The sequence below is a fragment of the Wolbachia endosymbiont (group B) of Cyclophora punctaria genome (assembly GCF_964028235.1).
GTDB lineage: Bacteria > Pseudomonadota > Alphaproteobacteria > Rickettsiales > Anaplasmataceae > Wolbachia.
Genome location: NZ_OZ034749.1, coordinates 57672 through 115194 on the forward strand (window position 1 = coordinate 57672; position 57523 = coordinate 115194).

Genomic DNA, 57523 nt, shown 5'->3' on the forward strand with positions numbered 1-57523 from the left:
TTTCCTGGAAACGCATCTACTCCAGACATTCTATCATTGTATGTTTTTACCCATCTGCTTAATGAATCACCGCTAATACCCAAATCTCTTGCTATTTTTGCTGATGATTGACCTGTTTCTTTTACTAGTCTTATAGCTTCAATTTTGAATTCTGCTGTATATTCTTTTCTTTTTGTCATACCACACCTCTTTGAAAAAACGTTTTATTTTACTTCAAAAACGTCTTAACTTTCTGTCTACTTTTTCTGGGTAAGGTCAGATGAGAGGCATGGCAGAACAGCTTTACATTGGGCTGCTTACCATGATAAATTCGAAATAGTAAAATTACTTGTAAACAAGGGAGCTGATTGCAACATTAAAGATAGAGATGGCAAAACAGCTTTAGATCTGGTAGGAACGAAAAGTTTATATTTGGTAAGGGAAGAAAACAGGGAAAAATCTTCTAGTGAATCAAAAATCACAAAATTTCTTGAAGGTTTAGATGATAAAACACCTTTGCATTTAAATATTAAAAAAGATCCAGAATCCAAAAATATTGATAATCAACAGCCGCAAAGAAACATTGTTGATAAAGTAGAGAATATTATGAATAATGAAGAGGCTTCAATAGAAGAAGCTATAGGTAATAATTGTGAGGAGGGTAAAATGCCTGGAAATGAAAAAATTATAGGGGAAAAATTGTCTGATGCTGTCGATAGAATCAATTGTGATACTATGATAGATTTATTAAAGAAATTAGATGATAGTGTATATAAATCCACTTTACAGAAGCTCTTGACTCAACCACTATCGGCTGAGAGCCGAAAGGTTGGATATAGCGCTGGAAGCGCGGTGAGAAGCTAAAGCTACTCCAATCTTATACTAGATATAGAATGAGGCTGATGTGCATCTGTATGTTTATTGATGTACTCATTAATGACTTCATCTGTGATATGTCCGCTGGTAGCACTAAAGTATCCTCTTCCCCAAAAACGCTTTCCCCAGTACATTTTATTTAGCTCTGGAAATTCTTGTTGAATTTTGCGTGAAGACCTGCCTTTGGCTCTTTGAACAAAATCACTCACAGCTATATGAGGAGGTATTACTACGAATAAATGTAAATGATCTGATGATATTACTCCGTTTTCTATCTTAATCCCCATTTCTTCAGATACTTCTGCTATGATTGTTCGTATTCTCTCCTTCATAGCCTTAGTTAATACTCTGTACCGATATTTTGTAATCCAGACTATATGGTACCTATGATAAAATACAGTGTGTTTTCCTTTGTCATATTCCGTCATAACTATACTTTATAAAGTACAGTTATGACATTGACAAACTAAAGTTTCTCCACCTAGAAGGTGGAGGCTTGTACCATCTTATGGAAAGTCAAGCAAATGACAAGATGACAAGCTTGGGAGAGGGTAAGCAGAAAGAGGATCTTGCACAAATAATAGCATTGCTTAAAAACGAGCTCGAGCACATTGATGCATCATCAGTAGGCAATGATGTAGAAGCTAATGCAAGTGGTCAACAAATTCCTGTGGAAAAGGTTAAAGAACGTGAATCAGATTCACCATCACTGAGTTCTGAAGATGATGATTTTTCTAAACTTGAAGGTAATAAAAGTGATTGCTCTGCCGGAACTTCCTCAGACTCTAATAGTAATTCTCCATTTGAAAAAATTAGTGAAGAAGGTCATGAAACAAGAATATCTGTAATTGACACAGTGGAAGCTGAAGCAACAGCTAATGGTACTGTTTCTAGTAATTCTGTTCTTTGTACTTTAAGAGTAGAATTAACAAGTGATGATGAAGATGAACTTCTTTCGATTGAAATTGAAGATGTTAATAGTAGTATTAACGTTAATCAACCTACTAAGCATGTAGAACAAGTTGCTAACGGAAATGGACAGCCAAAAACAGAATTGCCAAGAATTAATGAGCAAAGCAGCAAAAGTGGCCTCAAAAAAAATCCACAAAATGACCTTACCCAGAAAAAGTAGACAGAAAGTTAAGACGTTTTTGAAGTAAAATAAAACGTTTTTTCAAAGAGGTGTGGTATGACAAAAAGAAAAGAATATACAGCAGAATTCAAAATTGAAGCTATAAGACTAGTAAAAGAAACAGGTCAATCATCAGCAAAAATAGCAAGAGATTTGGGTATTAGCGGTGATTCATTAAGCAGATGGGTAAAAACATACAATGATAGAATGTCTGGAGTAGATGCGTTTCCAGGAAAAGGGAAAGTAGCTCATTGTGACAAAGAAAAGTTTTATTTAAAGAAAGAGCTGGCAAGAGTAACGAGGGAAAGAGACATTTTAAAAAAAGCCCTGGGATATTTTGCAAACCAAAAAGAGTAAAATATTCTTTTATAAAAGAACATGAAAACTGCTATAAAATACGGGAATTATGCAGATTTTTGAACGTATCTGCTTGTGGTTATTATAAATGGATTACTAAGGAAAAAAACAACAAAAAATCAATAAGAGAAGAGCTCATACAAGATATTCAGAAGGTATATCGAGCATCACAATGCAGATACGGAGCTCCTAAAATTCACGCTGAATTAAAGGCTTTAGGTAAAAATTATAACATCAAAACAGTGCAAAATGTTATGCAGAAAAATGGCATTCAAGCTAAGCTTAGACGAAAGTTTAAAAGTAAAAAACCACAAATAGACAATAGAGTTATAACTCCTAACATATTAAATCAGAATTTCATCGCTGATCAACCTAACAAGATATGGGTAACTGATATTACGTACATAAAAACTAATGAAGGATGGTTATATTTGGCAGCAATAATAGATTTATATTCACGCATGGTGATTGGCTGGTCAATGAGTAATGCAGTAAATAGGCAATTAGTTATAGATGCGTTATTCATGGCTATTGGTAGGCGCAAATCTGCTAAAAATCTACTATTTCATAGCGATCAAGGATCGCAATACACCTCTAAAAATTATCAATTTTTACTAAGTACAAAAAATATTACTTCTAGTATGAGTCACAAAGGTTGTTGTTATGATAATGCTGTTTCAGAGAGCTTTTTTAGTTCACTTAAGAGAGAGTTACTCATTGATACTTCACAACACTCTGCACAACAAGCTAAAACCGCAATATTTGAATATATAGAAATTTTTTATAATAAACAGCGTAGACATTCTACTATTAACTATTGCATTCCTGAGCTTTTTGATTCATCATTCTCATAGCAAAAACGTCTTAACTTTCTGTCTACTTTTTCTGGGTAAGGTCAGAACGTTACTTCTCCCCGGAACAATTTCAACTCTATCAGGGCGCAGAAGATAAAGCTCTGTTGATTTGTTCTGCGCCTCAATCATCAATACATAAGAATTGCCATTAACTAATCGATAAGTCACAATCCCTTCAATAAATTCCGATTTTGATGTCATTGGATTAGGAGAATAAAGTAACTTCAGTAATGGATGCGCTTTTAGTTGTGATTTTCCCTGGTCAGTAAGCTGGCAGAGAGTAAAAGGTACCGAAGATGCAGCACTTGCGATCATATTAATTGCTCGAAAGGCAATGACATTTTTTATGTAGCCTTCCTCAGCAAAACTTGCATAATCGCGCCTACTCCAACTTGGTTCCATCATTAGTTGCAAAGCAGAGTATTCACTGCTTTTCTTTCTTTGAAAAATATTAAAATTCATATGTGCCTCCTGAAAAATTGAATTTGTTAAAAGATTGAAATTGTAGTTGAATTATATCAATTAGTGTTACAAGAATGATGTCATCCCAGTGCTTGACACTGGGATCCAAGAATTTAATTGTAGATAGCCCACTTAACTGGTGAGCATAGCTGTTTTATACCAGAACGAACACCTTTGACTAGATTGTATGAAAAGCTAGATCCCAGTGTCAGCTACTCGGATGACAAACATGGACTACTTCAACTATACCATCGTTAAAGAAACCAGAAAAGCTATTATCAAAGCTGAAGCTCTCCTTGAAACCCCTCAACTTTTGGATCGTTAATTTTGCTATTGCAGCTACTCATTGCATAAACATTAAGACAAATGTTTGTCACTATTCCAACAAGCATACACATTCCTGTAATCATTGCAGCTACAGTAAAAGCTGTGCCTAAGGTTCCACTTGTAAATATAGCTGCTATTAACGTTGGAACAAATAGACAGAATGAAGGTTTGATTACGTAACTATAAATCTTTTCAATTCTATCGAAATTTTTCCATGGTCCAGCAAGATCTTTCAATGGACCAGTAAGATTTCTTGCCATTTTAACCTGGGTTTCTAAGTTTTGCTTAAAGTAATCACTAAAACTAGTACTTGGAGAATCGTTATCAAGAATTGAAAGAGAAAAAGAAAAACCTACCTTCTTCATCTTCTGGCCTTTAAATTCTCCTTTCATGTACTTAAAATTCCTAACATTCAATATGGATCCATCAATATACCTAAGGTTAAATTGCATGTTAGGATTCAATACATGATTTAAAGTGCTTGCCTTCCTATCTATTAAAGCTTCAAATTTTTCTTTATTCTGATCATAATAGTCAATAAAATCCTCTAACTCTTTTGATAGCTTTTCTAGATCTATTTTTATGCCATAGCTTCTCAATGTGGTCAGAAAGGTATAAAAGTTTTGTAAATAACTTTTGGTGCCACTAAAGATCAAATAAAATGATCTACCATGATCAATTTTTGCCCAGAGTTTTTCTTTTACTTTTTTACCCTTTGCATTTTCATACTCCTTTTCTATTACACCAAAATTTTCTTGGTTCACAATATCAGCTTCTACAAGTAATATTTGAGCAGCCAGTATTTTCTCAAAACCTTTTGCATCTTGGTGGTTTTTGCCTTTTTCTTTAAGATCCATTAATGTTGTAAATTTGTCCAAAAACTTTGATCTCAAATGAAGTTGCCCTTGATTTTTCTCTTGCTCAATGCGCTCTTTAAATTGATCATTACCATTAGCAAATCTTTCCTTTGGCAAATCGTTATTTGTTACCAATTCAACAATTGGAGCTCTATCATATAAAAACAGCTTATATAAATCACCAGCAACATATTCCCTGATAAAATCAGCAATATTAAGGTCATCATAACATATATCGCTTTCTACTGACTGCCATAATAAATCAAGATTATTATTTATCACAAAATTTGGCAAATTAAGGATTTTGCAATTTTGTAGCTTTTCTTGATCCTTTGTAAAAAGATTCTTTGAATTGTGCTAACTTAGACTGTTCTTCCTCTTTTGTAAGCGTGTGATTTAGAACAGACTTAATCATGAAAGCTGCCTTATCACCTTCATTGTCGCTATACTCGTGCTCTGCTTGAAATCCTGAACTGCAGACTACTTCTTTCTCTCCTACTTTCTTGAACTCGCTCATAGGCTGGAGTGTTCTATCATGGAAATGTTTTTCAAGAAGTTGAGTTTTTTGTTTAAACTCTGTAATTATATTTGGCATAATTACTCCCTAGCTAAAAATATAAATGTTAAATATTTATTAATGATGTTAGCATATCTAGCAACATATGTCAAATTTTTCATCATTAGGCGATAGCTTCCCTTTTTTGTTACAAAGCCTTATATAGCTTTATATGGAACGCTTTAAAAGCTCACTAACAACCTAAACTTGCTTGAAAATCAAGTAAGTATTATAAAATTAAATAAAAGAAATTGAATATGACAGAATGGCTAATATCTAACCAATTTGCTGATTATAACCATTCTGTGAAATTCATGGAAGCAAAAATTCAACAAATTCACAATAATTTATCTGATGAGTTAGTATGGCTACTCCAGCACCCTCCACTTTATACTGCAGGAATCGGTGCAACAGATGATGACATTATTGAAAAATTATTTCCTATATATAAAACAGGTAGGGGTGGTAAATATACATATCACGGACCAGGGCAGCGCATTATATATTTAATGCTAAATCTTAAAAAAAGAAACAAATGTGACATAAAACTATATATCAGAGACCTAAGTAATTGGATCATAAATGTTTTAAAACACTTTAATATATTTGGGGAATTTAAGGAAGATAGAATAGGCATTTGGGTGAACAACAACGGAGTAGAAGAAAAAATAGCAGCTTTTGGCATTCGCTTGAGAAAATGGATAACTTATCATGGCATAGCACTTAATGTCTCTCCAAACCTTTCCCACTATGAGGGTATTATTCCTTGTGGACTAAAAGATTACGGCGTTACATCAATGGAAAAACTAGGAGTAAAAGTTTCTCTTTGCGAATTAGATGATATATTAAAGCAAGAGTTTCATAAGATATTTTAATGTATTCCTTTATTCTTTATTTTCTATGCCTTTTACTCACTAATCCTGCACACACAATCAATCAAGTTGATATTATTGCTCCTTCTTCGAAAGGAAAAGAATCAGATCTGCCTACTATAAGAGAATACGTAAAAACTTTGGGTTTTAATCCCCATATTTCGGAGAAAATATACAGTAATGACAACCCATTTTATTCTAACTCTGATGAGTTTAGAGCGAATGATTTGGTTAATGCGCTCACTGATGATAGCAAAATAATTTGGTGTATCAGAGGAGGAGAAGGGGCTTCTCGGCTAATTCCTTACCTAGAAAAGCTGCCCAATGATAAAAAAGAAAGAATTGCTCAAAACAAAAAAATTCTTATAGGCTATAGTGATATCACTGCTTTACATATTTATCTGCAAGTTAAATATGACTGGCAAACTCTTCACGGTACCATGTTGGAAATGATAGTAAATAACTCTGTTGCTGAAAGCTCTGTTGAAAAATTAAAAGAATTAATTCTTAACCAACACAACTCTATCAGATTTGACAACTTAAAGATGATAAATAATGGAGTTAGACTAAAAAATAGCATATTAGAATCTAAAATCATCGGTGGTAATATGACTTTGGTTGAAAATAGCATAGGAACTGCTTGGCAAATAAACGCAAAAAACAAAATTCTATTTTTAGAAGACATAAGAGTTTATCCATATTCAATTGAACGCAGTTTAGATCACCTAAAACAAGCTCATATTTTTGATGGAGTAGATGCAGTAATATTCGGTGACTTTGTTAACTGTTATAATGATAATCTTGTCGAAATTGTAAAAGAAAGGTTTGCAAAAAGTGTCAACTTTCCAGTATTTACAATGAAAGGAGTAGGCCATGGAGATATAAATGACCCTTTACCTTTCAACACTCACGCTACCATTAGCGTTCAAGACGAGAAGGAGTTTATGGATGTGCAACAGTTATACAAGTAGCTTTATCTAACACTCCTTTCATTCCAGCACCTTCGTTGTCATCCGAGTAGCCCTCTTTCTTGTCATTCGAGTAGCCTCTTTGGTGTCATTCCAGTGCTTGACACTGGAATCCAACTAAGTTGGTAAACACGAAAGCGCTTTTTTTTGACGGAATTGCACAAAAAAAACTGGATGCCAGTGTCAGCTACTTGCATGACATCATCTTTTTTATCAGATGCATATGAAATCAGTGCTTTCTTGTCATCCCAGTACTCCTTATTCTTGTCATTCGAGTAACCCCTTCAGTGTCATCCCAGTGCCTAGACACTGGGATCCAGAAAACTTCACTTTAAATGAGTGAACTAGATTGCCTTTATATAGATTCCAGTGTCAGATAATTGCATGACATCTTCAACTCTGTACAGATGTGCGCAACGCGTTCCACTATGAAGAAATGACAGTAACTCCCTGCTGTTCATTTGTTAAGTTGACAATTGGTTTTTCTGCTCCATCAACTTTAGTACTAGGCTTTAACAATTCATATGTAGCACAACCAACTACCAGTGCTGCTGCTGTAACTGCAACCACTGCTATAACGATAGGTATCAACTGAGCTGCAATTGTTCCAGTTGTAAAAAGTGCCACTGCTATAGCAGTGCCTAATAATGTATTCACTCCACCAGCAATCATTGCCTTATTACGTGCTTTCACAAAAGAACCTCCTACTTCATTTAATAGAACTGTTACTACGTTTTGACTTACAGCATAATCTAAAGGGGTCTCTCCATATTGATCTGCTGCGTTAACATCTGCTCCTGCTTTGATTAAAACCTCTACTGTCTTTTCGTGACCATTACAAGCAGCGAAATGCAAAGGAGTCATATCGTGGTAACCTTTCTCATTAACATTTGCTCCTTTTGCTAGTAAAAACTCTACTGTCTTTTCGTGACCATTCTCAGCAGCTAAATGCAAAACAGTATTACCCGAATGATATCTCTCATTAACATCTGCTCCTTTTTCTAGTAAAACATTTACTATATTTGTGTAACCATTCTTAGCAGCTATCTTTAATAACATACACTCAATACAGAAGGAGAGAGAAAATACATAATTTACATCAAAACTACCTATCTCCCACAACAAATATAGAAATAGATTCTGTTCCTTTAGTTCTTCTTGTATTTTCTTAATTATATTATATTTATCTAAGCCTTCCTTAACCTCAATCGTACTCAGTACTTTTTTCAGTGATTTATATTCTCCTGTCATAATTCTACCTTCAATATTAAACAATATGTTTAATTATTTCATAATTATGATGAAAAATCAACTCAAATAAGCTAATAACCGGGATTGTGAATAGTAAATTAGATTCAAATAGCCTCTTTGTGTTATTTCAGTGTTAGACCTTTTCATATCCTTACAAGCGAATTAATGTTATCCTTTTATTGCTAATCTAAAGTTTTTTATGTTCATACACTTGCGTGTTCATAGCGTTTATTCTCTGCTTGAGAGTTCGGTTAAAATTGAGGAGCTGATTGGTCTTTGTTTGCAGAACAAAATGCCGGCAGTTGCAGTTACTGACTCAGGTAACTTATTTGGCTCACTTGAATTTGCAGAATATGCAGCTAATAGGGGAATACAGCTAATAATAGGATGTAATATTATCGTTCGACACTTAGAACAAAATTTATCAATACTGCTACTTGCAAAAAATGAACAAGGGTACACTAATTTAGTCACTTTGGTGAGTGAGTCTTTTAAAAAGCGTAAAAATAGCAGCGATATTCCCTACGTTGATTTTGATGAGCTATTAAATTTAAGTTCAGGCCTAATCGCCTTAACTGGTGGATATGACGGCATATTGGCTCAACTGTTATTGAAGCAAGATAAAGAAACGATAAAAAGACTGCTCTCAGCATTTGATGGTCATTTATATGTTGAATTGCAGCGTCATGGGCTGAATAAAGAGCTAGAGCTTGAAGAAGCTTTAATAGATTTTGCTTATCAGCGCAATATACCACTAGTTGCAACGAATGATGTGTTTTTTTCAAATAGATCTGATTATGAAGCTTATGATATATTAACGTGCATATCGGAGGGCAGTTATGCTCTCGAGAATAACAGAAAGAAGCTAACCACTGAACATTATTTCAAATCTGTGGCGGAAATGGAGGAGCTATTTAGCGATATCCCCGAAGCAATTTATAACACTTTAGTGATAGCTAAGCGGTGCTCTTACATGCCAAGAAGCAGGCAGCCTATCTTGCCTAAATTTCCTTGTCGAGAAAATAAAACTGAGAATGAAGAACTGAGGGAGCAGGCAGTTTCAGGGTTGAAGCTGCGTATTGCAAATGAAACGGACATAGACCTTAAACAATACTACGATCGGCTGAATTACGAACTAAGCGTAATAACTTCGATGAACTACGCTGGCTACTTTTTGATAGTTTCTGATTTCATTCGTTGGAGCAAAGCAAATGGCATTCCAGTTGGACCGGGAAGAGGTTCTGGTGCTGGGTCGATTGTTGCTTGGAGCTTACAAATTACAGATCTTGATCCAATAAAATTTGGTCTGATCTTTGAAAGATTTTTGAATCCTGATCGTGTATCGATGCCTGACTTTGATATCGATTTCTGCCAAGAGAAAAGGGACCTGGTTATTGATTATGTTCAGAAAAAGTACGGTTATGTTGCTCAAATAATCACTTTTGGAAAATTGCAAGCAAGGGCAGTATTGCGTGATGTTGGTAGAGTATTGCAAATGCCTTACTCTCAAGTGGATAAAATATCTAAAATGGTTCCATTTAATCCAGTAAATCCTGTAACTTTATCGCAAGCGATAGAGCTTGATCAAAACCTACAGAAAGAACGAGATAGTGATGAGGTAATTGCAAAGCTTCTTGATATATCACTAAAGCTCGAAGGAATATATCGTCACGTTTCAACTCATGCTGCTGGAATTGTAATATGCGATCAAAAATTAGAAAATTTTGTTCCCGTCTATTATGATCCAAATTCGGCTCTGCCAATCACTCAATACAGCATGAAATATGTAGAGAAAGCTGGGTTAATAAAATTTGATTTTCTTGGACTTGGTACGCTAACACTAATAGATCATGTATGTCGTTTAATTAATCGTGATGAAAAAAAATTTGATATTTCCTCGGTTTCTTTGATTGATCAAAGAACCTATGAAATGCTCTCAAGAGGTGATTCAATCGGAGTGTTTCAGCTTGAAAGTTCGGGAATGAGAGAAGCTTTAATCAAACTAAAGCCAGACTGCATTGAAGATATCATCGCTTTAATTTCTCTTTATCGCCCAGGGCCTATGGATAACATTCCAACTTATGTTGCAAGAAAGCATGGACTTGAAAAGCCAGATTACATTCATCCATTGCTTGAGGAGGTGTTAAAAGAAACATTCGGAGTAATAATCTACCAAGAACAGGTAATGGAAATAGCGCGTATTCTCTCTGGATATAGCTTAGCAGAGGCGGATTTACTCAGACGTGCCATGGGTAAGAAAATTAAGGAAGAGATGGATAAACAACGTGAACTTTTTGTTCAAGGAGCAACAAAAAACGGTGTTGATTACGACAGGGCAAGTTATATTTTTGATCTTGTTGCAAAATTTGCTGGTTATGGATTTAATAAATCCCACGCTGCAGCATATGCGATTATATCTTACCAAACAGCTTACCTTAAGGCTAACTACCCGCTAGAATTTTTTACGGCCTTGATGAATCTCAACATTGATGATAGAGACAAACTGAATTTGTTTTATCATGCTGCAAAATTCAGTGGAGTTGCTGTTCTTTCGCCTGATATCAGCAAATCTAAGGCTGAATTTTCAATAGAGGGTGAGCACATACGCTACGGAATTGCTGCTTTGCGTAATGTTGGTTTTGCTATAGCAGAAGGAATAGTAAATGCACGCTCAAGTTCTTATAAGGACATATGGGAATTCATTCAAAATTTGGGGAATGTAATAAATAAAAGGGCATTAGAAAGTTTAATTAAATCTGGAACATTCGATAGTGTGCACAAAAATAGAAAGCAGTTATACGGGTCAATAGACACATTGATTTACTTTGCAAATAAAAATAGGCAGTCAAATCAAGCTGCTTTATTTGGTAATCTTGATATTCTGAAGCCAAAACTTGAGAACGTGGAAGATTTTAATGAAGAGGAAAAATTAGAGCATGAGTTATTTTCATTGGGATTTTACTTAACTAATCATCCACTTGAAAAGTTTAGAACTCTCTTGAAAAAATTAAATATTGGGTTTATCGGAGAGAGTAAAACGATAAAAACTGCTGGTGTAATATTAAATGTGCGTATGAGAACCTCAGAACGTGGAAGATTTGTTATCCTAACACTTTCTGATCCCCACAATGTTTCTGAAATAGCATTCTACAATAATGAAATAATAGAAGAAAAAAGGAATCTATTTTCACCTGGAGCATTTGTGATAATTGATCTTGAAATTTCAGAAAACACAACGAGACTATCAGGAAAGGACATATCTGAATTTACAGAAAAGGTTACTTCTCTAATGAAAGGATTAGTTTTAACTGCTGTATGTGCAGACTCGCAAAAAGTTGCTGAGGAGTTGAATGCAGTGTTGAAAAATGGAGGCAAAACCAAAATAATGCTAAAGTTTCTTCTCGAAAAACATAAAGTCAGCATCTTGTTGCCAGGTACATATTCAATCACCCCCCAAGCTATTTATGAAATATCTCACTTAAGTTGGATTGAAGGCGTAGAAATTAATACAAATAACTTGCTTATATAAAAAAGTTTTATATAATAAAGTGTTTAATTGATATTAAAGGAAGATATAGTGAATCTCTATGAATTTACTTTTATAGCACAACCGAACTTATTGCAGCAAGAAGTAGAAGAAATGGTCCAAGAATTGGCTATTTTGTTGAAAAATATTAAAGCAGATGTTATTTCTCAGGAGGTTAAAGGTCTCATAGAAAGAGAACATAGCACAGTTACAAAACAAGAGCTAGAGGCAAGTACTGAAAGCATTAAAAAAAGTCTGATTGTTTACTCTGATTTTTTGGAAACTCTGACAAAAATTTTATGGGTTGAATTGGAAGAAGATTTTTCAAATTTAAAAGAAATAAAGTCAAGAATCGATAAAGAATTGAAAAATGAACTAAGTGATACGGGAATAAAACAAAATTTTATGGACCTTCCAGGAGCTAACACTAAAAGTGCATTTATTTATAATGTAGTAAATGCTTTTAAGGAAAATATTTCACAACATCTAATAAAGCCCCTTCAAGAGGTTTTAAAAAGTTTTAAAATAGTAGACTCAAATCAATTGAATAAAACGCTGGAAGTGCTTTTGAAAAATATTGAAGCTTCAGGATTGATAAAATATGAATATTGGGGTCTATTAGATTTTGCATACCCAATAAATAAGATGAAAAGTGGTCATTACTGTATGATGTGTATAAGTTTTACTTCAAGCATTATGGATGAATTTGAGCGTAGAGTAAAACTGAATGAGAATATTATTCGCCACTTGTCTGTACGGGTTAATGAGTTTTTTAAAGGTAAATCTTACATGATGGATAAACAAATTGAGGAGAAAAGTGCATAATGATGAAAAGAAGAAATAGTTTTAATAATTCTTACGTGTCTGTAAATAACAGAACTGGCTTTAGGCGTCCTAAGGTCTGTCCTCTTGCTGCATCTAAAGATGAGGACATAGACTATAAGAATATAGATTTATTGTCCAAATTCACCTCTGACTATGGTAGAATATTACCTAGAAGGTTAACAGGTGTGTGCGCAAGAAAACAAAGAAAGTTGCGCTTAGCAATTATAAGAGCACGCTTTTTAGCTCTTGCTCCTTACTGTACTAAAAAAGTTAGGTAATTTATGTTAATAATTTTAAAGGAAAATATAACAACTTTAGGTAAGATTGGTGAAGTTGTCAAAGTTAAGCCAGGTTATGCACGTAATTTTCTTTTTCCACAAAAAAAGGCGATGAAAGCCACTAAGGAAAATTTAATAAAGTTAGAGGAACAGCGTTTATTATTGGAAGAAGAAAATACCAAAAAATTAAATGTAGCAAAAGTGCTTGCATCATCACTGCATGATAAATTTATTATATTAATAAAGCAAGCTTCAGAGGATGGAAAGATTTTTGGCTCTGTAACCACACGTGAAATTGCAAAAACTTTATTACAAGAAGGATATGATATAAGTCATCATAGTTTATCTTTTGGTGGAATAAGTATCAAAAATTTGGGCGAGTATCAAGTGAATATAGAATTACATAGTAAAGTGATAGTGCCAATTACTATATACGTTGTCAGATCTGAGAAAGATGCACATGAATTAAGGCAAGCAAAGTTGCAAAATCAGAAATCTGAGCAACAAGAGGCAGAGCAAGATGCGAGTAAAGAAACTACTGATGGTGATGATAGCTGATCAAAGATGATCCCTTGTTATAGTCGTAAAGAAATGTCTTCCATTGCTAAGCTGGTATCATCCCAGTGCTCCTTTCATGTCATTCCAGTGCGTGACACTGGGATCCAGTTTATTTCATCATGGACATTATTTTATGCTTCTAGAATCCGTTGTCCATTGAATAATTTGCAAATACTTTTATATCTGGATTCCAGTGTCATGCACTGGAATGACACCATTATTGGAATAAATCAAAAATGATCCCACGCTATAGCCGCAAAGAAATCTCTTCTATTTGGGAAGAAAAAAATAAGTTCAACATATGGCTCAAAATAGAAAAATTAGCATGTGAAGCTCAAGCAAAATTAAAAGTTATTCCAAATGATGTTGCTGAAAAGCTCTCTGGTGCTATTGAATTTGATATTGAGCGTATTAACGAAATTGAATCCATTGTAAAACATGATGTTATAGCTTTTTTGACATATATTTCTGAAAAAGCGGGAGTTGATGTTCGTTATCTCCATTACGGAATGACAAGTTCTGATGTTTTAGATACATGCCTTGCAGTGCAGTTGAAAGAGTCATGTGATATTTTACTCAAGAATCTAAAAAATTTACTTATAGTATTGAAAAAAAAAGCTGAGGACTATAAAGATATTGTTTGTGTTGGGCGCAGTCATGGAATGCATGCAGAACCAATAACTCTTGGATTAAAATTTGCTAGATTTTATGCTGAATTTAAACGCAATTATCAGAGATTAATTAGCGCGCAAAAAGAGATCTCAATTTGTAAAATATCAGGTGCAGTAGGTAATTTTGCAAATATTAATCCATTTGTTGAAGAGTATGTAGCGAAAGAAATGGGACTCATACCTGAAACCATATCGTCTCAAGTCATCCCTCGTGATAGACATGCCATGTTCTTTTCAATTTTGGGAGTAATTGCAAGCTCAATAGAAAATATTGCAATTGAGATTCGTCATTTGCAAAAAACTGAAGTCGGCGAAATCTCTGAATATTTTTCCACTGGGCAGAAGGGAAGTTCTGCTATGCCGCATAAGTGTAATCCTATTTTAAGTGAGAATTTGACTGGGCTCTCACGCTTAGTACGCAGCTATGTTTTTCCTGCATTAGAAAATGTTGCATTATGGCACGAACGAGATATATCGCACTCGTCTGTGGAAAGGTGCATTGCCCCTGATGCTTGTATAACAATGGATTTTGCTTTAGTGCGATTAACAGATTTGATAGATAAATTGGCGATCGATAAGGAAAACATTGAAAAGAACTTAAACTCTTCAAAGGGTTTAATTTTCTCACAACGTGTATTGCTTGAGTTGGTAAGTAGTGGTTTAACTAGGGAAGAGGCATATAAAATTGTTCAGAATAATGCAATGAAAGTAAAGCAAGATAACAGTGATTTTCTGTTCGAATTGAAACAAGATAAATCCTTGCACGGAATTATTGACTCTGAAAAACTTGAGTCTTTGTTTGATTTGAAGTATTATATGAAACATATAGATTACATATATAGCAAGGTTTTTAATTAGGCTGAGTAGCTCAGTGGTAGAGCAGGAGGATCATAATCTCTTGGTCGGGGGTTCAAATCCCTCCTCAGCCACTCAAGCTAAGTTATGGTTTGGCGATAGCAGCGCACTTGACAAAATAACGTGATTCATTGTCAATTAACTGAAGTTTTTTTTCAGTTGTTCATATAGTATATGGAATAATGTATGTGAAGTGATAAAGATACAACATTTGTTGTATCTATTCAGGGGAATGGCTAATGGTATCCGTTCAAGAAAGTGGTAAGGTAGATGAGAAAAGACAACTAAATGAATTTCATCCGAGTAGCTGACACTGGCATCTATATAAAGACAATCTAATGCACTCATTTAAAGTGAAGTTTTCTGGATCCCAGTGTCTAGGCACTGGGATGACAAGAAAAGAGTTGACTTGAATGACACCGAATAGGCACTGGGACAGAGGCTACTTGAATAATATTTCACCATGTCATTCCAGCACTTGATGCTGGAATCCAGAAGTTTTTGAGCACAAAAGTCATGCTAAGTTTTTGTTGTTAAGAAAGGCTGGATAGCTACTTGCATGACACCATTTGTTACTGTATTTTTGTCTATCTTATTTTGCTACCCTACCGAACGAATACACAAAATCTAACTTTTTTCTATACAACCAGCCAGGTCAAGAAAGGTGAATCTATCTCTTGTTGCAAATGTAAGATTGACTACCTTGCAGTATTGCTCTTTGTTCCAATTAAGATGCTCCGGTAAGTACGGAATTGATAGATCTTCAAATACTTTCTGCAGGTGTTTTGCAGATAGTAAATTTTGCTTAATTAAACTAGAAATATTACTCCATTCTTTGCAAATAATCTCTTGAATTTTTTGCTGCATCATTTGCTTCTGCTTTAGAATTTTTATAAATTCGGTATTACCAAAGCACTGAGTTATATGTTTTACATCTAAAGTGATCGGTTTGGTAATCGGGTTTTGTATTGACAATATCTCCTCTTGCAAGTTAGCCATGGTAATCGTTGTCACAGCAATTTTTTCCCCATGTAACGAGGAGGAATAATCCTGTGTTACCATCTCAATTGCATGAGCTATCATATGTTCTCCTTGACTTGCAGAGTAGCTGCCTTTTGACATCACCATTCCGAGTCCTGAAATCAATAAGGCTTCCATAAGTAATAAAACTACTCTTTTATCTTTTTTAGCAAGTGCCAAGTGTTCTCTGAGCAAAATTTCCTCCAGATTGCGAACAAGTTTAAAGGGTAATTCATTATATTCTGTGCCAAGTAATAGATGAGATAATAGCCAATCGGCTTGTACTGTTGAACGGCAGATGAAATCTGCAAATCCACTTAATGTGAGGCGTGGTGGTGCGTTGGCAATTATATCGGTATCAATGTATATTGCCTTTGGAAGATGTGCTCCGAACGATTTTTTATATCCATCAACTAATATTGAAGCGTTTGCAGAGCTATATCCATTCATGGAAGCAGCTGTTGGAAAGGATATGTAGTCTTTGCCTTCTAAATAGCTTGCGTACTTACAGATATCATTAACAGTGCCACTGCCAAATGCAACCATTAAGTCACTATCTTTTGCTTTATTTCTAACTAGGTTTACAGCTTGGAGAGAAGCAGCACTGTTCAGTCCATTTGGTGTCATCCAAGTAGCGTGACACTGCGATCCATCATAGTCACGCGCTGGAATGACAGGTGTGGCTGGAATAATTAAATGAGAAACTTTATTAAGTATGTTTTTGTTTAAAAGTTTTGCTGTATTTTCATCTGCAATCAGAAAAATGTCATTTCCGTATTGTCTACATATTTCATAGATATTATCAGCAAGTACTTTTACTTCCCTAATAAGAACTTGTTCTGTGTGCTGTAATATTTGTTTTAAATATCGCATAGAATGTTTACAATACGGTAATGTTAGTATTTCAAGATTGATATGAAGATTGACCCTGTAGAACTAACTAAGAAATTAATTTCTTTTAGAAGTATAACACCAAAAGACGATGGGGCAATAGAGCATATAGCAGCCATTCTCAAGAAAAGTGGTTTTGAATGTGAGATTTTAGAGTTTGGTGATAAAGTTAAAAATCTTTATGCGAAATATATAAATGGAGTACCAAACTTGTGTTTTGCTGGACATGTTGATGTTGTACCACCAGGTGAGTTAAAAGATTGGATATCTGATCCATTTAAGCCAGAAGTTAGAGATGGAATGCTATATGGAAGAGGAGCATCTGATATGAAAGGCGGAGTAGCTGCATTTATTGCTGCTATCGTAGATTCAGTTGCAGGTAAGTTTCGATTCAGCGGTTCAATCAGTGCATTGATTACCAGCGCTGAAGAAAGCACGGAAGAACATGGAACAAAGGCCGTTTTGGAATGGATGAAAAGCAAGCAAAAAAAGATAGATTTTTGTGTAGTTGGCGAACCAACTAGTAGTGAGAAATTAGGTGATACCATAAAAATAGGTAGAAGAGGTTCTGCAACATTTAAATTGATTTGCCATGGTAAACAAGGGCACGTTGCCTACCCAGATCTAGCAGATAATCCAATATATAAAATGGTATCGATACTAAGTAAGATAAAAGATACCACTTTTGATACTGGTAATAAATACTTTCAGCCTTCACATTGCGAAATTACTACTATCGACGTTGGAAATAATACTAATAATCTAATACCTAGTTCAATAGCAGCAGGTTTTAATGTTCGATATAACAATACACAAACACCAGACGTTTTATATAAGATGATTGATGCAATATGCACCAATGTGACTAACGATTATAAACTGTCTATGCAGAGCAGCAGAAACGTTTTTCTCTCTATTCCTGATAGAAATACTGATATTATGCTTGATGCGATAAATAAAATTACCGGCATTGATGCTGTGCTGAGTACAAATGGTGGCACATCTGATGCTGCGTTTATTAAGGATATTTGTCCAGTAATTGAATTTGGTATGATCAACAAAACCGCACATCAGGTAAATGAATGCGTATCAATAGACGATATACATAAATTAACAGCTATATATAAGGAGTTTATAAAAAATTATTTTTACCCCACTAATAAAATATTAAACCAGATCAATGTAATTGGTAATACGCCTGATGGTCCATTATTAGCTTGAGGTGCAGTTGCATAGAGAAGAAAACTTACTAGACACATTTTACCAGCCCCTTATTATAATATTAAGGGTATTTTTGACTCAAAACTTGTCTTTGATCTGTGTGAGCTCAATAACAAAAATTCAGTAGAAAGCTTATTGGCGAAAATTATCTGTTCAGCAGAGTGACAAAATAAGATAGACAAAAAAGCTATAAGAACAAATAGTGTCATGCAACACTGGCTTTTGTACACAAAACGTTGTAAAGCACTTTTGTCAACCTGGATCCCAGCTCGGATAACAAGAAAAGAAGCACTGGTTTCACATAGATCTGAATAGATATAATTTCTTAAACATTTATAGCTCACATAAAACCCGGTCTGACTGTCATAAAGGCTACTCATTGCAGCAGACAACTTTCGCACTACTTCAAATTCTAATTTTCAACTTAAAGAGGTACATAATGTCAAATAACTTCAATTTCAAAGAATTTTTTCACCATCACGAAGCAAATAGCACTTTAGATGATATACAAAGGTACTGCATACTGTGGCAATCAGTGATATCACAGGCAATGATTGATGCAGCAAGTAACTGTAAAAAAACAGAAAGCTTGGTAGAGAAACGTAAAGCAATTTCCTGGCTATCAGACTTCAGTCAAGATTTTGTTGAAACATGTATACTGGCTGATTGCGATCGGTTATACGTAAAAAACAAAATACAGCCAATTCTAAAAAAGATAAAGCCCTTTTAATGAGGTTTACCCCTCTCACCAAGAAAAATATCATTTAATCTTTTTTCTATAGCTTCATCTATATCTTGGATTAATAGCTGCTTTATCATATTCACTTTCCGTTCTGCCTCTTGAAGATTATTGTTACCGTAACTGTTCTTATTACTATAACCATAACTACTGCCATTTGGTTTATTACCCATTTTTCTTCTTGTGCTGAGTATCTGAACTATCTTCTCCTTGAAAAAAGACTTCCAGCCTGTGCCAGAAAATAATTTGTAGAGAAAATGCGGAGTAAGAAACGCTACTAATATTCTAATAGAAACTCCATAACCCAAATCATCTCTATTTTCATAATACCATTTTAAATATTGATATAAATGGTAAAATGCATTTTTGAAAGAGCTAAATTCTACAGCATACCAAAAGCCACTGGTGAGAAACATGAGCATAATGCTCGATGTATAAAGATACAAAGTGAAAAAAAATAGCTTGACAACTATATCTTTCAAACTGCCCAGTATGTAATTAAATAACCTTAATTTATAAAAAAGTGATATCATTTCACGCACACTTCAATAAAGCTGGGGTGGAAGGATTCGAACCTTCGCGTGGCGGTATCAAAAACCGCTGCCTTACCACTTGGCTACACCCCAATATTGTTTATATCAATAACATTATTAACCCAATTAGTAAAAGATTTATTCGCTTTTCCTATGGGTATTATCAAAACGGCTGGTTGACCATAAGAATGCATTGCCTCGATTTTTTCTACAATCTTATCAGCCTGATCATTCCTACTTTTCATAATTGCCACTACTTCACAATTACTATTAATTTTACCTTCCCATAAATACAGAGAATTTACTTCAGGAAATATATTTACACACACAATTAACTTCTCGTTTAACAATTCTTCAGAAATAGCCTGAGCCTCTTTCAAGTTTGAAAAAGTTATATAGACTAAAACTAAATTGCTCATTAATTGCTACATAAATGCATTTTTACTATACTCTACTTAGATTTATTCATCAAGAGAAAATAGGAGAGACCTCTTCAGTGCTTGACACACAGAAATTGAAGATGTAATTTAGTAGCTCTCCCCTTGTCATCCCAGTAGTTCTCCTCTTGTCATCCCAGTGCGTGACACTGGGATCCAGCCTTTTTTACCAACAAAAACTTAGCATAAACTTTCGTGCTCAAAAAATTCCTGGATTCCAGTGGGCTTTGTTGCATAGGTCAAATAAAAAGAACTGGCAGTTACTGACAAAATTCACTATAAGACAAGCATTTAACCTACTAAAGAAAAATATGCCACAAAAAATGAGAGTCAGTAACTGCCATGAATATAACAAATTTCTCCAAGAGAGGGGAAATATTTTTTATTACGTCAATGATGCCATAGAAAATTGGTACGAAAAAGGTCCAAAAATGGCTGGTGGCAACTATATTTATAGCGATAAGGTCGTGATTCTGGTTCACATAATAACTTATTTATTTAGAATAGATCTGAGACAAACAGCGGGATTTATAGCAGGGTACCTTGAGCAAGTAAGGAAAAACTTGCAAGTTATTAGCTATTCCCAGGCCTCAAGAAGGCTTAAAAAACTTAACATCAAAATTAATGATCGAAGACATGATAAAAATAATACAGAAGATATTGAGATTGCCATAGATAGTACTGATCTACAATAATATTCCAGGTCATAGCAAGGCAAATGGTACAGATAGAAAGTATCGCTGCTATGAGCAAACAAGAAAACTGCATGTAATGCTAGAGATAGGTAGCAAAAAAGTTATAGCAGCAAAATACAGTGGCGGAGTTTATTCTGACCACTATGGAGCATGTGATCTTATTGCAAGGATTGATGTTAAATATAATATAAGCACACTATATGCAGACAGGGCATATAATCGAAAGAAGTTATACAAACTGTGCGATGAGCTTGACATAAAGACAAGGATTCCTCCGCAAAATAATGCAATAGAGCATCCAAAGTTGGATTATATGGATGAGAGAAATTCTACAATCAAGCTCATAAAGTCATATGATGAAGATGGTATGAAGAGGTGGAAAAAAGAGATAAATTATGGGAAGAGATCTTATATAGAAAGTTTTTTCTCGCGACTGAAGCAAACATTTGGGTTTAGTTTTAGAAACAAATCTGAGGTTAATCGTGAGAGAGAACTGCTACTCAAGTGTTATTTGCTTAACAAATTTACTGATATAGGCATGGCTAAATTTGAGATAGCTTCATGAATTTATTCCACGTTACCTATTATCCGAAGAGTGATGCAACAAAGCCATTCCAGTGTCAGCTACTTGCATGACACCACCTACTATGTAATTTACTTTTTTATATAATAAATATTATTAATTTATCAAGATGTTAGTTGACAAGTAGTGTAATTTATACCATTATTAAGATATATAGTTAATATCTTAATAAATAATATGCCAAAATATGTTAATCGCATTGCTCAACCTATTGTATTAAAAGTCTGTACTGATAAGGAACATCCTAGAGTTAAAGTGTTTTGTAAAACTGAAGATAGAGAAGATGGACAAGTTGAAATAAGACTCTCAAAACAGAAAATTGCGGAGTTTTTAAATCAATTTGCCAATAAAGGAAAGCACCAAATTTCTATCAGTAAAAATGTAGAACAAGGTATAATTAAAGATATAGAAGGTATACGTAGAGAAAATGGTAGATATGTATACAAAGCACCGGATTTATCAGCTGAAGAACAATATAATAAATTATTTGAAAGTGAGAAAGCTATTCAATTTAATTTGAATACTTTTATGTCAGATAGTATATCTAAAATTGTACAATTAAAAGATAGATTTGAAGAAATTTTAGATTTTGATTCCAAAAAAGGGCTATGTCACTCATTAAGTTACTTTATTACTTTTGTAAAATTAGAGAATAGGCAAGATTTTGTTGCATTTCTCGAGTCTGATAATATTATATCTGAACAAGATTTTATGAATTATATTGATGGAAAAAAAGAACAAACGAAAAAGTTATTAATGATGCAGTTTTTATCGCAATTCTTACCTATTCTTGATGTTCAGAGCATTGAAAAGCGAGAAGGAGATCAATTTTATTATGATGACATAATATATAAGGAATTAAATAATAATTTATCTTCAACAGAACTATGGATCTATACTGAGCAAGAACAAATCAAATGTGCGTTAAATGATGTGGAGATAGGATGCTACTTAGAATTTAGTTATTTTTGCTATGCTTGTAATGAAGAAGATGTCATTGAGGATGAGGGGCATTCTATGTTGGTGTATAAAGCAGAGAATGATAAATACATATTTTTTGACCCTAATAAAGGAGCGGTTGGCTTTTGTCCTGATACAGGAGCTGCCAATTTTACATTAGAGGAAATTTGTAGGGTAATGGAACTTGCTGTAAACCGTTATTCATATGATATGTATATTGAAAATTTTGCAGATTATTGCCAAGTTTATATTATGCTTAGAAATGCAACAGTAATGTTAAAGAAAGCCGAAAAGCTTTACGAAACAATGGAAAGAATAAATTCAAAAATAATTGATATATCAGTTGATAAAGGTATGAATAAATTGTTGCTTACACCTGCAAGTCTGTGAACGATATAACTTGATCTTTTTGGCTATTTACCAAGTATAGACATCAGCTCATTCCATTCTCTTTTACCAATGCCACTTTCTTCTCTCGTAACATTTTCTCCTTTTATTAGCTTGCGAATTATTTCAAGACCAGTTTTTGAAATGCAGGCTGATTTTAGCGAGTATTCAACAAAAGCATTATAGGCCAGCGGGACCCATTTCTTCACTATGTCCAACATAACTTCTGCATAGACTCTAATTTCATATTGGGCGTGCTGATCAGCTCTAAGTCTTAAAAAGTGAAGAAGGTTGTGTAAATCTATTTTCCAATAAAACTGAGTATAGTAATTAAGTGTTAGATTAGTTCGGGCAATTTCCCTTGCAAGGCCCTGTTCAATAAATTTCTCATAATGAGAATATACTAAATTAGAATCATTTATTAGAGAATCTATTATTTCTTTTGAAGTACTTGAGTCAAAAGCTTCACCGCTGCCTTGTTTATTATTATCAGATTGTTTTGCAACCTGTTCTGGTATATAAAATTCATTATCAAGTATCGAATACCTTCCGGAATATTCATTCACATTTGCAGTTCTATGTCTTATCCACTGTCTTGCAATAAAAATTGGAAGTTTCACGTGAAACTTAATTTCACACATTTCAAATGGAGTTGTATGATGATTTCTCATCAAATATTTTATAAGCGCCTCATCTTGATTTATCTGTTTCGTTCCCTTTCCATAAGAAACGCGAGCAGCTTGAACTATGGCGCTATCAGAGCCCATATAATCAATTACTCGAACAAATCCATGATCTAACACCTTATGTTCTTCGTATAGAATTTCATCTATCTCTTTTACTGTAGTTCGCTTATTCATAACATGTCCTCAAGGAAATATCGGCTCCACACGAATTGAGTTTTTCGTCCATCGCTTCATAGCCTCTCCATAAATGATGTGAGTTATTTATTGTAGTTTCTCCTTTAGCTACCAAAGAAGCGAGAATTAAAGCTGCTGTTGACCTTAAGTCATTAGCATGCAGATTAGCTCCAGATAGGCTCTTTGTTCCACTTATAGTAGCTTTACTTTTTTCGATGCTGATATTAGCGCCTAATTTTCTTAGCTCATTTGCATGTGCAAATCTACTTTCAAAAATGTTCTCTTCAATGATTGATATTCCATCTGCAATGCACATTGCAGACATTAGTTGTGGTTGCATATCACTGGGAAAGTTGGGATATGGATTTGTTGCAACGTGAGCAGATTTAATAGAGCCATTTTTTCTAGAAATAATAATACCATCATCATGTAACTCAACTCTGGCTCCTATAGTCTTCAATTCATTTGCAATACATTCTATATCAGACAAACTTATTCCTTCCAACTTTAGCTCGCCGTCGGTAATGACAGCAGCCAAAGCATAAGTACCGGCCTCTATGCGATCTGGTATTATTTTATGCTCACACCCATTTAATGCTTCAACACCTTCTATTGTGATTTTTGTATTATTAACTTCAATATTGGCACCCATAATCTTCAGAAACTCTATTAAATCAAGAACTTCCGGCTCGATTGCAGCATTGTTTATTATTGTTACTCCCTCTGCAAGTGTTGCTGCCATTATTATATTTTCTGTTGCACCAACACTCACTTTTTCAAATGTTATTTCTTTGCCTTGCAATTTCCCCTTTGTTGTTGCAGTTATATTACAGCTATCAATTTCAATTTTAGCTCCCATTGCTTCAAGTGCCTTAATATGAATGTCAACAGGACGTTTTCCAATATTACATCCACCAGGAAATACTGTTGAAACTCTACCAAATCTGCTGAGCATTGGACCTAGCATTAAAAAAGATGCTCGCAGTCTGCTTGCAATTTCATGTGATATTAAATAGTTATTGATATTGCTACAGTCAATTTCCAAAGTGTGATTTGCTTTATAGTCTTTATTGCATATAAAATTTACTTCTGCACCAAGACTCTTAAGCAGCTCAGACATCAAATGCACGTCAATTAAATCAGGTACGTTATGCAAAGTTATTGAAGAATTACTAAACAAGCTTGACGCCATTATTGGCAAGACTGCATTCTTTGAACCATTAATCTTGATTTTTCCAATCAAGGGCTTATGGTTACTTCTTACTAATATTTTATGCATTTAATCAAGCGATAGAACTTATCAAGTAAGTATAATAGGTTAGCGGTAAAAGGCAAAATTTTGCTTTTTCTTCTTCTGTCATTCGAGTAGCTGAAACTGGGATCCATTTCTTCATCATCATCAAAATGTTATATTTCAACATTACTTTTATGCTGACCAATTTAACTGGATTCTAGTTTCAGCTACTCGAATAACATTTTCGTAGTCGATTCAAAATAGCATAATTAACTACACCTTTCCAAAGATGAGAGACGCGTTGGTACCACCAAAACCAAATGAATTAGAAAGCGCATATTGAATTTTATGCTCTTGAGCTTTAAGTGGTACAAAATTTAAATCACACCCTTCTGAAGGTTTGTGTAGGTTTAAAGTTGGTGGAACAATTCCATTGTTTAATGCAAGGATACTAAATATTGCTTCAACACTTCCTGCGGCACCAAGTAAATGTCCTATAGAAGATTTAGTCGAGGAAACAGGTATTTTATAGGCATAGTCACCGAATAACTGCTTCATTGCTATTACTTCAACTTTATCCCCAAGTGTTGTTGAAGTCCCATGTGCATTGATATACCCAATTTGACTTGGGCTTACTTGTGCACTCCTTAAAGCAAGTTCCATTGCCTTAAGTGCGCCTCTTCCTTCTGGATGTGGTGCTGTGATGTGGTGCGCATCTCCTGTTAACCCATATCCAGTGAGTTCTGCATATATTTTTGCTTCCCTTTTTTTTGCATGTTCATATTCTTCCAGAACTAATATACCTGCCCCTTCGCCCATGACAAATCCATCGCGTTCTTCGTCCCATGGCCTTGAGGCCTCTTCAGGATTATCATTGAATTTAGTTGATAGCGCCTTCATCGATGCAAAACCTGCAATTCCAACTCTGCATAACGCACTTTCTGCTCCGCCTGCAATCATAATGTCAGCTTCACCGAGTTTTATAGCTCTTGCTGAGTTTATAATCGCATGCGCACCTGTTGCACATGCAGTTACCGCTGAGTCATTTGGACCTATAAATTCGTATTTAATAGAAATATGACCAGATATCAAATTTATTAGACTTGCAGGAACAAAAAATGGGCTAACACGTCTAGGCCCCTTCTCCTGCATGGTAATTACATTTTCCTGAATTGATGGAAGACCACCTATACCAGAACCAATAGCTACACCTATTCGCTCTTTATTAATATTTTTATTTTCCAAAATTAGTGAATCTTCTACTGCCTGAACAGCTGCTGCAATTCCGTAGTGAATAAAACGATCTGTTCTTTTTAGGTCTTTTTCAAAAATATAATCTGGTGGATTAAAATAATGCTCAATGTTATCGGATTGCACAGGCACCTGCCCTGCAACCTGACAAGCAAGATCAGAAGAGTCGAACCTATCTGTATTGATTGCTTTGATGCCAGATTTACCTTCTTTCAGCTTTGACCAGGTGTTATTAACATCTGCTGCTAGTGGAGTAATTAAGCCGACACCGGTAACTACTACTCTTCTGCTCATTCAACATCAATTGTTTGCTTTGTTTACTATATATTCAACTATCTGTTCCATAGTTTCCATTTTTTGCGCATCTTCATCAGGAATCTCTATACCAAACTCTTCTTCAGCTGCCATAATTATTTCAACTGCATCTAAACTATCTGTGCCATGGTCTGAAAGCTTTGAAGAACTACCAAATCCCTCTACATCCTTACTGATGTGCTCTAGTATAATCTTCTTTACTTTTTCTTCTATATCTTCCCTAGTGCTTTTTGCTAATTCGCTCATTTCTTACTAAAAAATAACCTATTCTCTGATGTTATAAGAAATTTTGATGTTTGCAATAGCTTTTATGATTATATAAACTATTAAAAACTTCTTATCTCTTAGCACTCGATAGTTAATAAATTTAAAAATGCTAGACGAAACAACAAAAAATTTGCTTGTTGTAGAAGTGAATAAGCTCTTACCTGAAAATAGCGAGAATAGACTTATATCAGCTATGCGTTATGTGCTTCTTGCTCCTGCAAAACATATACGTTCTTTTTTAGTTATAGCATCTTCGTCGATATTCAACATAAAGGTTGAAAAAGCAATAACAGCAGCAGCAGCAATTGAATTTATTCATGCTTACTCCCTAATTCACGATGATCTGCCATGTATGGATAACAGTGACACCCGCAGAGGCCAGCCAAGCTGCCACAAAAAATTTGGTGAAGCAACAGCAGTACTGGCCGGAGATGCATTACTTACCCTGGCTTTTGAGGTATTATCTTTGTTAAATTGTGAGATCATAAAAGTGCTCTCTCAAGCAATAGGAATGAAGGGAATGGTGGGAGGGCAGATTTTAGATATAGGTGCAGATTTTGGCAAAATAAAAGAAATTCATTTGATGAAAACTGCAAAACTATTTGCAGCTTCATGTGAAATAGGGGCTATAATAGGAGGCGCTACAGACAAGGAGCGGGAAGCATTATATAACTATGGAATAAATCTAGGGCTTATTTTTCAATCCAAGGATGATATCGAAGATTATGAGCAAGATAAAACAAACAATTTAATGTCCGTGCTTGGCAAAAATGAAATGGAAAATTATATAGATAGTCTCTTTAAACAGGCCTCAGATAATTTAAGTACGCTTTCAGGGAATACTAATGACTTATATGATTTATTGAATCAAGTAAAAAAAGATGGTTAGAAAAATTATATTACAAATGTTTATCTCTGTAGTAATGATTCTCGCTTTAGCTTCTGCTTTTATAATTACGATTGTTTATATAAACAAAGATAAACCAGAGAAAAGGGAAAAGCTTTACGAAATAAATGCTACACATGGTGGTTTGACACAGATGATAGCAAGTTATTTGGTCAGGCCGATACTTGAATCAGCTCTTGATCGTTATATTGAAAAGCATGGGTTAGCAGAATATTTAGAAGAAATAACACAGCAAAAAGAAGAAGAGATGATAAACTTTTATGAAATTACTGAAGGCAGTGGCAGTAAAGTTTTCTGTGGCCAAGAAGTTCTGCTACAAATGTACAAAGTCTCCAACAACCTAGCAACGCTACTTCCGACTGATGTCAATTTGAAAATAGGTCAGGATTACTTAAAAGAAGTGAGTTTAGGGGTAATAGGTATGAAAGAAGGCGGAGAGCGTGTAGTTACTATTGCTGCTGATGACAACAAAATGAGTTTTAACTCTTATTACATCAAACTGATTGAAGTAAAAGATAAATATCCCGATTCAGTAAATAACCTGATGATTTTTAATGACTTAATTAACAAAACTGGAAAACGAGTAAAATGTGGCGATGAGATATCAGTTCAATATAGCATAAAGAGACATAATGGTGAGTATATAATCAAAGATCAAATAGTGCAGTTTAAGGTTGGTGACAAAAAAATACCACTTGCTATAGAACTTGGAGTTGTGGGAATGAGAGCTGGTAATAAAAGAACAGTTCTTTCTCCACCTGATCTTTTAACTGATGTGTTAACAAAAGGCATAGATTGTGATATTGCAATAATTGATTTAAGCTTGAATTCTACTATTGCAAAATAGCTTAAAGAATTACGAAGTAAGAAAAAATAAAACCTCTTGAATGCTCTATATTACTTAAAGTAAGCTTCCTCTAAAGTATAAATTTAGATAAATCAAGCTGCTTTGAAATTGACTCTAGTTTATCTCTTACATATTTGCTATCTATAACAAATTTTTCATTATTTTTTTCAGAAGCGATAAAACTTATTTCATCCAAAAGCTTCTCCATGACAGTATGAAGTCTTCTTGCACCTATATTTTCCACTTCTCTATTAACTGTAAATGCTATTTCAGCTATAGTCTCTATACCATCATCAGTAAACTCAAGTGTTACATTTTCCGTTTTCATTAACGCTATATACTGTTTTAACAAACTAGATTCTGGTTCCTTTAATATTTTTATTAGATCCTCTTGAGTAAGCGCCTTAAGTTCCACTCTAATTGGCAATCTACCCTGTAATTCTGGTAAAAGATCAGATGGCTTAGATAAATGAAAAGCACCAGATGCAATAAATAATATATAGTCTGTTTTTACGGGGCCATACTTAGTTGAAACAGTTGTTCCCTCAAGTAATGGTAACAGATCGCGCTGCACTCCTTCTCTGTTGACTTCACCTTTTATTTCTGTACGTGCTGCAATTTTATCTATTTCATCTAAAAACACTATACCTTCATTGCTAACAAGATCAATCGCTTCTTTGACTATCTTGTCTTCATCCATTAACCTTTCGCTTTCTTCATTAATCAATATTTCACGTGCTTCTTTCACTTTAACTGTAATAGTTTTTGTTTTTTTGCTCCCATTAAACATCTTGCCCACGATTTCTGTTACGTTCATCACACCAATTTGCCCACCTGGCATGCCAGGTATATCAAAAGTGGGTAACATACCCTTGCTCTCCCTGACGTTAATAGAAACTTCTCCATCTTCAAATTCCTTATTTCTCAGTCTTTCTCTGAAAACTTTTTTGCTTTCCTCGGTTGCATCTTCACCAACCATGGAGTTGACTATTATCTTTTCAGCCAAACCTAAAGCTTTTTCAGTTAAGGCTTTACGTGCTTTTTCCTTAACTAAAACTATTGCTGCGTCAACTAAATCACGTATTATCGAGTCAACATCACGTCCAACATATCCTATTTCAGTAAATTTCGTTGCTTCAACTTTTATAAAAGGTGCACCAGCAAGCTTTGCTAAACGGCGAGCTATTTCAGTTTTACCAACTCCCGTATGGCCTATCATGAGTATATTCTTAGGTATAATCTCTTCACGTAGTGGAAGTGGGACTTTATTTCGACGCCAACGATTTCTGAGTGCAATAGCAACAGCGCGCTTTGCATCATTCTGCCCGATTATAAATCTGTCTAATTCTTTAACTATCTTCTGTGGTGGTAGATCATCTAATAAAGCTTGTGAGCTTTGAATGCTACTACTTCCTGTACCTTCATTTTCATAGAGGCTATTTTTCTCATTACAGTCATCATTATTATCAAATTGACCTACTACAGATTGACCAGAAAAATTAGCACACAAAGTTCTTGACATATTACTCCTCTATTTTTTCGATAATTAGATTATGGTTTGTATAAACACATATATCGGCAGCTATCTTCATAGCCTTTTTTGCAATCTCCTCTATTGATATTCCTTCAACGTCAATCAAAGCTTTTGCTGCAGATAAAGCAAAATTTCCTCCAGAGCCAATGGCTGCAATGCCATCTTCAGGTTCAAGAACATCACCCGTTCCTGTAATGACCAATGAAATAGACTTGTCTGCCACGATCATCATAGCTTCTAATTTTCTTAGATATTTATCCATTCTCCAGTCTTTTGCAAGTTCAACACATGCCCTCATTAACTGTCCTGGGTGCTTATCAAGTTTAGATTCTAGCCTTTCGAAGAGAGTAAATGCATCAGCTGTTGCTCCAGCAAAACCGGCAATTACGGAATCACCAGAAAGACGCCTAACTTTTTTTGCTCCAGATTTTATAACGGTATGGCCTAGCGAGACTTGCCCATCACCTATTACTACTACATTTTTGTCTCTTCTAATTGACAGTATAGTAGTACCATACATTTTACTGCTGTCATGATGAATCATTTTTTTGTTATTTTAATTAGTTATATTATATTAAGATTATAACTTATAATATAGTACTTTTCTTATAACATTTAAAGTGTAGATGCAAAACATAATTCATCCAAATCTGGAAAAAGATATAAATAATTGGTTCAAAACAAAATTTAATGGTTTTACATTACCATTTTATAGCTCCATAGATCTTAGGAATTCAGGCTACAAAATTGCTCCAGTAGACGCCAATTTATTTCCTGCAGGGTTTAATAACCTAAGTGAAGTATCAAAAGCGATAGCAGCAAAATTGATAAAAAGCTACTTCGAAACAAAACAATATAAAAAGGCCCTTATAATACCGGAGAATTACACACGAAATAAAATGTATATAGAAAATGTATTTGCCATAGAAAAGGTACTGCAACTCGCAGGTTTTGAAACTAGAATTGGCCTCTTTCATAATGAAACGTACAATTTAATAGAACAGTATGAAACTGTTGTGAAAGAAAACTCTTTGCTGAAGACAACTTCAGGATTTGTGCCTGATGTTATTATACTGAACCGTGATATGACGAGCCACATTCCAGACACGCTAGAAAACGTAAAACAAGAGATAGTGCCAAGTCCATTATATGGCTGGCACAGTAGGCAGAAATTTCAATATTTTGAAATCTATCAAAAATTAGTGTCCGAATTTTGTGGCGAATTTAAAATGGACCCATGGCTTATTTCTGTGCTTACAGAAAGCTGTAATGGAGTTGACTTTAATGATGATTCATCACTAGGAGCAGTAGCGACTAAAGTTGACCAAATATTATCTCTAGTGCAAAAAAAATATGAGGAATATGAAATAAAAACACAACCTTACGTTTTTATCAAAGCAAGCAATGGCACATATGGAATGGGCATTATAACAGCAACAAGTGGAAAGGAAATATTAAATCTCAATAAAAAAAAGCGTCATAAAATGAAAAAGATAAAAGAAGGAATAGCAATCAATAGTGTTATTATACAAGAAGGTGTACCAACTATTGACATATTTAAAAGTAGTTCTGCAGAACCGCTAATATACTATATAGGAGATACTCCAACATGTTACTTATACCGATGTAATAGCAGGAAAGATGTATATTCTAGCTTGAATTCCACTGACTGTGAATTTTATGACATCAGCCAAGAAAATAAAACTTTGCCACTTTGGAATATTGTTAGCAAATTAGCAGTGCTAGCATTGGCAGTAGAAATTAAGTCTTTTCATCTCTAATAATTAATTTCTACAATGCTGCTATTATGCTGAATATGGTGAGCGTCATCAAGTCCAGTAGAAGGATCAGTACCATTATTAGGTTGATTGACAAACTTATCGATGTTTGATACTAGATATGCTATGCTTAGTAGCAAACTAACCGTAACAGTTAAGTTGAAATTATAGATTATGCCACCACCCAAGTCTATTGGTATGGTTGGAAGTTCCATTCTTTTTAATATGAAGCTTAACAAGCCCAATGACAAAGCGAATGTGCTAAAAATAACTTCTTTGCCATATTTAGCAGACTTTTCAGAATCCTTATTATCTAGATACTTCTTCCATGTATAATAACAGTTTATGCATTCTGAAAATAGAAATAGAACTGCTGATGTTAAGCTAATATAACTTATTACATCCTTGTTGTTTCTAGCTAAGAAATGAATGATTTTTGTCTGCATCAATATTCCTATTACACAGTTTGCCAAGAAGGCTAAGCTACCCACAACCTGTATTGGTTTTTCAGGTTCATTTCCCCCTTTACCATTCTGAAGTTTTTTAGATTTATATCCAGCTAAATTGAGACCAAAGTGAAGAGCAAATATTATTGATGTTGGTAGTTTTATGAACTTAGAAATATCTAATATAGTACAAATATTGGATCTGTTGTTATCAATAAACTCGCAACAGAATTGCAATGAAATTTTACACAATATGCCTGTTAAACCTACTGCAATACAATACATCTTTCTAATATCATGATTGTGAGCATCATGTATACTTTCTATAAATGTATTTGGCTTACCTTTTGGCATAAGTAGATAATAAAATAATAACTTTTTAATATTATACTATAAAAATCTAAAAAGAAAAGTGCTATAAATCAGTACTTTGAGAGTGATCTAAACATAAATCGGCCAAGCACTTGATAAATAAGAGATCAGTACTGAGAGTTGGTACGCGAAAGTAATATCCGTCTTTGATAATTGCTTTATACTCTATATCAAGTTCAACCAGTGTTTCAGAATGCTCAGAAACAAAAGATATAGGTGATAAAACTACAGGTATATTATCGTCTTTTGCGCGTGATAGCTCACTTTCAGTGCTAGGCTCCAACCATTTTACAGGGCCAACCTTACTCTGATAACATATTCCCCAGTCAAGATCTTCAATATTCAATTTTTTTACTATTAATTTTACTGTTTTTTCTATCTGTGAAGCGTAAGGGTCGCCTTTTTTAATGATACTAAGAGGTAAGCTATGGGACGAGAATAGGACTCTTGGCTTACCGATTTTGCTAGCTAATTTATAATATTTAGACGTCAGATTAACATGAGCTTCAATAAAGTCTTCATTGTCATAATAATGGTGAATTGTTTTTGTGTTACATTCCAGTTTGGCATTTTTTTGCCAATTCTCGATGGATGATAGAGTTGTGGTGGTTGAATATTGCGGATATAGTGGTAACAGAATGATTTCGTCAGGGTCGAATTGCTTTACGCTTTTAACAACTTCATCAGCAAATGGATGCCAATAACGCATGCAGATGAATATCTTATATACATGGTTTCCATTTTCATTTAATTTTAGTTCTAAAGCATCAGCTTGTGCTTTCGTATTCTCCAAGATTGGCGATTTACCTCCAATGTGCTCGTATATTTCTTGTGCAGTACTTTCTCGCCTTTTGGAGATAAACTTTGCTAAAAGGAAGCGAAAAGGATTTGGTAGATTTATTATTCTTTTATCGTAAAAAAGATTAAATAAGAAAGGACGGACCGCACTTAGTGAATCAGGTCCGCCTAGGTTAAATAAGATTACTGCCTTCTTCACTGACAGCACCTTTTTTCAGGTTTGCCTATAAAATCAGCTACACACTCATCAAGTTTAGTTACAGGCACTAAATTTCTTACACTGGCATACAATAGATGAGCAGATCTCTTCATGTTACTCTGTGTAGATGCAAAGCCTCTATCGAAAACCACATCAACACAAAAACTTGGCACTGCTTCAAGAAGTTCAACAGCAGCCAAAGATATCATTATGCAGCTTTGTAGGGCCTTCAAAGGAACCATAAGCGGAAAAAGTAAAACCTTAACAAAGAGAGAGCGAGGACTTTCATTCATTATTTGTCCTTGATTAGGAGAATTATACTCAATATGCTGTCTGTTTTTATTAAAAATAGGAAATTTTATAGTGTCTTCCTCAAATTGCTCATCTATTTCTTTTCTACTATGGTTAGTGATCTTTTCCATTAATTTCTCACGCAATTGACAAGTAGTTCTCACAAAAAAACACGTGGCAATCATCAATATAGCACATATAAGCGCACAATGCATGAGGTTCATCCCACCTATCATAGATGGTAATGCAAGACAAACAAATGGCACTATGATAGCCATTTCGAAAAATGGAATAGTATTCCTTTTTATTGCAAAAACAGCGCCTTCTTTTAATTTTGTATTATTGTGTAAGCTATACTCTAAATAACTCAAAAATGCCAAATTAAAAGTTAAAAATCCTTTTGTCCCACAAAAAATTGATGACTTGAATTGATTAACCCATTCTTTAGCAGTAAGTGTAGTTTCAATTGATTGTTTAACATTAGGATCGACTGGTTTGTTGTTTTTTTTATTACAACACCCCATAAAACACCTCCTTGATGGTTTATTCTTAACTATAAGTGAAAAATTGCTTTTATCAAATCAAAGTTTATAATAAAATAAATCTATAAATATACGATCTTAATATAAGGAAATAATATGGCAATTGAGAGAACACTTTCAATATTAAAACCTGATGCAGTAAAAAATAATATTACAGGCAGTATAAATTCTTACATTGAAAAATCTGGACTAAAAATTATAGCACAAAGAATGATGATGCTGACAAAAAAACAAGCAGAGCTGTTTTATGAAATTCATAAGGATAGGCCTTTTTTTGGAGATTTGGTGGAATTTATGACTTCTGGGTCTGTGATAGTTCAAGTTTTAATCGGTGAAAATGCAGTCAGTAAATACAGACAAATCATGGGTGCTACAGATCCAAAGCAGGCAGATAAAGGTACAATTAGGGGTGATTTTGCTGATGATATTAGTGAAAATAGAGTGCATGGTTCTGATAGTCTAGAGAACGCTCATAGAGAAATAGCTTTCTTTTTTGCTGAATGTGAATTGGTGTAGTTTTACTTTTTTACATATTAAATTTCTGAGTTTTATGTTGAACTGTATAATATTAGCTCAATTTTTAGTTTAAGCAATATTAAGGGAAAGCTTTTTCATGCACTATAGATAATATTTAAAATGGATCATGTTGTTAACGCTTATAATAGATCTGAAGCTTCTATAGTTAGAGGAGAAGGAGTATATCTCTTCGATAAGGATGGTAAAAAATATTTAGACTTTGCTGCAGGAATTTCTACAACCTCTCTAGGGCATTGTCATCCATACATTACAGATAAACTGAAGGAGCAACTGGATTCATTATGGCACTGCTCTAATATTTTTACTATTCCTCAGCAGGAAAGGCTTGCTCAGCGTTTAACAGAACTTACCTTTGCCGATAAAGTTTTTTTCTGCTCAAGTGGACTTGAAGCAACAGAAGCTGCAATTAAATTTATTCGCCGCTATTTCTACTTAAATGGACAAGAAAAGCGCAGTCACATCATTACAATTGAAGGAGGTTTTCATGGCCGCAGTATTGCTGCAATTTCAGCTGGGGGAAATGAAAAATCACGCGAAGGTTTTGCTCCACTCCTTTCTGGTTTTGATAAAGTTCCAAGAAATAACATTGAAGCATTAGAAAAGAAAATCAATAGCGAAACAGCTGCCATATTTTTAGAGCCTATACAAAGTGAAGGCGGAGTACATCCATTGGAGGTAGAGTATCTTAAAAAAGTAAGAGAGATAACAAAAGCTCAAGGAATAATTTTATGCTTTGATGAAGTGCAATGCGGATATGGACGGATTGGCTCTCTATTTTACTATCAAAATATAGGAGTTGAACCTGATATGCTCACTTGTGCGAAGGCTATGGGTAATGGATTTCCTCTGGCTGCATGTTTAGTAAAAGATTATATAGCAGAAGCAATCACTCCAGGAACTCATGGGTCAACTTATGGAGGTAATCCACTTGCCATGACTGTTGGTAATGCAGTACTCGATGTAATGCTAAAGGAAGGCTTTTTTGACCATGTTAAGAAGGTCAGTAAATATCTAAAAGAAAAGTTGTTGCCTTTGACTGAAGAATTTCCGAAGATCGTTTCAGAAGTTCGTGGGGAGGGTTTATTGATAGGGATAGAGCTTAGAGTACCTTTGGCTGATAAAATTGTTAAACAATCTCTTGACAAAGGCTTAATGATGACTAAAATTTTAAATAATAGGGTAATAAGAATAACTCCTCCACTTGTTGTTGAGAATATGCATGTGAATGCAGTGTGTGATATATTTCATGATTTATTTTTTTATATTAAAGATATATAGACTTGCAAATGCTTCTTACAACATATAAAATCAACTCTGTTTCTATATCGCAATAACATCATACTTTAATGGATTGGTTATTGATTTCAGTATTGTCAGCAATTTTTTTCTTATTGATTTTATCGTTTTTGTTCTCAGGAGCAGAAATAGGGTTAACCTCAATTAGCCGATCCCGAGTGAATAAACTAAAGCTAGAAGGTAACAAAAAAGCCAAGATAATAGAGCTTTTGTTAGGTAAAAAAGAATTAACAATAGGAACAATATTACTGTGTAATACAATTATTAACATTACTTGCTCTGCTTTATTTACAGTAATATTTATAAATTCTTTTGGGAATGAGGGCATATTTCTTTCAACATTCATGATGACGTTTTGTATTTTGCTATTTTGTGAAGTTTTACCAAAAACTTACGCCATGCAAAATCCTGAAAAATTTACATTACTTTCTGCTTATTTTATGCTGTTTTTTGTCAAGGTTCTTTCTCCATTGACATTAGGCATTCAGTTTATTGTCAATATCATTCTGAAGTTATGTGGGCTTCATAAGAATAGGGAGGTAATATCTGCAGCAGATGCAATGCGTAATATGATTACTCTTCACCGCAGTGAGGGCACTATGTTACAACAGGATTTAGATATGCTAAATAGTATACTTGATTTGGCTGAGACAGAAATATCACAAATTATGACCCACAGGAGAAACTTATTTTCTCTTGATATAGATCGAAATAAAGAAGAGTTAATAAGAGAGATTTTAACCAGTAGCCATAGCAGAGTACCTTTATGGCAAAAAGAACCAGATAATATTGTTGGAGTGGTTCACGTGAAAAATCTAATAAATGCCTTGCGTGAAAAGGATAATAAAATAGAGATTGCCAAAGTTATGTCAAAGCCTTGGTTTATACCAGAAAGTACGCCACTCAGTGTACAACTTCACAACTTCCGTAAAAACAGGAAACACCTTGCATTTGTTATTGATGAGTATGGAGCACTACAGGGAATCGTAACTCTTGAGGATATACTGGAAGAAATAGTTGGAGAAATTTCAGATGAACATGATTTGATCACAGAGAATTTTATAAAAAAGATATCCGATAATATGTATCACATAGAAGGAAAATCTACTATTAGGGATATTAATAGACAGTTACATTGGGATCTTCCTGATGAAGAAGCTACAACTCTAGCAGGTATGATTGTAAACGAGATAGAGCGCATTCCTGAAGAAAATGAAGAGTTTTCCATGTACGGTTTTTACTTTAAGATTTTAAAAAAAGATAAAAATATTATTACTATGATTGAAGTACAAGTAAAAACTGATAATACTGTAGTAGCAATTAATTAGTTGGGTTCTATGGAAGATACAGTAAAAATAACGGCTGAAGATTTGAAGAGCTATATAGAGAGAATCGAAAAACTTGAACAAGAAAAGAGGGATGTGCAAGATCACATTCGTGATGTATATGCAAAAGCTGCAGATGAAGGTTGGGATATAAAAGTGATGAAACAGATTATTAGGCTAAGAAAGATGGATGATGATGACAGGGAGGAACAGGAAATATTACTTGATACCTACAAACGTGCATTGGGAATGAATTACGAAGGTGAATAGTAGGATTGTAATTGGAATAAGTGGAGCATCTGGTTCTATTTACGGTGTACGGATTCTAGAGGCACTAAAAAATACCAATCATGAAACTCATTTAGTGATCAGCAGTGCTGGAAAAATAACTATAGCTCATGAGATTAAAGAAAAACTTGAAGATATTATATCGCTTGCAGATTTTTACTATTCTGAAGAAAAAATAGGAGAAAAAATAGCAAGCGGCTCATTTAAAACCTCAGGTATGGTTATTGCTCCATGTTCTATGAAAACAATGTCTGAAATAGCATCGGGGGTGACTTCCAATCTATTAACAAGGGCTGCAGATGTAACTCTAAAAGAAAGAAGAAAATTAGTTCTTATGGTGCGAGAATCTCCACTACATCTTGGACATCTCCGAAATATGTTAAAACTAACGGAGATGGGAGCAATTATTGCTCCGCCGATGCCTGCTTTTTATATTAAACCAAAATCTTTGGATGATATTGTAAATCATGCTGTTGGTAAAGTATTGAATTTATTTGATATTGCATTACCTGACTTCAAGGAGTGGCAAGGAAATGTCAATTATTATTAACGGTAAAAAAATAGCAAATGATCTCTGTGAGGAGCTATCAAAAAAAATTGATATTTTAAAGAAAGAGTATAATGTTTTTCCTTGTCTTAAAGTAATTCTTGTGGGTAGCAATCCAGCAAGTCAGGTCTACGTTCGTAATAAACAAAGAAAAGCAGAATCAATAGGCATAAGTTCTGAAACTATTGTTTTGCCTGATAGTATCTCAGAAGATGAATTGATTGAAAAAGTTAATACATTAAATGAAGATTCATCTGTGCATGGAATTTTAGTTCAGTTACCTTTACCAAAGCACATCAGTGCAAGTAGAATAATTAATACAGTAAGTGTTGAAAAAGATGTAGATGGCTTTCATGATGAGAATGTTGGCAGGTTAGTTAAAGGTGAAAAAAATTGTCTGATACCTTGTACTCCCAAAGGTTCTTTGCATTTAATTAAGTCAGTTGAAAATAATCTGTCCGGTAAAAATGCGGTAATCATTGGCAGATCCAATATTGTGGGTAAGCCAATGTTTCACCTATTGTTGCAAGAAAATTGCACTGTTACCATCTTGCATTCACAAAGTAGGGATTTAGCTGATTATTGCTCTAAGGCGGATATAGTAGTTGCAGCAGTTGGAAAGCCAAATTTTGTTCAACCAGATTGGATAAAAAAAGGTGCAATAGTGATTGATGTTGGCATAAATAGCATTAACATAGGAAATCAAAGTAAGCTTGTGGGTGATGTTGACTTTGAGGGAGTAAAAGAAAAAGTCAAAGCTATTACTCCAGTGCCTGGTGGAGTTGGCCCGATGACAATAGCATTTCTTATGATAAACACTGTAGTTGCTGCTTGCTTACAGCGGGAAGTTGATCCTTCTAATTTTATTGCTTAATATTTATCTTAATGTTAGCATAAACAGAATACCTTTGCAAATAGCACATATATAGCACCGAGCATACAACTGTATATAAGGATTCAAAGTGTTCATAGCTTAAAAATTATAACGTATACCTACTTCTATGATTGCATCTGGTTTTTTCATCGGTGGTTTAAAGCCACTTAATTGACCGCTTGCAGCAATAGCAACTGTGCTAACTATCTGTGGAATAATTTCACAATCAACACCTAACTTTACTTTATAGGAAATAGCACCCAGTATTTTATCTAGTGTTTCATTTTGACCTGCGGCTGCGGCTACAGTTGCAGCTGAATTTACTGCATTTGTATCCTCACCAAGACCAAAAGATGGCAATATTCGAATATATCCACCCAGTCCTATACTAGCATATAATTTAATAGGATCAATTTCAAGATCAGGATAGTAAAGGTAATTTGCCAATAAACTAGCTCCTACTTTTCTTTTTGCTTTATCAGTTATATCACTTATGTTAGCAAGAACCTCAAGTTCAAACTTAGAATTTTTGTTATGATGATAACCAAAGACAACGTTAGGGTTCAATTTAAAGCTTTCACCCCATCGAGTCCCAAAGTTTAAACCTACATAACCTACATAGTAATGATCTTCGTACTGGTCTTCATATCGATCTTCGTATTGATCTTCACAATGATTGACCTTACCCAGAAAAAGTAGACAGAAAGTTAAGACGTTTTTGCTATGAGAATGATGAATCAAAAAGCTCAGGAATGCAATAGTTAATAGTAGAATGTCTACGCTGTTTATTATAAAAAATTTCTATATATTCAAATATTGCGGTTTTAGCTTGTTGTGCAGAGTGTTGTGAAGTATCAATGAGTAACTCTCTCTTAAGTGAACTAAAAAAGCTCTCTGAAACAGCATTATCATAACAACAACCTTTGTGACTCATACTAGAAGTAATATTTTTTGTACTTAGTAAAAATTGATAATTTTTAGAGGTGTATTGCGATCCTTGATCGCTATGAAATAGTAGATTTTTAGCAGATTTGCGCCTACCAATAGCCATGAATAACGCATCTATAACTAATTGCCTATTTACTGCATTACTCATTGACCAGCCAATCACCATGCGTGAATATAAATCTATTATTGCTGCCAAATATAACCATCCTTCATTAGTTTTTATGTACGTAATATCAGTTACCCATATCTTGTTAGGTTGATCAGCGATGAAATTCTGATTTAATATGTTAGGAGTTATAACTCTATTGTCTATTTGTGGTTTTTTACTTTTAAACTTTCGTCTAAGCTTAGCTTGAATGCCATTTTTCTGCATAACATTTTGCACTGTTTTGATGTTATAATTTTTACCTAAAGCCTTTAATTCAGCGTGAATTTTAGGAGCTCCGTATCTGCATTGTGATGCTCGATATACCTTCTGAATATCTTGTATGAGCTCTTCTCTTATTGATTTTTTGTTGTTTTTTTCCTTAGTAATCCATTTATAATAACCACAAGCAGATACGTTCAAAAATCTGCATAATTCCCGTATTTTATAGCAGTTTTCATGTTCTTTTATAAAAGAATATTTTACTCTTTTTGGTTTGCAAAATATCCCAGGGCTTTTTTTAAAATGTCTCTTTCCCTCGTTACTCTTGCCAGCTCTTTCTTTAAATAAAACTTTTCTTTGTCACAATGAGCTACTTTCCCTTTTCCTGGAAACGCATCTACTCCAGACATTCTATCATTGTATGTTTTTACCCATCTGCTTAATGAATCACCGCTAATACCCAAATCTCTTGCTATTTTTGCTGATGATTGACCTGTTTCTTTTACTAGTCTTATAGCTTCAATTTTGAATTCTGCTGTATATTCTTTTCTTTTTGTCATACCACACCTCTTTGAAAAAACGTTTTATTTTACTTCAAAAACGTCTTAACTTTCTGTCTACTTTTTCTGGGTAAGGTCAGTTAGACCTTGCTTTGCATCATCCAGCTGCCCTTCCAATTGATTGTTTTGTATAGTCATTTGATCTACTTGATCTTTTAGCTTTCCAATCTCTTTTTTCTTCTTTTCAAGCTGAGCTCTTGCTTCATTAGATTCTTTGCTAAGTTGCATGACTTTACTAGTTTCTTCAGCTAGTTTTTGCTCTGATTCTACAAGTTGAACTTCTGTTTGCTCACATTTCCCTTCAAGCTCCCTTGCTTGACTAGACAAATTACTATTTTCCTGTTCAAGTTGAGCTTTTACTTCCCTTAGCCCTCTCTCACTCTCTCTGAATTGAGCTTTAGCATCCCTCAGCTCTTTTTCTGCAAATTCTACCTTTTCTTCTAGCTTAGTTTTTGCTTCCTCAAGTTTCTCCAGTCGATTAGCCAGATTACTATTCTTTCTTTCTAATTCAGCATTTGTTTCCTTAAGTTCCTTTATAGTATCATTAAGCTTGGTTACTGTTCTAGTTTGTTCATCCAGCTCTGCTTTCTTTTCTGCAAGCTGATCTTTTGTCCCTTTAAATTCTGCAGTAAGTTTATCTATTTGATCATTGAGTTGATTAGTCTCCTGTTGTTCTTGTGTTAATTTTCCTTTTTCATCATCTAGCTCTTTAGTTTTTCCAACCAAACTTTGTTGTATACTCTTTAACCTTCCCTCTAATTGAGTTTTGTCATTAGTAGGCTTAGCTACTTCTTGTTCTAGTAGTTTAATTTTCTCTTCTAATTTTGGAGCATATTGAATTGGTATCTCAGAAAGCTTAATGTCTTTATTTTCTTCCTCAACTTTTTTAAAGAACTCCTTATCATTCACATCGACATATGACAAAACTGCATGGTAAAATAGGCCAAAAATATAAGCAATATGACGATACTTAGATGGATTGTTATCTGATTTAAAATTTTCCTGCTCTACTTCCCGAACAAGGTTATAATAGATATTAATTCTATGATAGTGCAGTTCTAAGTACTCCAGAGTTTTACCTGTTTCTAATTTTAATGATTTACCTACATGTTTATAGTGCATACCAGCATTACCATGTGGCAAACATGGTACCGGATCTGATTGACAAGCTACTCTAATAGTCTTATTTCCAAGACACTGATTGTAAACTTCAGCGGCACCATTGTAGAAAACTCTTGGAGAGCCAAAAGTTGCAACATGAACATCTTCGGCATCTTCTGTTTTATTAAGACATAAAGCAGCGATATTAGCAAGAGCACCTCCCATGCTATGACCTGTAACATTAATTTTCAAATCTTTGATTGCTAATCCTTTATCATTAGCATGCCCTTTTAATATCTTATGCACACTGGGCCAAGAGCGTTTGAATAAAGAGTAAAAACCAGAGTGTACACGATGATCTTCAGGTAAAAATGACAATTTAGCTAAAGATGCACGAAGATCTTCCTTTACATCATTTAAATCACGAGTACCATGGTAAGCTATAGTTACTTCCTGACCTTTAATAAAAACATAACCAGCATCTCGATTATATGAATTGCTACTCATTAAAGCATAACCGACATCTTGTTGCTCTAATTTATAGTCAGTATCCGAGCAATATTTGTCTTCAATGAGTTCATTGTCGTAAAATTTTATAATTTGATAACCTTCTTCTTCAAATTGCCTTTTAGTTTTGTACTCATCTTGCTTTAATTTTCTGTCCACATTACCGTAGGAAATCTTGCTAAAAGTACACATTTCTTGTAATTTTTCTTTATTAAATCCTGCAATTTGCCCTTTTATCAGATCAGCAAGGTCAAAAGCATCCTTTAATCCAGCACCTTTAAAATCTTCTATCTTCTTCCATGCTTTAATTAGGTCAGAAGTTCCTAGCCCATTAAGGTCAAAACTTTGAGCTTCTAATTCGTTCTTAAATGGTTCTAGCGCTTCAATTGCGCATTCTTTTATTTCATTACCACCAATATGTACAATACTATCGCTAATAGAATCCATACTTTGACCATGAGTAATACTTGGCATATTTTTTACCTACTATTTCATTTTATCAGGCTTAAGACTCTTATTTGTGACAACCACCGTATTTGCAATCTTATCATGCCAAGTTTGGCAACGTTTGTCGAAGCTTGCCCATATGAAACCTAAGAATAGTGGTGCAGTTGACAATATAAAGGAAAAAAACCTCTTTATTGCTTGTTTTAGAGTCAATTTTTCAAAAGTTTGTGCATTTACAACTCTGAGTCCAAGTAATAACTTTCCAGGTGTAGCGCCAAATCTTATCCACATATATGCTACATAACTAAAAAGCATAATAAATTGAACTATCTGATTTAGAACTAGTAACTTGATTAGCTTACTCTGCATTGCTGTTTCCTCTGCAGATAGTGGTACCTGCATTTGATATTTTGCAGCAATTTGGCCTAATATTTTACTGCTCTCTGAGCTCATGAAGAGTTGATTTAAGGTCTGACCGCAAAACTGCAAAAATAAAACGATGATGATTAAATCAAGCAGCACTGACAAATAGCGTCTAAGTCCCGTTACATAGCATATTCCATTATCATCCTTTTTCACTTTTTGAATAGCATTTATAGAAGAAAGAATGGAAAATAAACGATTAAAAATTTTATGTAACATATATGCATTTTCCAATGTTTGAGTGCCCCTGGCCGGACTTGAACCAGCATGCTTTTGCAAGCAACAGATTTTGAGTCTGCCGTGTCTACCATTCCACCACAGGGGCCTACTTTAATGCTATAAGCAACACAAGATTAGTCAAATTTTTTATCTTTTAAGTAAGGACTGAATATTCTACAATAATCAATCATTACTCTGAAAACTTAAAATGAATGAATTAGCTAATCTTATTGATTCAAGAGAAGAAATATGTAAATTGCCACACAATTTAGAAGCAGAGCAAATGCTCATTGGTGCAATGATTCGTGATAATAGAATTTGTGATGCAGTTGAAGATATAATTGCAGCAGACAATTTCTATGATCCACTACATCAAAGCATTTTTACCCAGATATCTAAAACCAGAAAACACGGCATAGTTGCCAATGAACTAAGCCTTAAGATGTTTTTTGAAAATGATAAAGCATTTGCCGAATGTGGTGGAGTTGAGTACCTAGCAAAACTTGCAGCAAAGGCAAGCATTGCGCTTGATATCTATAGCTTGACCAGAATAATCCGTGATACTTATTTAAGGAGATGCTTAATCAAGCTCGGGCAGGAGATAGTTGACGATAGTTACAACTACAACATTGAAAATCCTGCACAGGTACAAATTGAGCAGGCAATGACAAAGTTGTTCAACTTAGTAGTAAAAAAGCAAGGTGATAAGACATATATAAAGCTTGCAAGTTCAATTAAAGATGTGGTTGAGAAGATCAGCAAGCTGAAGAATAACCCAGAGGCTCTAGGTATTACAACCGGACTTCAAGACCTAAACCAGCTCCTTGGTGGTTTGCAGAAATCTGATCTGTTAATTATAGCTGCAAGGCCCTCAATGGGAAAGACAGCATTGGCGCTGAACATCGCACTTAATGCTTGTAAGATTTTGCAAAAAAGAACAGATAAACAACACTACGTAGCGTTTTTCTCACTTGAAATGTCAGCAGAGCAATTGACTGCAAGATTGATTACTATAGATTCAGGCATTGGTTATTATAAGGCACTGACTGGGAGAATTAGTGATTTTGAATTACACGAATTCATTAATGCTAGTACAGATCTATCCGAATTACCTTTCATCATAGATGACACTCCTGCATTATCAATTAGTGCTCTTCGTACCAGAATACGTCTTCTCTATCAACTATATAATGTAGAGGTGGTCTTTATCGATTATCTGCAGTTAATTCGAGGAACAACAAAAAGGAGTAGTGAAAATAGAGTGCAAGAAATCTCAGAAGTGACGCAGGGTTTAAAAGCAATTGCAAAGGAACTAAATATTCCCATTGTTGCACTATCACAGCTCTCTCGTTCTGTTGAGCAAAGGGATGATAAAAAACCACAACTTTCTGATTTACGTGATTCAGGAAGCATAGAGCAGGATGCGGATATAGTAATGTTCCTCTATAGAGAAGAATATTATGAATTAAGAAAGCAACCAAATGAAGGAAGTAATAAACATCGAGAGTGGCAAGAGAAAATGGAGAAAATTAGAAATATTGCAGAGCTGATCATTGCAAAACAAAGAAACGGGCCAATTGGCAGTGTGAAGCTACATTTTGACTCCAATAGAGGTGCATTTAAAGATTATACAGAAAGATATAGTCTGTAGCGGTTTTGAGTAATTCTGGAAGTGTTTAACAAACCATACGTGCCAAATTAAGAAGCTATCGTGAAACATAGCAATATTTAAGATTGGCATTTTATTTGTTACATTTATTTTTTTAGGAAATTCTTATCTAGGATAAGATAATTTTTTAGAAAGATCTATAAATTACTAACTTTATTACTTAATATATAAAATAGTTTTTTCCTATTTCCTTTCTTCCTTACGCCACTTTTTCTTAACTTGATGCGTATGGTTTATTTAACACTTCCGATATACAACTAAAAAATAGCAAATTCTCTATAACTTGAATATAATTTTAGCTTTACCTAAACAGAAAGATGAATTACTTAATGGATTTTGTTTTAATATCTCTTTCCTTGCCACTTTTTATTACTGAGAATTATTTGTTAATTGCTGCGTTGATTCCACTTTTAAGTGCATTAGCTATTTCTTTTACTAGTAAATGGCCCAGATTGAACAATAGCATTACTGTTGTTTCTTCTATGCTTCTATTTGCGTATACATCTCTATGCACTTTATATTTGGTGTATGGTGATCATTCTCAATTTATTCTCATGGACTTTGGTAATAATTTGCATATTAGTTTAAAGTTAGAGTCTAGTGGAGCAATATTCAGTTTATTAATATCATTTTTGTGGGTACTAACCAGTATGTATGCAATATGTTATATGCGAAATAACTATGCTGATAGTAACTACTCGAGTTTTCTATGCTTTTTTTCAATAGCGATTAGCTGTGCAATGTTTATTGCTTTTTCTGGAGATTTGCTCACTACATTTGTCTTTTACGAGCTTCTAACTATTAGTACATACCCTCTGATTACTTACAACTCAACAAATGAATCAGTAATTGCAGGACGCTATTACTTTGGTTTACTATTTTTCTCTTCTTTAGTGTTATTTTTTCCTGCAATAGGCCTCTTATATAATGAATTCCATACTTTAGACTTTGTAAGAGGTGGAATATTCAAGTTTGATACTTCGTTCATAACTTTTATTGCAGTGTGTTTTGCTATGCTGATTTATGGAATAGGAAAAGCTGCATTAATGCCAATGCATTTTTGGTTGCCAAAAGCAATGGTTGCACCAACTCCTGTAAGCGCACTACTACATGCTGTTGCTGTTGTGAAATCAGGAGTGTTCATCATCATCAAAGTTATATTATACACTTTTGGCATCGATAATATGCAACGTTTTGCACAGCAAAGTTGGTTTGCTGGAGGATGGCTTCCGTACGCTGCTGGATTTACTATTATTACTGCATCGTTAATTGCATTAAAGCAAAAGGAATTAAAGAAATTGCTTGCTTATTCTACCATCTCTCAGTTGTCATATATTATATTGTTTGCTTCAATTTTTAGTGAATTCAGCATGAGGGTTGCAATTTTTCAATTAGTTTGCCACGCATTTGCAAAAATCACTTTGTTTTTCACTGCTGGAGCAATAATAACGAAAACAGGTGAGAAATACATAGATAGAATTCACGGTATAGGACGTAGTATGCCAATTAGTATGATAGCATTTACTATAGGTGCATTGTCCATGATAGGGGTACCACCTGCTCCGACTTTTTGGAGCAAATTTTTCATTTTTCAAGCTGTTTTTAACTCTAGTAATGTAACACTTTCTGTATTTGTAGCTCTGGTGTTAATTGTCAGTACTATACTCAACGCTCTATACTTCTTACCGATAATTTACAATGCCTTTTTCTTAAAACCTTCTAGAAATTATTTTATTAAAAAGACACCAATGCTTCTAATTTTACCTCCAGTTGTTACTGCTGTATGCACTTTAGTTATTTTTTTAGCTACCAAGTAATTTTTTAAATGTAATCACCTGTATTTATAGCCGTTAACAATAAATTTAAATGGTATTATACCAGTTAGAGTTGCTTTCATGTTTGATAAAGTAAATCTAACCTCCACAGCATAGTCTTTCATTTTCTTATTTTGCTCAGCTGCAAAAACTACAGTGGCATTTCCAGCAAATGTAACTAAGTCCTTGATCGATCGGTCAATAGATAGTGTTGTTACGTTTGTGTTGGTAATTTTTCTTGTGGATGAAACAGCTTCATTGTTTACTTTTTCCTGAAAGTCTTGATAGATTTTATATATAGAATTGTTTTTTATAAAATTTTCTTGATACTTTGGCTCAACAGTCCGAGAGGACTCATATGTTTCAATATATTTACTTATTAAATACCTTGCTATGGAAATGTACTCATCTTCTTTTTTACTAAAACTAAGTTTATGTATTGCAGAGAACTCATCTTCTGTGTGGTTCATATACTTCACAAAATTTAAATCTTTTTTAACAGGAAGTAATAGGTATATGTTTAGTAGTGATAAAAATAAACATACTAAGAGAAGTAACGCTATTAACGCCATCCAAGATCTTTCTACAACGCAGAACAGGTATCTGTGGCAATACCATTCAACTGCTTTCCTGAAGTAACTTTTGTTTTTTACTGATTCAAGTAATTTATCTTCCATAATACAAACCCAATTATATAATATACTGGATACTCTAAAAAACTTTAAAATATGTCTAAATTTTCCAAAATAGGATGAATTATTATATCACCTTGTTCTGCAATAAGGTGAAATTTATCAATTTTGCTCACATCTAAATTTATCATTTTTACACTGAAGCTTTCAGGATCATAAGTATTACTTTCTGCACTTTTGTGATAATTATAGTAGTGTAATTTATTTTGATCATCAAAATAACCAAATTCATCAGCAAGAGTTCCCACTTTTTTGCCTTTACCGTCTCTGACTAGCTCAAATAGATCAATTACATGGTTTTCAGATCCAGGCTCAATAGATCCTTCTACAGCAAAAAATTTAGGTGCATGACCAACATACTCCTTAAGTTTTAGATTATTAGTCTTTTTTATACTACCAAAATCCATGAGTTTATATTCATCTGAAAGACCAGAATATTGTGGATCATACTTTTTATATTCAAAAAACTCATTACCTAAAAAATTACAAAACGTTAATTTACAATCATCGTGATTGGATTTAACAACTTTAAAGTAATGAAAATCTCTAGGGATCTTTACTTCCTCTTTTGTAATATGATTACGTACAACAAGTTCATCATTAATCATATGATAGCCAATTCTTGGCAAAGTAGCTATATTGATTGCCTTGTTTAGCTTAAAATTTGCCTCATAGATGCCACTTGATAGCTCCTTCCCTTTTTCTAAAGTGACGTCTTGATCTAAAGATGTATTCTTGATTAAACTCAATTCTTTCTGCATGTTCAGTATAGTGTTTGTTAAAACTTCTATTGATTGCCATACAGTTAATTTATTATCATTCAAGTTATATACTTTCAGTATTAAATTAGCAGAATTTTATCATAAATTTATGTTAAAAGTATTACATTTTTGTGTCATGATGTTAACTACATTAGCTAAAACATGCTTTTTATCTAAGCGAAATTGCTTTGCAGCAACGAAAAGTTCATCTATTTCTTTCCATTGACTTAGTAGAATTTCAACATTATTTACTTCTTTCTTTATACTTTCTAAAATGGAGGTTTGAATTATATGTGATGCTAGTTCTAGCTCAATCTCACTATTAATTATTTTATTAACTATATCAGAATTATTTAGATTACGGAAAAATGTATAAAAATGCTTATGTGACTCATAAGCACCACTGTTTATTGCATTTATTATTACTCCCGGAGTTCCAGGAAACAAAGTAATGATCTCACTAAATATTTTATCGTCGAATTTACACTGAGATGAAACAACCTGCTTTGTTTCATCGTAAGTTAATGGAAGTAAATTCAGCTGAAAACACCTACACCGGATGGTGGTTTGTACATCATATGGCTTATGGCTAATTACAAATATTTTAGAATTTTGTGGCGGCTCCTCTAATATTTTTAATATTGCATTTTTAGCATTATTAGTCATTGACTCTAAGCTATCTATTATAGCTATTTTATATTCTGATTGAATGGGGCTTAAGTGCAAAAAGTTTTTCATTTCTCTCACCTTTTCCACTCCTATTGTATCACCTTCAACAATGTGTAAGTCTAATGCTACTTCATCGTAATTTTTTATAAGAAACCAATTAGAAAAGGATTTTGCGAATGTTGCTTTTCCTATACCTTTTTTACCACAGATCAGCCAAGATTGAACAGACAAGTTGTTCATTATCTTTTTTTTTGCTTGGTTGTGGCCTATCACCTTTTTCATTCTTTCTCCTATAGATCTTAGTTTGAAAATTCGTTATTTATTGTTTGTAATGAAATTTTACCTTTTCTTAAAACCTTAATCTTGTCTCCAGTTAAGTCAATAATAGTAGATTCTATACCAGAAACTAATTCATCATCTTCAATTACTGCAGATAAGTGTTGCTTAATAGACTGAGGTATATCTCTTGCTTTGCATATACTTTTTTCTCCTGAAATGTTAATACTAGTTGCAACTACTGGAGTTTTCAGTTCATTTAATATTGAAATCGCAATAGGATGATCAGGAATTCTTATGCCTATACTATCTTTAAAGAACTCATTTGGTAATATACTGTTATCTTGAAGTGGTAAAATATAGGTCATTGGTCCAGGAGAAAAATAGTTTATTAAATCGATATACTCTTCCTTTACCTTTGCTATATTTATCAAACTATCAATATTACTAACAAATACAGAGAGCGGCTTGTTTTGAGAACGCTTTTTTATTCGATATATTTTTTCTATAGATTCGTTACCTAGCGCATTACAAGAAAGAGCATATACTGTCTCTGTTGGAAAGCATGCTAACAAATTATTTTTTATTGCATTTATTACTTCAAATACCATATAGCTAAAACTTATGTCTACAATAGCTCTGGGTTTACCGTTATCTCCCTATATGGTAGCAATTAAGATACCGAAATGGCTAGCACGCATCTGTTGTATACTTACAGTAAATTTTATTAGCAACTGCTCGTTTTGACTGCTAGTACAACATTGCATAATTCTATTATGGCTATTTTGATCAAAATTTGCAAGACTTTTTATGCGAAATACTATGTATAAGTGGTTGTGGTTGATTTCAATTTGATGAATTAACATTCTAATAATATTTTGCTTAGTCTGCCAATCTACTTGATCAAGCTTTGATTCAACACTTGAGGAAAAGTTTTTCAAGCTATCTGTAACAAGGCTCAATTCTTGTTGTAACTTCTTTTGATCGAGTGTTCTTTCTTTCTCTTCTTCAATTTCTTTCAAATGTTGTTTCATTGTTGTAATTCTTGGCTCAAATTCTTCTTGGCTTATAAACCCTTTGGCATAGCTATCAATAAATTTTTTGATACTTAATCTTAACTTACTTTCTTGCTTTTCACGTGTTTGATTATGTAAAGGTTTTTTGTTCTCTGACAATCTACGTTGATATTCATTTGCAATCCTATCTGGCTCTTTTAATATACTCTTAACTTCCTCCCATACGACTGTATCGAGTACATCAGTGCGTATTGATTTATTATCGCAGATTTTATTGCCATTAAATTTGCTAGAGTTTGTACCAGAGCAACGATAGTAATAATATGTCGACTTTTTATGAACGTGGTTTGTACCACAATAAGTATATTGACAACGTTGGCATACCATTAAACCTTGTAATAAATATGTTTCTCTTCTTTGCCGTACTCTTGCTCTTTGTCTATTTTCAGCTAATTGTGTTTGCACTGAATCAAATAAATTTTCATTGATTATTTGTAGGGTCGAGAACTGGCGCGCCTTCTTTAGGGTTTAGTGGCTATTCCGTCGTTTTCACTGTGGGCCTCAATCCAAATTCCCATGTTAACGTTTCCAGCTCCCGCCTCGTCAAACGCAGCATGCGGTTTTCCCGCACTACGCTTTCCTAGCAAGTTCTTTACCAAAGTTTATCACATATTGTGTTGGTGATGCTTTCGGTCTGTAATACCTTATTCTGTAATCTGAATATAGATCCAGCGTTTTGTATATCCATTCGCTACTGACCTTACCCAGAAAAAGTAGACAGAAAGTTAAGACGTTTTTGCTATGAGAATGATGAATCAAAAAGCTCAGGAATGCAATAGTTAATAGTAGAATGTCTACGCTGTTTATTATAAAAAATTTCTATATATTCAAATATTGCGGTTTTAGCTTGTTGTGCAGAGTGTTGTGAAGTATCAATGAGTAACTCTCTCTTAAGTGAACTAAAAAAGCTCTCTGAAACAGCATTATCATAACAACAACCTTTGTGACTCATACTAGAAGTAATATTTTTTGTACTTAGTAAAAATTGATAATTTTTAGAGGTGTATTGCGATCCTTGATCGCTATGAAATAGTAGATTTTTAGCAGATTTGCGCCTACCAATAGCCATGAATAACGCATCTATAACTAATTGCCTATTTACTGCATTACTCATTGACCAGCCAATCACCATGCGTGAATATAAATCTATTATTGCTGCCAAATATAACCATCCTTCATTAGTTTTTATGTACGTAATATCAGTTACCCATATCTTGTTAGGTTGATCAGCGATGAAATTCTGATTTAATATGTTAGGAGTTATAACTCTATTGTCTATTTGTGGTTTTTTACTTTTAAACTTTCGTCTAAGCTTAGCTTGAATGCCATTTTTCTGCATAACATTTTGCACTGTTTTGATGTTATAATTTTTACCTAAAGCCTTTAATTCAGCGTGAATTTTAGGAGCTCCGTATCTGCATTGTGATGCTCGATATACCTTCTGAATATCTTGTATGAGCTCTTCTCTTATTGATTTTTTGTTGTTTTTTTCCTTAGTAATCCATTTATAATAACCACAAGCAGATACGTTCAAAAATCTGCATAATTCCCGTATTTTATAGCAGTTTTCATGTTCTTTTATAAAAGAATATTTTACTCTTTTTGGTTTGCAAAATATCCCAGGGCTTTTTTTAAAATGTCTCTTTCCCTCGTTACTCTTGCCAGCTCTTTCTTTAAATAAAACTTTTCTTTGTCACAATGAGCTACTTTCCCTTTTCCTGGAAACGCATCTACTCCAGACATTCTATCATTGTATGTTTTTACCCATCTGCTTAATGAATCACCGCTAATACCCAAATCTCTTGCTATTTTTGCTGATGATTGACCTGTTTCTTTTACTAGTCTTATAGCTTCAATTTTGAATTCTGCTGTATATTCTTTTCTTTTTGTCATACCACACCTCTTTGAAAAAACGTTTTATTTTACTTCAAAAACGTCTTAACTTTCTGTCTACTTTTTCTGGGTAAGGTCAGATCTTTGTGTTGATCTTCATACTGATCTTTGTACTGGTCTTCATACCGATCTTTGTACTGATCTTCTAACTCACTTGTACCATTACTAGCTGTACTTGCTAAAGCAACCAACACAGCGAACACTTTCATCGTTCTCATATAATTCATACACATTACTTCCTTAAAACAGACTGGAATAAGTGTTCAAACATGCTAGCAGCAAGTTTTGAGCATCGCTTGTGGTTACACCTAAACATTAAACATGTATTCAATGTTATCCAGCATTAAAAATTATAGCGTACTCCTACTTCCAGCATCATATCCGGTACTGTCATTGCTTTTACACCACTCAGTTGCCCACCTACGGTTAAAGCAGCTGTACCAACTATCTGTGGAGCAACTTCATAATCAACACCAACCTTCAGTTTGTAGGAAATAGCACCTAGTACTTTATCTAGTGTGTTATCTTGAGCTTCAGCTGCATTAGAGCTTCCTTCAGATTTACCAGAGCCAAAAGGTATTACTTGGAGATATCCACCTAAACCTCCACTGACATATAGTTTCACAGGATCAATGTCAACGTCAGGATAATAACGGTAATTTGCTAATAAACTAGCTCCCATTTTCTTGTCTTTGTCCTTTCCTTCTGCATCCTTACCTCCAAACATATCACTTACGTCAGTGAGAATCTCAAGTTCAAACTTAGAGCTTTTATCATAATTATAACCAAAAACTAAGCCAGGTTTTATTTTTAATCCAGTACCCCATCCACCACCAAAGTTTAAACCTGCGTAGTACTGCTCTTTTGCACTATTACTAGCTGCTTTATTACTAGCTGCACCTGCTAGAGATGAAGTGAGCAACACAGCTAAAACACACAATCCTTTTATTTTCATATAACTACCCATACAAAAAAATATATAATGCACAAGTATATATCCTTTATATTAAAAAAGATATAACCTCATATCAAAAAAAGTATACCTACGAAATTAGGGACATGCTACTCAAAATTTTTATATAACTATGTTTACTACCTTATTTGGTACAGCATATATAGTGCGAATTTTGCTTTGATCGATTTTGTTAGATACAGAATCTGTTGCTATTTTCTTCAATTTTTCTTGAGGTAAATCAGTTGCCACTTCAATGGTCGCACGTAACTTTCCATTGATCTGCACTGCTACAGTCACCATATTATCAATTAGCAGTGATTCATCAGCTTTTGGCCAAGGTTGCATATATAGCATGCCTTCGCCTCCTATTTTTTGCCATAAATTTTCAGCCAGGTGTGGCATGAATGGCTCAATTACTCTGATTAGTATGCATATACCTTCATCAATAAGAGATTTTCCAGTTTTTACGTCTATTTCAGCTATTAAATTTGTCATTTCACGAAACTTTGCTACCATACAGTTTAATCTGCAGTTTTCCAAGTCATCTGTAAGCCCTTGCAATAGTTTATGGATTTTTTTTCTGTACTCTAGGAGTTTACCTACAATGTTTTCATTATCATAGTGTATGTTTACGGGCCTAAGTTGCACTACCATACGCCACAATTTATTTATGTAGCGAAAACAACCTTCCACGCCATCATCAGACCATTCCATATCTTTTTCTGGGGGGATATCGGATAATACAAACAAACGAGCAGTATCAGCACCGTATTTTTCTATGATAAAGTTTGGGTCAACTGTATTTTTCTTTGACTTACTCATCTTTTCGACTTTTCCAACTTGGATCTTAGCACCCTTCGCAATCAACTCTTTTGCTTCTTCGGGAAAGAGCCATTTGCCATTCTCATCTTTATAAGTTATATGGCAGACCATTCCTTGAGTGATTAAAGTAGAGAAAGGCTCTTTAACGTCAAAATAGCCACATTTAGTTAAAGCATGGCAGAAAAACCTTGAGTAAAGCAAATGTAGAATTGCATGTTCTATTCCACCTATGTAATAATCAACAGGCATAAAACGATTACAAGTATCTTTATTAATCGATTTATTTTCACTGCAAAATGAAGCAAAATACCAGGAAGACTCAAAAAAGGTGTCGAATGTATCAGTTTCACGCTCTGCTTGCTTTCCGCACTTTGGACAATCAACAAATTTCCAGGTTGGGTGCTTATCCAGGGGATTACCACCACTTGTAAATTCTACATCCGTTGGTAGAACAACAGGGAGGTCTTTTTCTGGAACTGGAACAATTCCACAATCTTTACAATGTATAATAGGTATAGGACATCCCCAATAACGTTGCCTTGAAATTCCCCAATCGTGTAGACGATAGTTTATTGTTTTCTTACCTATTCCTTTTTCTTCAAGTTTTTTTATGATTACTTTTTTTGCCTCATTAATCATTAGTCCGTTTAAGAATTCAGAATTGAACATCACTCCATCACCGAAGTACGGTTCTTTTAAGATCTCTGTGGTCTCTTCACAAACTACAGGAATAATCGGTAAACCATACTTCTGTGCAAATTCAAAATCACGCTGATCATGTGCAGGGCAACTAAAAATCGCACCTTCTCCATACTCCATCAACACAAAATTCGCTATATAAATTGGTAATTCCTTGTCGAGAAATGGGTGCCTGACGTTCAGTCCAGTGTAAATTCCAATTTTTTCATCATTCTCCCCCTTTGCCTTCATATTACCAATAAAGTCTCTTATTTCTTTGTCCTTAAGGTCTTGTACAATAGGGTGCTCTGCTCCTACTGCAAGAAAAGAAGCTCCAAATAAAGTATGAGGAGAAGTTGTAAAAATCTTCAATTTCTTATTCAGGCCAACTATTTCAAAATCTATAGTTGCCCCTTCAGATTTTCCTATCCAGCGCTCTTGCATAGTTTTGACTTTTTCTGGCCAATTTTTTAAACTTTGCAGACAATGAAGCAAATCTTCAGCAAAATCAGTAATCTTTAAAAACCATTGGAATAACTTACGTTTTTCAACAACTGCACCTGATCGCCATCCTTTTCCATCAACCACTTGCTCATTTGCAAGCACTGTTTGGTCCACTGGATCCCAATTAACCCACGACTCTTTTCGATAGGCAAGACCATGCTTTAAAAAATCCAGAAAAAATTTCTGTTCGTGTTTGTAATAATCAGGCTCACATGTGGAAAGCTCGTGATTCCAATTGTAGGAAAGACCTATAGATTTTAGCTGTGCACGCATATTGTCTATATTCTCTTTTGTCCACGCTGCAGGGTTAATATTATTGTCCCTTGCTGCATTTTCAGCTGGTAATCCAAACGCATCCCAGCCAATTGGGTGCAAAACCTCAAATCCATGAGCTCTCTTGTAACGTGCTATAACATCTCCTATTGCATAGTTACGCAGGTGCCCCATATGAATCTTACCAGATGGATATGGAAACATTTCCAACACGTAACATTTCTTCTTTTTACTATCTTTGCTTACAGAAAAATCCCACTTATTTTGGTAGAATTTTTCAACGTTTTTAAAATCATATTTCATAAATTCAATCACAGTTTATATGTACTAAAGGATCGACTGCTTGACCATTATGCCTTATTGTGAAACACATCTGCGGATCTTTATCTTGTGTGCTTGATTTACCTGCAGATCCAATTACTTGACCTTGTTTTACTTTATCACCAATTTCAACTTGTATGTTTTTTAAATAGGAGTACATAGTCATGTAATTATCTTTATGTTCCACTATAATTAAATTTCCGTACCACCTCAGGCCTTTGCCTACGTATATTACTTTGCCAGGTGCAGAAGCAATAACCTTTGTTCCACTTTGAGCAGTAATTTTTATGCCATCTTGACATATTTTATCAGAAGAGGTAACTGCACCTTTAACCGGTATTACAAATTTACACATGCTTTGTGCATTATTGTTATATACCTTATCTACAAAGGCTTTTCTACTTTCTTTTCGCAGCGAAGAATCAACATTTTCTTTAATCAAATGATACTCCCTTGTGTACTCTAGGTCTCTTTTTCCATAAAATTCTTCGCCTTTAAGTAGTACAGGTGCAGGTTTTTGCAGGCCACAGCTTATCAGTATTGCTGATAATATAAAGAACAATGCTATACGACACATACACTTATCTCTAGATATATCAACTTTCACAAAACTTTATAGTGTTTTTCGTCTATTTATTACTTTCTTCATTTATTTTATCAGTCAAATAGTCTCTTAAATCGGTAAGTTCTTGCAACAAATTTCTTGAATAATGATCAATTCTTACATCGTTACCAAATTCCTTTTGTACTCCTTTTATTGTATATCCTTTGTCATATAGCATATATTTTATTTTCTTTATTGCCTCTATACACTTATGATCATATAGTCTTCTTCCCTTCCGTTTTATGGGTTTAATTTGATGGAATTGACTTTCCCAGAATCTTAAAACATGCTGCTCCAAATGTAGTTCTTCAGCTACTTCTCCAATTGTGTAAAATAATTTTTCCTTATTCATCGGTTGTTTATTAATTTCTTCATCATTTTTGAAGGTCTAAAAGAAATTGATTTTCTCGCTTGAATTACTACCCTTTCCGATGTCTTTGGTATATTTCCTGGTCTTTCTTTCTTGTTTTTAACCAAAAATGTTCCAAATGAAGATATTTTTACTATTCCATCCTTTGCTAAGCTCGTTTTTATCTCATCCAATATATCATCTATTATTGCAATAGAGTCTTCTTTCGATAATCCAATTTCCTGATTTATACATTCAGCTATTGTTGCCTTAGTTACTGTTGTGTCTTTTGTTGTCATAATTTATTACAGTATGTTAATATAATATAACAATCGACTCAAGATTCAGCTACTTTATTTTTATAGTATGTTTCTTTTGTAGCATAATTAAAAATACTAGCAAATGTTAACATTGCAA

Annotated in this window: 63 protein-coding genes, 3 tRNA genes and 1 pseudogene (2 of these 67 only partly in view); 28 read left to right on the forward strand and 39 right to left on the reverse strand. The window is 34.0% G+C overall.

From position 1 onward, the window contains the following. Positions 1-179: the 5' portion of a transposase gene (locus ABWU33_RS00305; RefSeq protein ID WP_353280344.1), read on the reverse strand. 121 nt of this gene lie to the left of the window's left edge; only the first 179 of its 300 coding nucleotides appear in the window; it begins with the start codon at positions 177-179; its stop codon lies off the left edge, out of view. A 232-nt stretch (positions 180-411) separates the two neighbouring features. Here ABWU33_RS00305 and ABWU33_RS00310 point away from each other — a divergent pair, with 232 nt between their 5' ends. Beyond that, positions 412-843 (forward strand): hypothetical protein, encoded by a 432-nt coding sequence (locus ABWU33_RS00310; protein ID WP_353280787.1) that lies wholly within the window; start codon positions 412-414, stop codon positions 841-843. A gap of 2 nt (positions 844-845) precedes the next feature. Here ABWU33_RS00310 and tnpA read toward each other — a convergent pair whose 3' ends face one another. Continuing rightward, complete coding sequence (gene tnpA, locus ABWU33_RS00315; protein WP_265024376.1) at positions 846-1283, reverse strand: IS200/IS605 family transposase; 438 nt, start codon at positions 1281-1283, stop codon at positions 846-848. Positions 1284-1363: 80 nt separating this feature from the next. Between tnpA and ABWU33_RS00320 the strand changes: the two genes are divergently transcribed. From ABWU33_RS00320 to ABWU33_RS00330, 3 genes are read left to right on the forward strand one after another with little or no spacing between them, the layout of a single operon-like run. After that, on the forward strand, positions 1364-1987 hold the full coding sequence (locus ABWU33_RS00320; protein WP_353280789.1) for a hypothetical protein: 624 nt from the start codon (positions 1364-1366) through the stop codon (positions 1985-1987). A 57-nt stretch (positions 1988-2044) separates the two neighbouring features. After that, entirely contained in the window at positions 2045-2344 is a 300-nt protein-coding gene (locus tag ABWU33_RS00325) for a transposase (RefSeq protein ID WP_353280344.1), read from the forward strand. After that, positions 2320-3198, forward strand: coding sequence for an IS3 family transposase (locus ABWU33_RS00330; RefSeq protein ID WP_353273672.1), 879 nt, complete (start codon positions 2320-2322; stop codon positions 3196-3198). The genes ABWU33_RS00325 and ABWU33_RS00330 overlap by 25 nt, the downstream gene beginning before the upstream one ends. A gap of 45 nt (positions 3199-3243) precedes the next feature. On the opposite strand, the pseudogene ABWU33_RS00335 reads toward ABWU33_RS00330, so the two are convergent. The 3 genes and pseudogenes from ABWU33_RS00335 to ABWU33_RS00345 form a co-directional block, all read right to left on the reverse strand. Further along, positions 3244-3660 (reverse strand): annotated as a pseudogene (locus tag ABWU33_RS00335) (phage portal protein); the annotation flags it as partial. Positions 3661-3938: 278 nt separating this feature from the next. Then, entirely contained in the window at positions 3939-5126 is a 1188-nt protein-coding gene (locus ABWU33_RS00340; RefSeq protein WP_353280790.1) for a hypothetical protein, read from the reverse strand. Between the two features lie 13 nt (positions 5127-5139). Beyond that, on the reverse strand, positions 5140-5439 hold the full coding sequence (locus ABWU33_RS00345; RefSeq protein WP_353280792.1) for a hypothetical protein: 300 nt from the start codon (positions 5437-5439) through the stop codon (positions 5140-5142). A gap of 218 nt (positions 5440-5657) precedes the next feature. Here ABWU33_RS00345 and lipB point away from each other — a divergent pair, with 218 nt between their 5' ends. Both lipB and ABWU33_RS00355 read left to right on the forward strand, forming a co-directional pair. Next, on the forward strand, positions 5658-6275 hold the full coding sequence (gene lipB / locus ABWU33_RS00350) for a lipoyl(octanoyl) transferase LipB (protein WP_211908628.1): 618 nt from the start codon (positions 5658-5660) through the stop codon (positions 6273-6275). Next, the gene (locus ABWU33_RS00355; RefSeq protein ID WP_353280793.1) at positions 6275-7243 is read left to right on the forward strand and encodes an LD-carboxypeptidase; all 969 of its coding nucleotides are present in this window, start codon (positions 6275-6277) and stop codon (positions 7241-7243) included. The genes lipB and ABWU33_RS00355 overlap by 1 nt, the downstream gene beginning before the upstream one ends. A 423-nt stretch (positions 7244-7666) precedes the next feature. Here the strand turns inward: ABWU33_RS00355 and ABWU33_RS00370 are convergent, their stop codons facing one another. Further along, positions 7667-8491: an ankyrin repeat domain-containing protein gene (locus tag ABWU33_RS00370; protein WP_353280796.1), complete on the reverse strand. Its 825-nt coding sequence runs from the start codon at positions 8489-8491 to the stop codon at positions 7667-7669. 199 nt (positions 8492-8690) lie between these two features. On the opposite strand from ABWU33_RS00370, the gene dnaE reads away from it, so the two are divergent. The 6 genes from dnaE (at position 8691) to ABWU33_RS00400 (ending at position 15278) form a co-directional block, all read left to right on the forward strand. Next, on the forward strand, positions 8691-12020 hold the full coding sequence (gene dnaE, locus ABWU33_RS00375; RefSeq protein ID WP_353280797.1) for a DNA polymerase III subunit alpha: 3330 nt from the start codon (positions 8691-8693) through the stop codon (positions 12018-12020). A 48-nt stretch (positions 12021-12068) separates the two neighbouring features. Further along, positions 12069-12842 (forward strand): 30S ribosomal protein S6, encoded by a 774-nt coding sequence (gene rpsF / locus ABWU33_RS00380; protein WP_211908633.1) that lies wholly within the window; start codon positions 12069-12071, stop codon positions 12840-12842. Then, positions 12842-13120, forward strand: a complete 279-nt coding sequence (rpsR, locus tag ABWU33_RS00385) for a 30S ribosomal protein S18 (protein WP_015587948.1) — start codon at positions 12842-12844, stop codon at positions 13118-13120. The genes rpsF and rpsR overlap by 1 nt, the downstream gene beginning before the upstream one ends. Positions 13121-13123: 3 nt before the next feature. Continuing rightward, positions 13124-13678 (forward strand): 50S ribosomal protein L9, encoded by a 555-nt coding sequence (rplI, locus tag ABWU33_RS00390; protein WP_211908635.1) that lies wholly within the window; start codon positions 13124-13126, stop codon positions 13676-13678. A 236-nt stretch (positions 13679-13914) separates the two neighbouring features. Beyond that, positions 13915-15207 (forward strand): adenylosuccinate lyase, encoded by a 1293-nt coding sequence (gene purB, locus ABWU33_RS00395; RefSeq protein WP_250120032.1) that lies wholly within the window; start codon positions 13915-13917, stop codon positions 15205-15207. Next, positions 15207-15278 (forward strand) — tRNA-Met (locus tag ABWU33_RS00400). Before purB ends, ABWU33_RS00400 begins: the two co-directional genes overlap by 1 nt. A 553-nt stretch (positions 15279-15831) precedes the next feature. On the opposite strand, the gene ABWU33_RS00410 is transcribed toward ABWU33_RS00400, so the two are convergent. Continuing rightward, on the reverse strand, positions 15832-17097 hold the full coding sequence (locus ABWU33_RS00410; RefSeq protein ID WP_264337701.1) for an iron-containing alcohol dehydrogenase: 1266 nt from the start codon (positions 17095-17097) through the stop codon (positions 15832-15834). Between the two features lie 42 nt (positions 17098-17139). On the opposite strand from ABWU33_RS00410, the gene dapE reads away from it, so the two are divergent. Next, entirely contained in the window at positions 17140-18336 is a 1197-nt protein-coding gene (gene dapE / locus ABWU33_RS00415) for a succinyl-diaminopimelate desuccinylase (RefSeq protein WP_264337702.1), read from the forward strand. A gap of 439 nt (positions 18337-18775) precedes the next feature. After that, positions 18776-19066: a hypothetical protein gene (locus ABWU33_RS00420; protein WP_211908641.1), complete on the forward strand. Its 291-nt coding sequence runs from the start codon at positions 18776-18778 to the stop codon at positions 19064-19066. Here ABWU33_RS00420 and ABWU33_RS00425 read toward each other — a convergent pair. The 3 genes from ABWU33_RS00425 to cutA form a co-directional block, all read right to left on the reverse strand. Further along, the gene (locus ABWU33_RS00425; RefSeq protein WP_246433248.1) at positions 19063-19491 is read right to left on the reverse strand and encodes a hypothetical protein; all 429 of its coding nucleotides are present in this window, start codon (positions 19489-19491) and stop codon (positions 19063-19065) included. The two genes, ABWU33_RS00420 and ABWU33_RS00425, sit on opposite strands and share 4 nt — an antisense overlap. A gap of 138 nt (positions 19492-19629) precedes the next feature. Continuing rightward, positions 19630-19701, reverse strand: a tRNA-Gln gene (locus tag ABWU33_RS00430). Next, positions 19692-20027, reverse strand: a complete 336-nt coding sequence (cutA, locus tag ABWU33_RS00435; RefSeq protein ID WP_211908645.1) for a divalent-cation tolerance protein CutA — start codon at positions 20025-20027, stop codon at positions 19692-19694. The genes ABWU33_RS00430 and cutA overlap by 10 nt, the downstream gene beginning before the upstream one ends. A gap of 245 nt (positions 20028-20272) precedes the next feature. On the opposite strand from cutA, the gene ABWU33_RS00440 reads away from it, so the two are divergent. The 3 genes from ABWU33_RS00440 (at position 20273) to ABWU33_RS00450 (ending at position 22673) form a co-directional block, all read left to right on the forward strand. Then, a complete protein-coding gene (locus tag ABWU33_RS00440; protein WP_353280801.1) occupies positions 20273-20740 on the forward strand; it encodes a transposase in 468 nt (155 codons plus the stop codon). Positions 20741-20816: 76 nt separating this feature from the next. Beyond that, on the forward strand, positions 20817-21305 hold the full coding sequence (locus ABWU33_RS00445) for a transposase (protein WP_246433088.1): 489 nt from the start codon (positions 20817-20819) through the stop codon (positions 21303-21305). A gap of 195 nt (positions 21306-21500) precedes the next feature. Continuing rightward, entirely contained in the window at positions 21501-22673 is a 1173-nt protein-coding gene (locus ABWU33_RS00450; protein WP_353280804.1) for a hypothetical protein, read from the forward strand. Between the two features lie 23 nt (positions 22674-22696). On the opposite strand, the gene thyX is transcribed toward ABWU33_RS00450, so the two are convergent. The 4 genes from thyX to acpP all read right to left on the reverse strand — a co-directional run bounded on the left by thyX (position 22697) and on the right by acpP (position 26576). Continuing rightward, entirely contained in the window at positions 22697-23530 is an 834-nt protein-coding gene (thyX, locus tag ABWU33_RS00455) for an FAD-dependent thymidylate synthase (RefSeq protein ID WP_211907520.1), read from the reverse strand. Next, positions 23523-24809 (reverse strand): UDP-N-acetylglucosamine 1-carboxyvinyltransferase, encoded by a 1287-nt coding sequence (murA, locus tag ABWU33_RS00460; RefSeq protein WP_353280806.1) that lies wholly within the window; start codon positions 24807-24809, stop codon positions 23523-23525. The genes thyX and murA overlap by 8 nt, the downstream gene beginning before the upstream one ends. A gap of 228 nt (positions 24810-25037) precedes the next feature. After that, complete coding sequence (gene fabF, locus ABWU33_RS00465; RefSeq protein ID WP_211907518.1) at positions 25038-26309, reverse strand: beta-ketoacyl-ACP synthase II; 1272 nt, start codon at positions 26307-26309, stop codon at positions 25038-25040. Positions 26310-26315: 6 nt separating this feature from the next. Continuing rightward, positions 26316-26576: an acyl carrier protein gene (acpP, locus tag ABWU33_RS00470; protein ID WP_211907517.1), complete on the reverse strand. Its 261-nt coding sequence runs from the start codon at positions 26574-26576 to the stop codon at positions 26316-26318. Between the two features lie 127 nt (positions 26577-26703). On the opposite strand from acpP, the gene ABWU33_RS00475 reads away from it, so the two are divergent. Together ABWU33_RS00475 and ABWU33_RS00480 are read left to right on the forward strand one after the other, a co-directional pair. Further along, positions 26704-27486: a polyprenyl synthetase family protein gene (locus ABWU33_RS00475; RefSeq protein WP_353280808.1), complete on the forward strand. Its 783-nt coding sequence runs from the start codon at positions 26704-26706 to the stop codon at positions 27484-27486. Beyond that, the gene (locus ABWU33_RS00480) at positions 27479-28351 is read left to right on the forward strand and encodes an FKBP-type peptidyl-prolyl cis-trans isomerase (protein WP_250120113.1); all 873 of its coding nucleotides are present in this window, start codon (positions 27479-27481) and stop codon (positions 28349-28351) included. Before ABWU33_RS00475 ends, ABWU33_RS00480 begins: the two co-directional genes overlap by 8 nt. Positions 28352-28421: 70 nt before the next feature. On the opposite strand, the gene hslU is transcribed toward ABWU33_RS00480, so the two are convergent. Both hslU and hslV read right to left on the reverse strand, forming a co-directional pair. Beyond that, the gene (hslU, locus tag ABWU33_RS00485) at positions 28422-29873 is read right to left on the reverse strand and encodes an ATP-dependent protease ATPase subunit HslU (RefSeq protein WP_353280810.1); all 1452 of its coding nucleotides are present in this window, start codon (positions 29871-29873) and stop codon (positions 28422-28424) included. Position 29874: 1 nt separating this feature from the next. Further along, positions 29875-30429 (reverse strand): ATP-dependent protease subunit HslV, encoded by a 555-nt coding sequence (gene hslV, locus ABWU33_RS00490; RefSeq protein ID WP_010406442.1) that lies wholly within the window; start codon positions 30427-30429, stop codon positions 29875-29877. Positions 30430-30511: 82 nt separating this feature from the next. Between hslV and gshA the strand changes: the two genes are divergently transcribed. After that, positions 30512-31666 (forward strand): glutamate--cysteine ligase, encoded by a 1155-nt coding sequence (gshA, locus tag ABWU33_RS00495; protein WP_019236751.1) that lies wholly within the window; start codon positions 30512-30514, stop codon positions 31664-31666. On the opposite strand, the gene ABWU33_RS00500 is transcribed toward gshA, so the two are convergent. The 3 genes from ABWU33_RS00500 to ABWU33_RS00510 form a co-directional block, all read right to left on the reverse strand. Next, positions 31663-32463 carry a hypothetical protein gene (locus ABWU33_RS00500; RefSeq protein WP_211907513.1) on the reverse strand — a complete coding sequence of 267 codons (801 nt, stop codon included), beginning with the start codon at positions 32461-32463 and terminating at the stop codon, positions 31663-31665. The genes gshA and ABWU33_RS00500 overlap by 4 nt on opposite strands. Positions 32464-32524: 61 nt before the next feature. After that, the gene (gene hemH / locus ABWU33_RS00505) at positions 32525-33478 is read right to left on the reverse strand and encodes a ferrochelatase (RefSeq protein WP_211907512.1); all 954 of its coding nucleotides are present in this window, start codon (positions 33476-33478) and stop codon (positions 32525-32527) included. Beyond that, positions 33475-34293 carry a hypothetical protein gene (locus ABWU33_RS00510; RefSeq protein WP_250120111.1) on the reverse strand — a complete coding sequence of 273 codons (819 nt, stop codon included), beginning with the start codon at positions 34291-34293 and terminating at the stop codon, positions 33475-33477. Before ABWU33_RS00510 ends, hemH begins: the two co-directional genes overlap by 4 nt. A gap of 114 nt (positions 34294-34407) precedes the next feature. Between ABWU33_RS00510 and ndk the strand changes: the two genes are divergently transcribed. From ndk to folD, 6 genes are all read left to right on the forward strand, one after another. Then, positions 34408-34827, forward strand: coding sequence for a nucleoside-diphosphate kinase (gene ndk / locus ABWU33_RS00515; RefSeq protein ID WP_211907511.1), 420 nt, complete (start codon positions 34408-34410; stop codon positions 34825-34827). A gap of 120 nt (positions 34828-34947) precedes the next feature. Beyond that, positions 34948-36126: an aspartate aminotransferase family protein gene (locus ABWU33_RS00520; protein ID WP_250120110.1), complete on the forward strand. Its 1179-nt coding sequence runs from the start codon at positions 34948-34950 to the stop codon at positions 36124-36126. A gap of 68 nt (positions 36127-36194) precedes the next feature. Beyond that, complete coding sequence (locus ABWU33_RS00525; protein ID WP_211907510.1) at positions 36195-37472, forward strand: HlyC/CorC family transporter; 1278 nt, start codon at positions 36195-36197, stop codon at positions 37470-37472. Between the two features lie 9 nt (positions 37473-37481). After that, positions 37482-37739, forward strand: coding sequence for a DUF2312 domain-containing protein (locus tag ABWU33_RS00530; protein WP_006014634.1), 258 nt, complete (start codon positions 37482-37484; stop codon positions 37737-37739). Further along, positions 37732-38307 (forward strand): UbiX family flavin prenyltransferase, encoded by a 576-nt coding sequence (locus tag ABWU33_RS00535; protein ID WP_010406412.1) that lies wholly within the window; start codon positions 37732-37734, stop codon positions 38305-38307. The genes ABWU33_RS00530 and ABWU33_RS00535 overlap by 8 nt, the downstream gene beginning before the upstream one ends. Beyond that, positions 38291-39178: a bifunctional methylenetetrahydrofolate dehydrogenase/methenyltetrahydrofolate cyclohydrolase FolD gene (folD, locus tag ABWU33_RS00540; RefSeq protein ID WP_211907508.1), complete on the forward strand. Its 888-nt coding sequence runs from the start codon at positions 38291-38293 to the stop codon at positions 39176-39178. Before ABWU33_RS00535 ends, folD begins: the two co-directional genes overlap by 17 nt. A gap of 99 nt (positions 39179-39277) precedes the next feature. Here the strand turns inward: folD and ABWU33_RS00545 are convergent, their stop codons facing one another. The 6 genes from ABWU33_RS00545 to ABWU33_RS00570 form a co-directional block, all read right to left on the reverse strand. Beyond that, on the reverse strand, positions 39278-39916 hold the full coding sequence (locus tag ABWU33_RS00545; RefSeq protein WP_353281074.1) for a cell envelope biogenesis protein OmpA: 639 nt from the start codon (positions 39914-39916) through the stop codon (positions 39278-39280). Then, positions 39900-40778, reverse strand: a complete 879-nt coding sequence (locus ABWU33_RS00550; protein WP_353273672.1) for an IS3 family transposase — start codon at positions 40776-40778, stop codon at positions 39900-39902. The genes ABWU33_RS00545 and ABWU33_RS00550 overlap by 17 nt, the downstream gene beginning before the upstream one ends. After that, complete coding sequence (locus ABWU33_RS00555) at positions 40754-41053, reverse strand: transposase (protein ID WP_353280344.1); 300 nt, start codon at positions 41051-41053, stop codon at positions 40754-40756. Before ABWU33_RS00555 ends, ABWU33_RS00550 begins: the two co-directional genes overlap by 25 nt. Before the next feature lie 57 nt (positions 41054-41110). Further along, complete coding sequence (locus tag ABWU33_RS00560) at positions 41111-43135, reverse strand: lipase family protein (protein WP_353280346.1); 2025 nt, start codon at positions 43133-43135, stop codon at positions 41111-41113. Positions 43136-43147: 12 nt separating this feature from the next. Beyond that, the gene (locus ABWU33_RS00565; RefSeq protein WP_211908320.1) at positions 43148-43750 is read right to left on the reverse strand and encodes an RDD family protein; all 603 of its coding nucleotides are present in this window, start codon (positions 43748-43750) and stop codon (positions 43148-43150) included. 23 nt (positions 43751-43773) lie between these two features. Then, positions 43774-43856, reverse strand: a tRNA-Leu gene (locus ABWU33_RS00570). A 102-nt stretch (positions 43857-43958) separates the two neighbouring features. On the opposite strand from ABWU33_RS00570, the gene ABWU33_RS00575 reads away from it, so the two are divergent. Both ABWU33_RS00575 and ABWU33_RS00580 read left to right on the forward strand, forming a co-directional pair. Then, complete coding sequence (locus ABWU33_RS00575; RefSeq protein ID WP_211908318.1) at positions 43959-45401, forward strand: replicative DNA helicase; 1443 nt, start codon at positions 43959-43961, stop codon at positions 45399-45401. 335 nt (positions 45402-45736) lie between these two features. Then, positions 45737-47236: a proton-conducting transporter membrane subunit gene (locus ABWU33_RS00580; RefSeq protein ID WP_410542179.1), complete on the forward strand. Its 1500-nt coding sequence runs from the start codon at positions 45737-45739 to the stop codon at positions 47234-47236. A 14-nt stretch (positions 47237-47250) separates the two neighbouring features. On the opposite strand, the gene ABWU33_RS00585 is transcribed toward ABWU33_RS00580, so the two are convergent. From ABWU33_RS00585 to ABWU33_RS00650, 14 genes are all read right to left on the reverse strand, one after another. Then, positions 47251-47910, reverse strand: a complete 660-nt coding sequence (locus ABWU33_RS00585) for a VirB8/TrbF family protein (RefSeq protein ID WP_211908314.1) — start codon at positions 47908-47910, stop codon at positions 47251-47253. A 44-nt stretch (positions 47911-47954) separates the two neighbouring features. Beyond that, entirely contained in the window at positions 47955-48749 is a 795-nt protein-coding gene (locus ABWU33_RS00590) for a hypothetical protein (protein WP_010407430.1), read from the reverse strand. Between the two features lie 36 nt (positions 48750-48785). After that, a complete protein-coding gene (locus ABWU33_RS00595; RefSeq protein ID WP_211908312.1) occupies positions 48786-49637 on the reverse strand; it encodes a DNA polymerase III subunit delta' in 852 nt (283 codons plus the stop codon). Between the two features lie 17 nt (positions 49638-49654). Then, a complete protein-coding gene (locus ABWU33_RS00600; RefSeq protein ID WP_006013379.1) occupies positions 49655-50242 on the reverse strand; it encodes an L-threonylcarbamoyladenylate synthase in 588 nt (195 codons plus the stop codon). A 48-nt stretch (positions 50243-50290) separates the two neighbouring features. Further along, the gene (locus tag ABWU33_RS00605; protein ID WP_353280349.1) at positions 50291-51112 is read right to left on the reverse strand and encodes a zinc ribbon domain-containing protein; all 822 of its coding nucleotides are present in this window, start codon (positions 51110-51112) and stop codon (positions 50291-50293) included. Positions 51113-51446: 334 nt separating this feature from the next. Next, positions 51447-52325 carry an IS3 family transposase gene (locus ABWU33_RS00610; protein WP_353273672.1) on the reverse strand — a complete coding sequence of 293 codons (879 nt, stop codon included), beginning with the start codon at positions 52323-52325 and terminating at the stop codon, positions 51447-51449. Continuing rightward, positions 52301-52600, reverse strand: a complete 300-nt coding sequence (locus ABWU33_RS00615; RefSeq protein ID WP_353280344.1) for a transposase — start codon at positions 52598-52600, stop codon at positions 52301-52303. The genes ABWU33_RS00610 and ABWU33_RS00615 overlap by 25 nt, the downstream gene beginning before the upstream one ends. A 29-nt stretch (positions 52601-52629) precedes the next feature. Then, entirely contained in the window at positions 52630-52827 is a 198-nt protein-coding gene (locus ABWU33_RS00620; RefSeq protein ID WP_353280814.1) for a hypothetical protein, read from the reverse strand. A 116-nt stretch (positions 52828-52943) separates the two neighbouring features. Next, on the reverse strand, positions 52944-53555 hold the full coding sequence (locus tag ABWU33_RS00625) for an outer membrane beta-barrel protein (protein ID WP_211907506.1): 612 nt from the start codon (positions 53553-53555) through the stop codon (positions 52944-52946). Positions 53556-53675: 120 nt separating this feature from the next. Beyond that, positions 53676-56135, reverse strand: a complete 2460-nt coding sequence (gene leuS / locus ABWU33_RS00630) for a leucine--tRNA ligase (protein ID WP_353280815.1) — start codon at positions 56133-56135, stop codon at positions 53676-53678. 4 nt (positions 56136-56139) lie between these two features. After that, positions 56140-56730, reverse strand: coding sequence for a murein hydrolase activator EnvC family protein (locus tag ABWU33_RS00635; RefSeq protein ID WP_007302156.1), 591 nt, complete (start codon positions 56728-56730; stop codon positions 56140-56142). A 52-nt stretch (positions 56731-56782) separates the two neighbouring features. Then, positions 56783-57109 (reverse strand): MerR family transcriptional regulator, encoded by a 327-nt coding sequence (locus ABWU33_RS00640; RefSeq protein WP_010402982.1) that lies wholly within the window; start codon positions 57107-57109, stop codon positions 56783-56785. Next, positions 57106-57405: an integration host factor subunit alpha gene (locus ABWU33_RS00645; protein WP_211907504.1), complete on the reverse strand. Its 300-nt coding sequence runs from the start codon at positions 57403-57405 to the stop codon at positions 57106-57108. Before ABWU33_RS00645 ends, ABWU33_RS00640 begins: the two co-directional genes overlap by 4 nt. 38 nt (positions 57406-57443) lie before the next feature. Further along, positions 57444-57523, reverse strand: the final stretch of a protein-coding gene (locus tag ABWU33_RS00650; protein ID WP_250126895.1) for an MFS transporter. 1117 nt of this gene lie beyond the right edge of the window; 80 of the gene's 1197 nt are visible here — the last part of the coding sequence; the start codon falls outside the window, past its right edge; its stop codon occupies positions 57444-57446.

What these genes read in the sequence shown, in the direction of transcription:
- tnpA (WP_265024376.1), bottom strand. Translation starts at nt 1,283, where the DNA reads ATGACGGAATATGACAAAGGAAAACACACTGTATTTTATCATAGGTAC.
- ABWU33_RS00320 (WP_353280789.1), top strand. Translation starts at nt 1,364, where the DNA reads ATGGAAAGTCAAGCAAATGACAAGATGACAAGCTTGGGAGAGGGTAAG.
- ABWU33_RS00325 (WP_353280344.1), top strand. Translation starts at nt 2,045, where the DNA reads ATGACAAAAAGAAAAGAATATACAGCAGAATTCAAAATTGAAGCTATA.
- ABWU33_RS00345 (WP_353280792.1), bottom strand. Translation starts at nt 5,439, where the DNA reads ATGCCAAATATAATTACAGAGTTTAAACAAAAAACTCAACTTCTTGAA.
- lipB (WP_211908628.1), top strand. Translation starts at nt 5,658, where the DNA reads ATGACAGAATGGCTAATATCTAACCAATTTGCTGATTATAACCATTCT.
- ABWU33_RS00355 (WP_353280793.1), top strand. Translation starts at nt 6,275, where the DNA reads ATGTATTCCTTTATTCTTTATTTTCTATGCCTTTTACTCACTAATCCT.
- ABWU33_RS00370 (WP_353280796.1), bottom strand. Translation starts at nt 8,491, where the DNA reads ATGACAGGAGAATATAAATCACTGAAAAAAGTACTGAGTACGATTGAG.
- dnaE (WP_353280797.1), top strand. Translation starts at nt 8,691, where the DNA reads ATGTTCATACACTTGCGTGTTCATAGCGTTTATTCTCTGCTTGAGAGT.
- rpsR (WP_015587948.1), top strand. Translation starts at nt 12,842, where the DNA reads ATGATGAAAAGAAGAAATAGTTTTAATAATTCTTACGTGTCTGTAAAT.
- rplI (WP_211908635.1), top strand. Translation starts at nt 13,124, where the DNA reads ATGTTAATAATTTTAAAGGAAAATATAACAACTTTAGGTAAGATTGGT.
- purB (WP_250120032.1), top strand. Translation starts at nt 13,915, where the DNA reads ATGATCCCACGCTATAGCCGCAAAGAAATCTCTTCTATTTGGGAAGAA.
- ABWU33_RS00410 (WP_264337701.1), bottom strand. Translation starts at nt 17,097, where the DNA reads ATGCGATATTTAAAACAAATATTACAGCACACAGAACAAGTTCTTATT.
- dapE (WP_264337702.1), top strand. Translation starts at nt 17,140, where the DNA reads ATGAAGATTGACCCTGTAGAACTAACTAAGAAATTAATTTCTTTTAGA.
- ABWU33_RS00420 (WP_211908641.1), top strand. Translation starts at nt 18,776, where the DNA reads ATGTCAAATAACTTCAATTTCAAAGAATTTTTTCACCATCACGAAGCA.
- ABWU33_RS00425 (WP_246433248.1), bottom strand. Translation starts at nt 19,491, where the DNA reads ATGTTTCTCACCAGTGGCTTTTGGTATGCTGTAGAATTTAGCTCTTTC.
- cutA (WP_211908645.1), bottom strand. Translation starts at nt 20,027, where the DNA reads ATGAGCAATTTAGTTTTAGTCTATATAACTTTTTCAAACTTGAAAGAG.
- ABWU33_RS00445 (WP_246433088.1), top strand. Translation starts at nt 20,817, where the DNA reads ATGCTAGAGATAGGTAGCAAAAAAGTTATAGCAGCAAAATACAGTGGC.
- ABWU33_RS00450 (WP_353280804.1), top strand. Translation starts at nt 21,501, where the DNA reads ATGCCAAAATATGTTAATCGCATTGCTCAACCTATTGTATTAAAAGTC.
- thyX (WP_211907520.1), bottom strand. Translation starts at nt 23,530, where the DNA reads ATGAATAAGCGAACTACAGTAAAAGAGATAGATGAAATTCTATACGAA.
- murA (WP_353280806.1), bottom strand. Translation starts at nt 24,809, where the DNA reads ATGCATAAAATATTAGTAAGAAGTAACCATAAGCCCTTGATTGGAAAA.
- fabF (WP_211907518.1), bottom strand. Translation starts at nt 26,309, where the DNA reads ATGAGCAGAAGAGTAGTAGTTACCGGTGTCGGCTTAATTACTCCACTA.
- acpP (WP_211907517.1), bottom strand. Translation starts at nt 26,576, where the DNA reads ATGAGCGAATTAGCAAAAAGCACTAGGGAAGATATAGAAGAAAAAGTA.
- ABWU33_RS00475 (WP_353280808.1), top strand. Translation starts at nt 26,704, where the DNA reads ATGCTAGACGAAACAACAAAAAATTTGCTTGTTGTAGAAGTGAATAAG.
- ABWU33_RS00480 (WP_250120113.1), top strand. Translation starts at nt 27,479, where the DNA reads ATGGTTAGAAAAATTATATTACAAATGTTTATCTCTGTAGTAATGATT.
- hslU (WP_353280810.1), bottom strand. Translation starts at nt 29,873, where the DNA reads ATGTCAAGAACTTTGTGTGCTAATTTTTCTGGTCAATCTGTAGTAGGT.
- hslV (WP_010406442.1), bottom strand. Translation starts at nt 30,429, where the DNA reads ATGATTCATCATGACAGCAGTAAAATGTATGGTACTACTATACTGTCA.
- gshA (WP_019236751.1), top strand. Translation starts at nt 30,512, where the DNA reads ATGCAAAACATAATTCATCCAAATCTGGAAAAAGATATAAATAATTGG.
- ABWU33_RS00500 (WP_211907513.1), bottom strand. Translation starts at nt 32,463, where the DNA reads ATGCCAAAAGGTAAGCCAAATACATTTATAGAAAGTATACATGATGCT.
- ABWU33_RS00510 (WP_250120111.1), bottom strand. Translation starts at nt 34,293, where the DNA reads ATGGGGTGTTGTAATAAAAAAAACAACAAACCAGTCGATCCTAATGTT.
- ndk (WP_211907511.1), top strand. Translation starts at nt 34,408, where the DNA reads ATGGCAATTGAGAGAACACTTTCAATATTAAAACCTGATGCAGTAAAA.
- ABWU33_RS00520 (WP_250120110.1), top strand. Translation starts at nt 34,948, where the DNA reads ATGGATCATGTTGTTAACGCTTATAATAGATCTGAAGCTTCTATAGTT.
- ABWU33_RS00525 (WP_211907510.1), top strand. Translation starts at nt 36,195, where the DNA reads ATGGATTGGTTATTGATTTCAGTATTGTCAGCAATTTTTTTCTTATTG.
- ABWU33_RS00530 (WP_006014634.1), top strand. Translation starts at nt 37,482, where the DNA reads ATGGAAGATACAGTAAAAATAACGGCTGAAGATTTGAAGAGCTATATA.
- folD (WP_211907508.1), top strand. Translation starts at nt 38,291, where the DNA reads ATGTCAATTATTATTAACGGTAAAAAAATAGCAAATGATCTCTGTGAG.
- ABWU33_RS00555 (WP_353280344.1), bottom strand. Translation starts at nt 41,053, where the DNA reads ATGACAAAAAGAAAAGAATATACAGCAGAATTCAAAATTGAAGCTATA.
- ABWU33_RS00560 (WP_353280346.1), bottom strand. Translation starts at nt 43,135, where the DNA reads ATGCCAAGTATTACTCATGGTCAAAGTATGGATTCTATTAGCGATAGT.
- ABWU33_RS00565 (WP_211908320.1), bottom strand. Translation starts at nt 43,750, where the DNA reads ATGTTACATAAAATTTTTAATCGTTTATTTTCCATTCTTTCTTCTATA.
- ABWU33_RS00575 (WP_211908318.1), top strand. Translation starts at nt 43,959, where the DNA reads ATGAATGAATTAGCTAATCTTATTGATTCAAGAGAAGAAATATGTAAA.
- ABWU33_RS00580 (WP_410542179.1), top strand. Translation starts at nt 45,737, where the DNA reads ATGAATTACTTAATGGATTTTGTTTTAATATCTCTTTCCTTGCCACTT.
- ABWU33_RS00585 (WP_211908314.1), bottom strand. Translation starts at nt 47,910, where the DNA reads ATGGAAGATAAATTACTTGAATCAGTAAAAAACAAAAGTTACTTCAGG.
- ABWU33_RS00595 (WP_211908312.1), bottom strand. Translation starts at nt 49,637, where the DNA reads ATGAAAAAGGTGATAGGCCACAACCAAGCAAAAAAAAAGATAATGAAC.
- ABWU33_RS00600 (WP_006013379.1), bottom strand. Translation starts at nt 50,242, where the DNA reads ATGGTATTTGAAGTAATAAATGCAATAAAAAATAATTTGTTAGCATGC.
- ABWU33_RS00615 (WP_353280344.1), bottom strand. Translation starts at nt 52,600, where the DNA reads ATGACAAAAAGAAAAGAATATACAGCAGAATTCAAAATTGAAGCTATA.
- ABWU33_RS00620 (WP_353280814.1), bottom strand. Translation starts at nt 52,827, where the DNA reads ATGAATTATATGAGAACGATGAAAGTGTTCGCTGTGTTGGTTGCTTTA.
- ABWU33_RS00625 (WP_211907506.1), bottom strand. Translation starts at nt 53,555, where the DNA reads ATGAAAATAAAAGGATTGTGTGTTTTAGCTGTGTTGCTCACTTCATCT.
- leuS (WP_353280815.1), bottom strand. Translation starts at nt 56,135, where the DNA reads ATGAAATATGATTTTAAAAACGTTGAAAAATTCTACCAAAATAAGTGG.
- ABWU33_RS00635 (WP_007302156.1), bottom strand. Translation starts at nt 56,730, where the DNA reads ATGTGTCGTATAGCATTGTTCTTTATATTATCAGCAATACTGATAAGC.
- ABWU33_RS00640 (WP_010402982.1), bottom strand. Translation starts at nt 57,109, where the DNA reads ATGAATAAGGAAAAATTATTTTACACAATTGGAGAAGTAGCTGAAGAA.
- ABWU33_RS00645 (WP_211907504.1), bottom strand. Translation starts at nt 57,405, where the DNA reads ATGACAACAAAAGACACAACAGTAACTAAGGCAACAATAGCTGAATGT.